Source organism: Adonisia turfae CCMR0081, assembly GCF_011009555.1.
Lineage (GTDB): Bacteria > Cyanobacteriota > Cyanobacteriia > Phormidesmidales > Phormidesmidaceae > Leptothoe > Leptothoe turfae.
On record NZ_QXHD01000004.1, the window covers coordinates 4,230,203 to 4,287,873 of the forward strand.

Below are 57,671 nucleotides of genomic sequence, written 5' to 3' on the forward strand. Positions count from 1 at the left end.
AGTCTGATGCCGTAAGGCTTGTTTCAGATGAAAACGGGCATCGTCAAGCTGCCCAAGCCGCAGAAAACCAATTCCTAAGGTAGTACTGGCGTGGGCCAATTCCCGTTGAAAATAAGGCCGATAGTCTTGGAGATTTTCATCCTCCATAAACTGTTGATGACAAAATGTAGCAGCTTTGCCCTTACGGATTTTTGCCTGAATATTACGGCTTCCACTAACCATGTTTTCAGACTGAGCATGCACCCGATAATAGGCCAAGCGCTCATCGCAGTAGTAGGCCCCTTTCCCTGAACGGCAGGCTAGATAAGCGATGTAGTAATCCCAAAACACCCCTGCCTTAAATAGCTGCTCCCAAGGTACAGCAGCCCTACGAATTAATGCAGCGGATGCGGTAAAGACCGCCTGATCAACTAAACCAATCTTCCAGAAAGGCTGATAAACACCTTCTTGTAGGTGATGACGTTTTTCTTTTTGAGTCTGTTTTTTACTGGCTGACCATTGGACAATACCATTGTCATCAATCACGTAATAGTCACAGAACGCCAGCACTAATTCTGAATTTTCTTCCAGCGGCTGCACCAGTGTTTCTAGAAAGTCGCTGGCCCAGCGATCGTCGTCGTTGAGACTGGCCACATATTTGCCATTAGACTCAGCAAAAGCATAGCTCGTGTTTAAGCCAACACCCAGATTTCTAGAATTACGTCTGAGGCGCAGGCGGGGGTCTTGAAATGAATTAACCATGTCTTCCGGACTGTGATCGCTACAGTCATCCGAAACAATGATCTCAAGATTGGCATAGGTTTGATTAACGACACTTGCGATCGCTTCTTTTAAATAAGCCGGACGATTATAGGTGGGAATAATCACACTAATCAGTGGCAGTTCTGAATTATGCGTTTTTTCTAAAGGATTATCCATCATCAAAAGAGTATTGAACTAAGAGGTGGCTAATGAAGGCACGTTAACTGTTGAATTTGATGCCAAAGCAGCTCGCGCATGGTTTTGAATCAGCTGAATAACGTTGGCGCGATCGTACTGCTGAGACGCTTGTTGGTGGGCAGCAGAGCCCAGACGTTGACAGAGATGATCGTTGCTCAACAAGTCAATGCAGGCTTGCGCCATCCCCTGGGCTGACGTTCTAATCAGTACATCGTCACCGTCATTGAGAGATAATCCTTCAGCGCCAATGGAAGTGGAGACAATGGGTTTGCCATAGGCTGCGGCCTCAATAATTTTGACACGGGTGCCGCCACCCGACAAAATTGGGCAGCAGACTATTCGGCTACGGGCATAGAGCTCATCCAAATTTTCAACAAAGCCAGTAAACTCCACTCCCGGAATTCTTGAGTGATAGCTGCGAATATTCTCAGGATGGGTGCCAGCAATGATTAACTTAGCATCGGATCTGACCTTGGTAATCTGGGGCCAGACTTGCTCAATCAAAAAGTTAGCGGCATTGAGATTAGGGTAATAGTAATAGCCGCCGAGAAACATGATGGTAGGTTCAGGGCAGAGGGATTGTGGCTTGGGAATTGCCACTGCATTGGGCACGCTCACCACTCCCTTTAGTCGTCCTTGCTGAGTCAAATATTGCTGATCTAACTGAGAACAAACAAATGTGCGTAGAGCTGTTTGCACGCTGCGCCGTTCTCCCCACCAGAGGGCAGGAATTTGCAAGTAATAAAGCTTTGTTATCAATCGAGTGGGCGGCTGACGAATCTGACGGGCAAAGGAAATATGTTCAACATCATCCAGGTCAAAGAACAATGGCGGCAGGGTTTGCTGAGTTTGCAAAATAGGCGTCATTGATTCTAGGCGATGGCAGAAAACTGCATCGGGCTGCCGTTCTAAGCAAGTCTCTAAAGCCTTTACCTGTTTAGCCGCGCTAGTTGCCACAAAGTTCCCCTGGGCACGATAGTCAAAGATGGGGGCAAACTGTCGCTGCCATTTGGGTCCTGAATTGTCAGCTGTGTGTTGCGGGCATAGGAACAGGTTAATGGGTGCTCCCCAATGTTCTGATAGGGCTTTTTGGTGAGTTGCGATCGCATCCACAGAACAATCGACATCCGCTGGCACATAAAACAGGACGTCAAGCTGTGCCATCGCCTTCAACGCATCCAGAAATAAATTAAACCGCCTAAAGGTGCCCTGAACATCTCGTTTAAGATCCGTAGGAAATCGGCAAGAAATAAGTAAGATTCTCATGGAACTAAGCACGATCGGTATTGAGCAACGGCGACAACGTTTGGGCAGAACTAGGGACAGCCCGGCAAAGGTTTTGCCAAATCTCTATATAGTTCTGGAGCATTTTTTCTTCAGTAAAGTCCTGAGCGCGATCGCAGGCATTATTTGCCATCTGCTTCATCTCGTCAGGATGTTTAAGCGCCCAGCGAACAGACTCCAGCAAATCACAGCTATCCCCTGTTCTAAAAACAAGCCCATGGATTTGATGGTGGATCACTTCTGGAATGCCACTGGCATTGGAGGTAATAATCGGTAAACCAGATGCCATCGCCTCTGCTATAGCAAATGATTGTCCCCCTTCAAAATGAGTGGGAAATACAAATAAGTCAGATGCTTGTAACAATTGGGACACATCTGAACGATAGCCTAAAAGAAAGACTTTATCTGTAACCTGATACTCATTTAGTTGACTCTCTAGAGTCCCTCGCAAATCGCCATCACCAACCCAAATGAATCGCACATCGGGAAAATCTCGAATAATGTGCGAAATCGCTGGGATTAAATCACAATGGCCCTTTTGAAAATTCAACCGACCAACGGTGATCAGTAACTTGGTCGTATCAGGTAACGTCAGCTCGTCGAGAATTTGCCGACGACATGTTTGCTGCTGAGCAGCCGTTAATGGAAGAGACGCATCTGAGTTAGCACCGTTATAGATACACGTAAGTTCGCTTTCAGGAATTTGAAACAGATTAGATAGTAAACGTCTATTATTTTGTGAAATCACCACCCACTGTTGCTGACGAGTTCTAACCCAGTTATAAAGCTTAACTCGCCATTGATTAACCGGTATCTCCAGTGGCAAAACCAATCCAAATCGTACAACCGTTGGAATCTTCAACAGTCCACAGGCAAGGATGCTGGCAAAACAATATTCTGGAGCAGGCAAGGTGATTTGAACAACATCAGGTTTAAGCGTCATCAACAACCGTAGTGTTCTAAAAAAACGAGGCACATGTCGAGCAATGCCCGGCAGCCAGTTTCTATCTTCAGCAATGGAGAGTGGGTGATAGGTTACACCGCTTTCCACAAAATCTTGAATTAGTGAAGCCGTCCCATGCACATTGGGAAACGCAGCATGCACATCCCATCCATGCCTTACAGCCCCTCCGGAAACTGTGAGGTTATATTGCTCCACACCTCCACGTAATGTGGAGGGGAAAATCATGAGTAGCTTTTTAGGACTAGATTCCATCGATGTAATAATACGCTAAATAGTTCTCTAACCTATGCCTGGAAAAGGATTCATCTCTGCCCAGAAATATTTGTCGTCCCCATGACTAGCGGTCCTGTCAAGGACTTGCCATCATCTGCCTTATGCAAAACATCAAGAATTAGCGTTGCTAATTCATCTCCTCGCCTAGAATAACTAATCTTTCTCTGCGTCTCGACCCTATCGACCACTAACGTTTCGCCTACCATATGTTTAGCCATTAGCTGCTCAAGCACCTGAGCCATCGCCTTCACATCAAAGGGATTAACTAAATGCACACCTGGCTTATCACTCAAATAGTTGCGATTCTCACCGGGTGGCACAGCGGCCAAAATGGGGCGGTCAGTCATCAAATACTCGTAGGTTTTGAGCGATATGCGATCGCCAGGAGTTCCGTCAAGACGATCGGGTAAAGGCATAAATAACAAATTTGCCGATTGCAGTTTCTGGAGTGCGTCACTGTATGGCACCGGTCCGGTTACAGTCACCACATCAGATAGATCCTGATCCTTTAAAACGGCTGACGCTGATTCAAATTTATTGCCGTAGATCTTTAATTTGATCTTACCTGCCCAATCAGGATTCTGAGCAACAACCTGTTTAATAGCACGACCAATAAAAATAGGGCTTGAGCTAGCAGGGTTAACGTTGACATTAAAGTACCGTCCCCAGTTCATCCATGCGTGACGTAGCTTCTTAATAACGCTCTGATTCGGGAAGTTCAAAAATTCTTCCCAGCCTGTCATACCACCTGTGAAGACAATTTTAAAATCATTTGAGACAGCGTTACTGCCAATAATCCCTTGAAAATCTTGAGGATCAGCCCCGCCACGGATAAGGTGAAATTTAGAATGTTGCTCTTTAGTCTGCCTAGAACATACCTGTTCTAAACTTAGTTGTGATACATAAACAATAGCATCAGACTGTCTAACATAAATGTCTTCGAGCCAACGGTTGAGATAGTAGTGAAGTTTAGTTGGAAAAACCGCATAGAGATCATCACAGGTTGAAGGTTCACAGACATTAATAACCAGAGGTTTACCCGTCAGCCATTTCAGCAAAATACCAATGAGGCCTGCAGAATAGGGTTTGAGGAAGACAATGATTAAATCAATATCATAGGTTTTGATAACGTTTATGCCTTTGAAAACAGCAGGCAACAACCAAAAAATATCTTCATCAGGCCAAACGAGCCAGTCTAAGAGCTTACCAAACTTAATGCCCCGAATGAATCTAAGTAGTTTACCTGGATACCAAGAACGAGCAAAATGGATATGCGCTTGGTCTAAAGTAGCTTCCTTATTGCCAGACAATACATGAATTTGCCAATCTTTTGGCAGATATTTGAGTGTTTTGCTAGAGCGAATTGCGGTTGGATTTGTTTCTGGTGGAACTTTTTGAGATATCGACAACACAGTTCTAGATTTACTGCTCATAGCTAAACTCACAATTGATTATGGATACAAAATCAAAGTCGATTTTGAAGAATCGTTCGACATCAACACTACTTAATCACTTAAGGTTTTAGCCAGCCATCATTTTCGCAAGTAGATTCTGGCCTAAAAGCTCTCTATTTTCACGATATCTTTCAATTTTCTCTTTAATAGGATTCATCTCATCAACCAATATATTAAGCTTCATAACTTGATCTGAATCACTATGAATATCTAAAACCAGTGATGCTAATTCAGCATCTAGGAAAATACCGGTGACTTTGCTTTGGCTGTTGCTATCAATAACAGCAAGCGGCAATGACCCTGCCATAATCGTAAATAGAAGCACATGTAATCGATTGCTAAATACCATCAGTGCATTGGAATATAATTCAAGTGCAGCTTGAACATTGAGTTTTTGATCAACAAACTCAACATCATAAGGCTCAACATATCTCTGTACTAATCGCTGACAAAAATCAGAATCACGATCAACTTGATAAGCCACAACTAGTCTTTTTGACCATTGTCTACAAACCAAATCTACGACCCTATCTAATACAATAATAAGATTCTCTTGATAGGCATTTGAGGTATCGCAAGAATGGGCAGACTCTCTAAAACTGAAAACAATATATTCTCTATCCATAGAAGGCTTTATAGCCGTTTGGAAGCCAGACCGAAACAACCAAGCCAGATCGGGAAAATGTTGTATCTGGCACATCTTCATTTGGTGAGCCAGGCTTTCAGAAATGCTATCTCGAACCCCATAGAAATATGAAAAACGTGAGACCCATTTCACAATCTTTTGATTATGATCTGACAATTCACCAATAGAAAATCCTAATCTACAAAGTCGAACTCCTAATATACGAAGCAATAGAAAATATAATATCCATTTTCTTGAGCCTAAATATCGACTATTATCAGAAAGATGTCCTGGCCCCAAAAATAGATATGTTTTTGAGGATTTTAACTGAAATAACGATTTTAACTTTGATTTGATTATCAAACGATTAAATCCGTTTTCATAAAAACTTGCTCGCTCATCTAATTCAACTCCTAGCTCTTGGCAATACCAATCGGGAACCCCATGATCATTTATTACTACTTGGCCATATCCTCTTAACCTTTCTAAGAGAGTTTTATTAATAATCAGATCCCCTAAATTTCCATATTGTGTGCGGGCTTCATAGAAGATATGTATGTCCTGTTTGTCTAAGTCGTGATTCTTTTTACTTTGCTCTTTAAGTGTGGGCATAGATTTTAAGGTAAACATCATTTTTAATTCCAAAATTCTCTTTAAATATCAAACTATATTCACAAAGGCTAGAAAATATATTTCTACTTGAAGAATTGAATTAAGATAAAAATATTCTAATTCCCAACAAAATTTACTCTTTACTTTTTCAATTCATATGGGCTTACCTTTTGCACCTGAATATGCTTTGGCATTATCAAGGCAACGATAGTGTGTTTGATCTCTGAATTTAATAACTCTTCCCGGTTGGTTACCAAAAACAGCAAACGATGGCACATCTTGGGTGACAACAGCACCCGCACCAATGATTGCTCCTTCACCAATGCTTACACCTGGAACTACAACTACATTTGTTCCAATCCATACGTTGCGCTCGATGGTTACTGGCTTAAATTCATATGTTTCATCATAGGGAAGGTAATCTCCTTCATATCTATGATTAGCAGAGTGTACTACAAAATTACGACTGATATGGGTATTTTCACCAATAACAATGCCTCCACGAGCATCAATATATGCATTGTCACCAATATGAACATTGTCATGAATTTCTAGTTTTTGGGGCTGCACTATAGCAATACGACCATTAAGCCTAACTGCCTTTCCACAATATTTTATTTGAGCAATTGTACGTCGATTGTTCTCTTCTAAAATAGCTGGTTCAGCCCAAAATACAAGCTTAACAATCTCTTTCCCTAATGCAAATTTTATTCTCTTAATTAATTCAAACATATTACTATGCTCAATATGAATGCTTACTTTCTCTTTTGCAATGAATTTGGCAAAGAAGATAATGTGAGACGGTATGTCTGACTAAGTAAATTTGGTGATAAAAACATGACTCCAAACAAGTAAGCGACTGTTCCTATTGTCATGTATGTGATTAGGGTTATGTATGCATTATTCCAGTCATAAAATATTCGCTTTGCGCCTAGGATAAATGCCATCATTAGGAGACTGCTTAGCAATGGAGTTATGTATTGGGAGAAATATTTTCTAAAGTCTATATCGATAAGTTTTTTTATCAAAACTAAGAATACAGGAGAAAATATATATACACAGATGACATAAGATGCGGCAACTGCGGTGATTCCCCAACGTACAGATATGAAAAAGCCAATAACATTACATACCGTAATCATGAAGATTACTCGCAGTCTCCACAAGGGTTTATTCATCGCTAAAAGTACCGTCCCAGAGAAATACTGCACTGATTGTAGAATGCCAATTAATGCCAATATCTGCATGACGGATACACTAGGTAACCACTCAGGCCCAAACAAAGTTTGGATAAGTTCTGGAGCAAGCACTGCCATCCCTAAAAAGGCAGGAAACGAAACAAAACTCGTATATCGAGTGACTCGATAAAAAGCATTTCTCATTCTCTCTGGTTCTTTTTGCAGTCGAGAAAATGTAGGCAATGCAACTTGAGCTGTGACATTTGTTAGGAGTTTAATCATGATTAACAGCAATCGATAGGCTACATTGTAATAGCCTAAAGCAACTGTTCCTAAGAAGTAGCCAATTAACAAGTCATCGGAGCGGCGGTTCAAAAAGTTTAGAAAGTTAAAGCCAATGATATTGATGCCAAATGAGAAGAGTTCTCTAAAATGTTGAGGAGAAAACCTAAATCCTGGCCGCCAGTCGCTCGAACTCCACAACATTAAGGCTCCCGTTGAGCCAAATACTATTTCTTTAATAACCAGACTCCAAACCCCTAACCCCATAAGGGCAGCCCCAATGCCCGCTACCCCACAGGCTGCCGTTGCCACTAAAGAACGTGCTGCAAAAACCTTGAACTGCATATTACGTTGCAAGATTGCAGACTGCACGCTACTTAGCCCTGCAAACAGAAAACTGATGGACATCCACCGAATAATCGGTGCTAGCTCTGGCTCACTGTAGAAGTTTGCAACAGCTCCAGCTCCAGCTAAAACAGCTAAAAGGAACAATGCTCCCATCAATACACTGGTCCAAAAAGCTGTATCTAGATGCTCCGGCTCCAGCTTATCTTTTTGAATAATGGCTTGAGCAAAGCCTTGATCCAAAAAGATCTGCATAAAATACATAAATACATTTGCCAGAGCTACTAAACCAAAGGCTTCAGCACCGAGCAGCCGAGCTAGCAACAGAAAAATTGCAGTTGAGACAAGCTGAGCCCCCCATTTTTCTATAGCGGACCACATTGCCCCTTGAATTGCTTTCTGTCGCAAACTCATAAGAAACTACTCACATCTAAGAAAAGAAACAAGGTAAGTAAGCAATACGTTAGAACGCACCAAATCCTGTCATGACTTTAGGGACTGTCATTAGCAACAGTTTTAAATCTTCCTGGAATGTCCACTGTCGAAGGTAATCCAAATCCATTCGATTGACCGATGTCAGATCGCATCCTTGAGAGCGGGTCGTTACCTGCCACATGCCGGTCATACCAGGTAACGCTCTCAATCGTCTCCGCAATACTGGTTCAATCCGTACCGCATCATATAGAGCCCAAGGTCTTGGTCCCACTAAACTCATCTCACCGCGCAACACGTTAACCAGCTGAGGCAGCTCATCTAAGCTAAATTTTCGTAGCCAACGACCCACCCCTGTTACCCGTGGATCTTTTTCCAGTTTATGTAGGCCGGTCTGATTCCTCATAACCTTATGGTGCTGTGCTTCGGCATCTGTCTTCATACTGCGGAACTTGCAAATCTGAAACAGTCTGCCTTGGTAACCCACTCTCCACTGACGAAATAAGATAGGCCCAGGAGAATCTAATCGAACCCATAAAGCCAATAGCCCCATTAATGGGCTGAGTAGAATACATAGGAAAGATGCAACTAACCAATCTGCCAACCGTTTTACTCGCCAGAGGATGGGTTGTCGAGCCTGGGGTAAATCGGGAGCCAAAGGTACTCTCAAATAGACCTGCTTTTTAGTAGCGCTACAAATATCTGCCCAGGCAGTAAACTTCGATGATTCTAACTGTGGGTCAAGATATACTCGCTTGACAGGTGAGCGGCGCAGACAGTCTCGCAACCACACTTTATTGCTGAGAGCAGGAATCTCGGGTTCTAATTTAGACGAGCGAGGCTTTACGATTAATGCATCTTTTTCCCAAATCAATGTACAGTTTTCAAATGCAGATGGTGTTCTCTTGGTAGGTGGCACTTGAAAAACAATGGGAGCCTTTAACAAAACTGTAGAAGTTGTCATACGTCTGAAGAGTCTCTTAATAGAAAGCCTGATTCAAGTTAAGCCTGTTGCCTAAAAACTTGTCTTAGATAAACTTATAGCAAATAAATCTCCATTTGGTATGTCCGATTAACTACAATTGTGTCAATTCAGTGACTGAACTAGTAGAGTAAAGTCTAGCTGCGCCAGAGCATTACGGGCTCTTTGGAGAGTTTTGAAGAGCCATTTCGCTCATAATGTTTCATAGGTCGCATACTCTCGCGGTGACCATTGGCGACAATACCAATGGTATTTACTTGATCCAGCATGGTAGTGGTATGGGTTAAATCAGCCTGAGTAATGCGATCTAGGCGGCTGACAATAATGGATGCGTTACACATGGATGCCAGCTGTAGTCCATCAGCCAGGCCTGAAATAGCAGGGGCATCAACAATCACAAGATCATAATTTGCTTCAGCTTTTTCTAACACCTGTCGCATTTGTTGTGAGCTTAGAAGCCTCATGGGGTCTTCAGGTACCGCTCCTGCCAGCAGAACATCAACACTGGTGCCGGAATGAGACAGAGAAACAGGAGAAATTTTTGTTTTATTCCACCGTGCCAAATTTGGATGCAACAGGGTTGATAAACCCTGAACATTTAATAGACCCAGATATTGATGCAACGATGGATTACGGAAATTAGCATCAATCAACAACACCCGTTGGTGAGATCGAGCTGCACTAAGCGCTAAGCCAATGGATAATGTTGTTTTCCCTTCTCCCATCAGAGCCGATGTGACGAGTAAAGAAGACAATGACTGAGAATTGGTCAGCTGAATAGTCTTATAAATCAGATCGACAGCGTCTCGAAATGGCTGACTTTGGCTGAGGGCAGGAGAATCCGCAGGAGCCCGCTCAGCATCCAGAATGGTCAGCAAGGCATCGGCTTTGCGGGTGGGTATTTCAGGAATCACCCCTAAGAGAGGCAAGGCAGCTTGTTTTTTCAGCTCATCCGATGTACGTACCACCGTGTCTATCGCTTCTCGACCAAAGGCTAACCCACCGCCAATGAATATACCAGCCACTACACCCAACAGTATGTTTTGCTTGGGTTGAGGTGAAATTTGTTCACCTAGCTGTGAAGGTTCAACAATATCCCAACTAAAACCACCCTGAGCTAATTCATTACTTAGTTCTTGGCGTAGTTGTAACAGTTGTTCCAACGATTGCTGTTGTATTTGAGCTTCGGGTTGAATGCGGTCGTATTCTGCAATTAAGCTAGGGAATTTAGAGAGTTCAGATTTTAATTGTTGCGCAGCCTGTTCTAAACCATTTTTTCGTGCTTTAAAACGCTGTAAGCTAATCGTAGCCTGCACCAGCTCAGCGGCCAATCCCAGTTCAATTTCACCCAACTGCCCTTCGGTTAACAACGCCGTTTCATCCAGATTAATCTGTTGTGGAATATCACCTAATACCCGTTCAACCTCTGATTGCAACAGAGAAATATTTCCCTCCCGTCGACTTACCAGATCCTGCACTCCGGGATCAGCTTCTGCATAAAGTGATCGCCGTTCCTCTAACTCTAGCTCGGTTGCCTGCAATGCATTTAAAAGCTGCTGATAACGCGATGACTGACTTAAACGTGAAGCAATCATCGCCGATTGAGGATCGGCGGCCAGTTGATCTTGCAGGGAATTATATTTAGCCTGAGCATCTAAAAATTCAGTCTCGACATCCACTTTCGATTGCTCAATCTGTCTGAGGGATTCAGCAACCGTCAGTGATTGCTGCTCTGGATCAATCAGGTTCTCTGACTCGCGAAACTCTTTTAAGGCCTGACGAGACACAGCAAGATTTTCTTGCACGCTTTCTATTTGCTGATTAACCAGGGCTAATCCTCGCTTAAGGCGCTGCTCTTGCTGATCTTTGTTATAGCTTAAATAGACATCGCCTAATTTTTCTAAAAACCTTTGAACAACTTCTGGATCCTTACCGGTAAAGGTTGCTTTGAAAATACCAGTTTTGGCATCGCCTTCAGCCACCTGGGATAGGGTCAACGCCTTTTGAAAACCATCAGCACATTCTGATAGTGGGGCTGACGCATCACATAGCTCTGGATACTCAGACTGAAGCTGTTCAACCGTTTTTTCAACAAAGGACTTACTGCGCATCAGATTGAGCTGAGTTGCATAGTCTGTTTGGGAAGAGGATGAACGTCGCCCTTGCTGTTGTCCGTTGGTGATATCAACCGTCTGACGATAGTTAGGCTCAACTAATAACTGCATTGAACTTTGATAAAGAGGATCTTCTTTTAAAGTTAATGCGATCGCAATCCCCACCGTCCCTAAAACGGCTCCACCAAACCAGACAAAGCGTCTTAGCAGTATATTCAGAAGCTGACCATAGCCAATCTCTGTTTTATCTGAGGAGGAGGAAAATTGTGATGTTCGCATATCTGTGTTGTTATTCGCCATCAGATTTATCGAGCTGCGCTAACTATCGTGGCCACTATGCAGATGGAGTTAAAACTGGAGCAACGGCTTTATGTTTCGCGTAAGCTTCTTCAATAATTTTCAGCACCCGTTCAAAAAAAACTTTCTCAGTAAAATTCTTGAGCACATGCTCGCGAATCTGACGATAATTCCAGTCGATGGTATCGGCTCTGAGCAAGGCCTGATGGACAGCTTCTGGAGATTGGCGGTAGAAAAAGACGCCTGTTTTCCCAGGCAACTGTGTGTCTAACACCCCTCCAGCACCGTAAGCAACAACAGGGGTACCGCTAACATTTGCTTCAATAGGCACCAACCCATAATCCTCGAGGGCTGTAACAATTACCGCTTTAGCTCTTGACATCAAGCTTTTACGCTGATCATCACTGACATGACCCAAGAAAGAAATATTGGGTAGAGCAGCCATTTCTAATCTCTCTCTCTCTGGGCCATCACCAGTAATAATCAGTGGCCACCCTAACCAGTTAAAGGCTTCTACTACTACATCTACACGCTTATATCCCAATAACCGAGATGACACCAGGTAATAATCATCTTTCTGATCCGAAAATTCAAACTGGCTGATATCAATTGGATAGTTAACGGTAACTGCCGGTTGCTTATAGGTTTCTTGAATGCGCTCAGTGACAATTGATGAGTTAGAAATATACAGGTCTGGTTTTTGGGCATGTACAAAGTCCACTTCTCTCAGCTTTTGGAAAATTGGCTGAATGATTGGCATCAAAGTCTTATAATTTTTGTATTGATCAATATAGGTACGCGTATCCCAAAGAAAACGAGTGATATTATGACAGAAACAAATGTGGTACGCATTAGGACGCTTGATCACTGACTTTGCAAAGCTGGTTGTACTGCTAATAATCAGCTCATATTGTTGCAAATCTAAGGCTTCAAAAGCTGGGAAATAAAAGGGAGCCAGCAATCTAAAATTCTGACTTGCTCCGGGGATCGCCTGAAGCTTAGTCGTGTGAACAGGTCGGTCACCCAGATTAATCGTATCTTTCGGACTATATAATGAGGTGTAAATATCTGCGTCTGGAAATCGTCTGCAAAGAAGCTCAAATACACGCTCTGCGCCGCCTCTCTGGGTAAGGTAATCATGCACCAATGCAATTTTCATACTAAAACCAATCTCTAGAAATAATCACAATGTTGAATTAGTAACAATCTAGAGGGAACAAAGATCCTTGAAGAATCTCTATTTATGGTACTGAAGGTCGTTGTTTGTCGACTCAATGCCCACACTTTCCTAAATGCCCAACAAACGCAAAACAAAGTTTAAAGGTGATAAAACCGAGCTGAATGCATCGCCTACACTAGCAACTCCAGAACGTTGGACAATAACCGTGTCGTTCGGGCGTAAGGATGGGTTAGTTTCCTCATTAATCCCTTGAGCAAAATCAATGTCGATATCGCTCTGGGATACTGTACCGTTGAGATTTAGGCGAACAAGTCTTACGGTTCCTTTTCGAGCCCGATTATTAAACCCACCTGCAGCTAAGATTGCTTGATTAAGCGGTGTATTGGGGGGGATCCGAATATTGCCAGGAGATTCTACTTCCCCAACAACATTTACGGAAATCTCATCAGGTGAAAAGCTAGCCGTGGCTAGTTCAGCTGCTTCATCTGAATTCAGATTGCTAGCCGTAGGAATGATAATGCGATCGCCATCTTGCAACTGCAAGTCTTCATTGAGATTACCTTCTTTTAGGAGATTCCACAAATTGACGGCAACTGTTTGGGATTTATTTTCCTTATGACGTTGATCAGCTAATAAAGTAGCACTCGATACTAAGGCAGCTGATGAGCGCGGCAGCCGACGTTGCACTTCAATTTGGCGAATATCTGCTAACTGGGTGATTCCCCCTGCTAACTCAATTGCCTGGGTCAAGGTGGGGATATCTTCAGCTGCAACATTTGTACCGCTCTGCGCGGAGATTCGATAAGAGCCAGGTCGATGGACTTCACCAGCGATGGCAATCTGAATAGGACGCGTCTCAAGCACACTCAGGGTAACCACAGGACGCTGAACATAGGGTTCAAGGGTTTGTTCAATCTGAACTTTTGCTTGCTGGAGAGAAAGACCTTCAACATCAATGGCTCCGACGATGGGAATATTTAGATTGCCACTGGACAATACTCGAAATTCACCACTGTAGTCAGGGATGTTAAACACATCTACGCGTAAGTAATCACCAACACCCAGGATGTAGGATTCTCCTACTGTAGGATCAGGGGCCGCCAACTCTGATGAACTCGATGTTTCGACAGGCAAGGGGGGTAACGACGGTTCAGCTGGAGTCGTAGACTGGGCAACCGCATAGCGGCCTGCAGATTCTCCTAGAACCAGGCACATCAGAGTCAGCTTAATCAGAAATATTCCTCTAGTTGAAAAATGCTTTTTCATGATGACTGCCAACAATAAATACAAACATCTAGATGCCTAAAGCGATCGCATCATCACTGATCACAGATGTAAACCACATGCAAGACTCTTCCCACCACAGGGCTAGAGAATTTAGGCAGTGATAACATTGAAACTTGAAAAAATCGTCAAGAACTGCACGCTAAGAATCAACAGAGCCACATACCCATAGGTATCCTACAGATATCTAACTAAAACTCTGCCGTCTACTACAGTTCTTATTTTTTGGGATCACACACTATAGATGAAAAACCAGTCTTCGTAAGCTTACATACAGGACAACAATAAGATCTAGCCTTAACTAACCATTCAGGAAACAGTGACTCGTGGACTACCGACACAATCTGCTTGTGCACTCACCCCAAGAAGGGAAACGGAGTCGATGTAAACATAGTACTTAAATGTCATCTAGTCAAAATTTTGCTTGCCATTCTGGCTTTTAGGCGTTCTCATATGGGGAAACCACGCTTAAAACTTAAAAGCCACGAGCATGAATGACGATTATCAGGTATCTAGCAAAAATAGAAGACTTTTAGATTCACATAGACATTGTTGACTGTATCTAACCATAGATGCGTACAAGAAAAATTTTCTTAGGGGCTTTCAGAAATGAAAACAGATAAACATTCTGAAGCACTAAGCGTTAGTAATTAAACTGCATATCTGGGTCTAACATAACCTAAATTTTAAAAATGAGCTACGTATCTTTATATTCTTTGTGCGGAGTTTCTGTAAAGTCAGATTTTGCTAATGCTAATGCCTAAAAAGTTACCTATTTAACATTTTTCATTATCATCAAAAAACAATAATTGCAATGATCTTGGTACATGTTTTCAGTGTTATTTAGGCGGCCATGGCTTCACTCAGTATTGCCATGTTAGTTTTTTAGTGTCACAAGCTAAAGTCCTGATATCAGGGAAGTCTGGCTCCAATAATTAATCAGGTTTTGACCAGGAAAACCGGCAAGTTGACGGATCAACGGTCTATCAATTCGAAAAAACATCCAACTAGATTGAGTTTTTGCTGTTGCTGATTTAGGGGAGAAACTGAGCAATCTATTAGAATATCAATCCATAACCTGAAGGATGAAATTATGCCGAGGATCAGCGAAGCCAGTTTTTTTACTCTGTTATGACCGACATTATTATTAGTAGGTCTTACGAAGTTTATGGCGGTTAGCATAACATTGAGTACGTTGCAATGATCACTGACATAGAACCCTATGTTTTTGATCGTCTGTATAACTAGACAGCCGAGAAAACATTTTTGCTAAAAAATATTTAAAGCCTTAGTTATTAGAGAACTTTGCAAGTGATGAAGACCTACCGCAACGTGGAAATAGCAATCACATTCTCTTTTGTGAGTTGATGTAAGCACTAACGAAGTGACAAAAGGCACAACGTAAAATCGCTGACGAGAAACAATTACCTCATCTAATGTCCTACTGAATTTAGATGAGATCAGCAAGACTTACCGTTGTTGATTTAGAAAATGGATCGATCTGGCAAGATCACTCTACATCAATGTTTTTTCACTTAAATCTTCCCAAGGATCAGCAATGGCAAAGATCTTATTCTCTGAAAACGGGGTATCAACTCAAATCGAGACGTTTTCCTAAGCATGGTACTCAGAGGTTAGTAGCCAGAAAGAAGTCAGTAGCCAAAAATCCCAGCTTCAATTGATGCCGCTGAAACTGTTATGGACAGAGAGTTATGAATAACTTCTTATTGTTGTGCAAGAGGATCTAGTGTCACTTAATTCTCCCATGCGTAGGAATGTTCCTATTTTTTTACTGGCCTCATCAATCAGCACAATTATGGGTTTATTATGAGATGTTGTTACCGATCCGGCTGAATAGAATCATAGTTCGGAGCAGCAACATTTTAAATTATTAAGCTAATATTCCTTAAAGCACCTGTGATACCTGTCAGATGCTGAATACAGTAATTTACCTATGTGAGATATACGAGTCTTTATTTCACTAGTAGAAGGAAATTTTATCAAAAAGATTTCATTAAGAAGCTACTGGATTCATAAAGTTAGTAGGAATAATTCTATGGACAAACACGGCATAGGATTTTTTCTTACCCATGGATGATATATGGCTTGAGCCGCTGCATGATCAATAAATGCAATGGCTCAAGATTGATTCTATGCCAAAGGTCTTTGGAGGCATCTAGGGGACTCATATTATTGCCGTTTCTTTAGTCCATACGTCTTGACTATGGTATTTGTTAGCACCAAACCCACCCTGCCACGCTGGCTCTGCGAAAATATTTTGTTAGGGAATCTACCTTGGCAACATGGTCTATGTCAGGCTTACAGTCATTTCAGCCAGGTTTACACATTGCACGATGCCTATTTGCTAGGAACGTATCAAAGTGCAGAAACCTATGGTGAAACTGTTCTTTGTTTACTATGGGATTCATTGTGGCTTCCCGAAGCCATCACCCGTCAAGCCAATCAGAACGAACCGATTTTTTTACTGATTAAGGCCACTAAAACCCTGGGTATCGCCCTATCTGAAGGGACATTGCCTAAACCGGAGAAAAAGCCCCAACGCATCCTTAAGGCAGAGCATGTTGAAGTAGACGATCAAACCGTTTTAGTCATTGACGATGTTCAAGGCAATACGCTGACGATTGTATTTGCTGGTCAGATGCATTTTCTAGCTGTCGATAACAAGCACCGCATCATTGATCTAGATATCTAGTGGTCAGCACAGACCGTTACACTAGGGTCAGGTAAACAAATGTAAACATGACCCCATTGGTAGAATCCCACACACATTATGGCCCATCCAAGGTGCTTGTCGTCGGGGCGGGTATTGGCGGGCTGACAGCTGCAGCTTTACTGGCCAAACGGGGTTACCAGGTTCGTGTTTTTGAACAGGCCCTGGTGCCGGGGGGCTGTGCGTCTACCTTTCGACGACGGGGGTTTACCTTTGATGTCGGTGCGACCCAGGTTGCTGGCTTAGAACCAGGGGGAATTCACCATCAAATTTTTTCAGAATTAGGGATAGATCTACCGGCAGCTGAGCATTGCGATCCGGCTTGTGCCGTTTTCTTACCCGGAGAAACGACGCCGATCAATGTTTGGCGGGATCCGCAGCGGTGGAAAACCGAGCGTCAACAGCAGTTTCCAGGTAGTGAACCGTTTTGGCAAAAGCTGAGCGATCTATTTAGCTATAGCTGGCGATTTCAGGCCAGACAGCCGGTGTTGCCACCGCGCAATCTTTGGGATGCTTGGCAGCTGGGCAATGCACTGCGACCGGATACGCTGCTGACAGTGCCCTACACATTCTCAACCGTGGGCCAACTGCTTAAAGGCTATGGCCTCTATGAAAATCGTCGACTAAAAACATTTTTGGACCTACAGCTCAAGCTCTATTCCCAGGTGGGTGCAGATGAAACAGCTTTGTTATATGCGGCAACAGCCTTGGGCGTATCCCAAGCGCCGCAGGGGTTATTTCATCTACAGGGCAGTATGCAGGGGTTGAGCACCGCATTGGTAAACGCAATCAAACAGTTTGGCGGTCAGGTTTTTTTGGGACATGCCGTTGAGAAAATTCAGCTAGAGAATAATCGACCCCGGTTTGCCCAGGTCCGCCATCAGAAAACGGATGACATCTGGTTAGAGTCTGCCGATCATATCGTCGCTAATGTGACCGTGCAGAATTTAACCACATTGCTGGGTGAGCAAACGCCCCAAGGCTATCAGCGGCGGGTGGATAAGCTGATGCCGTCATCGGGAGCGTTTGTGGTTTACCTCGGTGTCGATCAAGCGGCGATTCCTGAAAATTGCCCACCGCATCTACAGTTTCTCTATGACTATGATGGCCCAATTGGGGAGAATAACTCGCTGTTTGTGTCAGTCAGTCGATCGGGAGATGGTCGTGCCCCTGAAGGCAAGGCAACGATCGTGGCGTCGTCATTTACGGATGTGCAGGCATGGCAAAAGTGTGATGACTATGGGGCTTTGAAGGCTGAGTATGAACGGGATGCGATCGCAAAACTAAACCAATACTTCAACCTGGACCCACAGCACATTATCCACGCTGAATCGGGCACTCCCCGCACCTTTGAGCGCTACACAGCTCGACACCAGGGCATGGTAGGCGGCATCGGTCAGCGGTTATCGACCTTTGGTCCCTTTGGCTTTGCCACCCGGACGCCGATTCCTAAGCTATGGCTGGTAGGAGACTGTGTGCATCCAGGGGAAGGAACCGCTGGCGTTAGCTATGCAGCCTTAACCGCAGTGAGGCAGATTGATGCCATGGAGCGGTAGGTATAGCGTGAAGGATGTACTCTCATTTTCATACTACACCGGTCAAATACTGTTGCCGTTCTTGCTTTGAAAATTTCTCGATGGCATAGCGCAGCATGGTGCGAGGCATTGTTTTGTAATGGGTTTTCAAGAACGCTTTTTCAGTTGCCACATCCCGCTTGCCAATTTCTCGCAACATCCAGCCCACAGCTTTGTGGATCAAGTCTTCTGAATCATTTAGCAACAACTCTGACAGCTGTAGCGTATCGTCAAACTGATCGTTGCGAATAAACTGAAACGTGGACATGATTGCAATTCGTCTTTCCCAGAGATTACAGGATTGAGCTAATTGATAGAGAATTTGTCGATCCCTTGTTTCGAGGTAAACACCCACAATTTTGTAAGCTGAGCTATCCACCAAGTCCCAATTGTTGATGTATTGAGTATGGTCCAAATATAGCTGATAAATCGTTGTTTTCTCGGCATCGTTACCTTGGCTAAATTTGTGCACCAGGAGTAACAACGCAAACAAGCGTTCTTCATGAAAAGGGGACATTAACAGTTTTTTGACGTCTGGTAGTGATGTTGCCTGATGCTTTTTCACCTGTTTTCTAAGCGCAGGAACACGAATGCCGAGAAATTGGTCACCCTCGCCATATTCACCTTTTCCTGTCTTAAAGAAGCGTTGTGAATGTTCTGCTATAACAGGATCAGCAAGGTCTCGAAGAATGTTACTAATGTCTTTTGTCGTCATATTTAATAGCTCTATCCAAGGGTTATGCTGATCTTGTGCCGACTAAAACGGGTTGGAAAAATGGTTCATCCAGCCGAGTGACTGACGTGTAGCCTGCTGCTTCCATTAGCTGCATAAGGCGGGTGGGGGTGATTGCATAGTAGCGAGAGCGCATAACGTGGGTGTTAGCGATATCAGATTGTCGATTTTCTTCAATGAAGTACATTGACACGTCATAAATCTCGCCTTCAAAGTCCCATACTTGGAAGACAAAGTAGCGTTTGCCAGCATCTTCACGAACTCCATAAGGTTTGACAAGACCTTGACCTCTTTCTTCTTTGTCATAATCTCGCACGGTCAGCAGACAACCACCGCCAGTACAAGTACAGGCATACATCTGTTTAAGTGCCTTGAGGATTTCCCCATCACTGAGCAGGTGGGGAATTGAGTTATCGCAGGAAATAACAACGTCGAACCGGATTTGATGGTGATTATAGGCCTCTCGCATATCGCACACAGAGAAGCTGATATTGAGGTGACGTAATCGCGCTTCTTCTATTGCCCGTTGAATCTCTTTAGGTGAGAGATCGGAGGCTGTAACGCTATAACCTTTGGCGGCTAGACCGAGGGTTTGTGTGCCAATGCCGCAGGATACGTCTAGAATATGCTGAGCCTTTTCACCCCAATGGTCATGCATAATGGTGGATAGCTGTGTTGCTTGCGTTTCAACAGCTGTATCCCAATCTTTATAAATAATGTGATAAAAAGGCGCGAGGCGATCGTAGAAATCGTTCATTATGATGACTCACCGTTGCCTAAATTTATTAAATAACGACAGGTTTAACCGTGTACGTTGTTAGCCTACAACTGGTTGCTATACGTTTGCGCTCCTTGACAGGTTATCGTCAATTTTTACTGATACTTGAAGCATGAAACCATCGTTTCAGTCAAGCCGGTCAACCCATCTGAACCCTTGGCTAGCCGTGAATTATTCGCTGGTGTTTCCAGGGCTGGGGCAGTTATACAGCGCTTTCTGGTGGAAAGGAATCAGCCTGGTGCTAATGGCAGTTGTCATGATCGGCTATGCCACATGGTCTATTTTTGGGGCCCATGGCCAAACCATGTGGGGATTTTGGACGATAGGCTGCTTCCTCATGGTCTATAGCTTTAGTATTTTGGATGCCTATCGTGGCACTCAACCGGGGTACGCCAGCCGGATTTCAGTACCTCAGGGCAGGTCCGATCCTTGGTATGCCGTTTTTTTATCACAGCTGTTGCCTGGATTAGGCCATTTGTATCTACAGCAGGCTTTGGCTGGTGGGTTATTTCTTGGTACAGGTCTGCTGACGGCTTGGCTAGCGAATTCTATTCCCCAGTTGGTGCCCATTCCACCGCTGATTTGGGCACTGAGTTGTTATCACGTGTATGCCAGTTTTCCCCATCGAACCAGGGGTAAATCAGGTGCAAACTACCAAGCCAGAGCTGACGCGATCTCACGCCTCGTGATCGGTCTCCTGGTGATCCGGCTATGCTTAGGTTCAATACCAGGCTGGATTCAACGGGCGGTTGAGCAATGTATTGTCCCAAGTGAGTCCATGGCCCCGACCCTGCAAGTGGGCGATCGTCTTTTTGTACGGCGTGATCAAACGTATCGCCCTAACATTGGCGACATTATTGTATTTACCCCACCCGATGAGGCCCTGCTCGATCTTCCTGAGCCAGAGACAGCCGAGAATCTACTGTATGTAAAGCGCGTGATTGGCTTACCGGGTCAGCAAATAACCGTTAAAGAGGGTCGTGTTTATGTCGGCAATCGCCCGCTTACAGAAGCTTACGCTCAAGCAACATCTGCCTATGGGTGGGGACCGGAAACCGTGCCCGAAAACAGTTATTTTGTATTGGGCGATAACCGCAACAACAGTCAGGATTCCCATGTCTGGGGATATGTTCCTGAAGCCAACATTCTAGGGGCAGCCTACAAAATCTACTGGCCACCCAGTCGGGTTCAGCCACTGGGATAGGTGACCGAGCAATCGCTAATTCAAAGCTGAAAAGATGGGCACCCATAGAAATTGGAGTGCCCTAAGGGCTTAAGGCACCTAAGTCGCTAACGACTAACACCCACCAACGCAGGCTGTTTCGCAGACCTAACTACAACTCGAGCATCATCATCCAGATCAAAAACAGCCGTATCGCCATCTGTGATCGTTCCTGCCAGCAGGGCTTCAGCCAGGTAATCTTCTACCAAACGAGAGATGGCTCGACGCATGGGGCGAGCACCATAGGTTTGGTCATAGCCTTCATTCACCAGGTGCTCCCTAAAGGCATCGGTGAGTTCAAAGGTAATGTTGCGTTCAGCCAGGCGTCCAGTTACCTGAGCAAGGAGGATATCGGCAATCTGAGCAACCTCCTGCTTGATTAGCTGACGGAAGACGATAATCTCGTCAATACGGTTCAACAACTCAGGGCGGAAGAACTGCTTCATTTCTTCGTTAACCAAGTTGCGAATATTGTTATAGCGAGACGTCATCTCATCATCGGTACTGAGCTCAAAGCCCAAACCACCGCCACCTTTCTCAATCACCTTGGAACCAATGTTCGAAGTCATGATGATCAAGGTGTTCTTGAAGCTAACTTTGCGGCCCTTCGCATCATTTAGGTGACCATCATCCAACAGCTGTAGCAAAATGTTAAAGACATCGGGATGTGCCTTTTCAATTTCATCCAGCAAAATGACAGTGTAAGGCTTACGGCGTACGGCCTCGGTTAGCTGTCCGCCTTCGTCATAGCCCACATATCCCGGAGGAGAGCCAATCAGCTTAGACACCGATTGAGGTTCCATAAATTCCGACATATCGACGCGAATCATGGCGTCTTCTGCACCAAAGACAGAAGCTGCTAACGCTTTAGCTAACTCAGTTTTACCGACACCCGTGGGACCCGAGAAAATCAGGCTAGCAATGGGGCGATTGGGGTTACGCATGCCCACACGAGAACGTCGCACCGCCTTAGCAACCGCTTCGACCGCTTCGTTCTGGCCTATTACACGTTCATGCAGCGTATCTTCCAGATGCAGAATCATGGCAGATTCTGACTCAGACAAGCGGTTAACGGGTACGCCAGTCCAGGAGGACACAATGTCGGCAATGTCTTCATTCGTGACCTCAGGATGGGGCGTGCCATTGGGCAATAACTCTGCCAATAGACCCTGTTCCTTAACCCTTAAAGCTGCCACATCATTGAAGGCCTGACTTTCCAAAAGCTCCATAATTTTGCCCTGCACCTGACGCAGCTCCGTGCGCTTCTCCCCAGCCGGAATTTTCTGTGAGTATCGCAAACGCACCCGTGAGCCGGCTTCATCAATCAAGTCGATAGCTTTATCAGGCAAGTAACGATCGTTGATGTAGCGATCTGCCAGCGTCGCCGCAGCCTCAAGGGCTTCATCTGTAATGGTTAGCCGGTGGAACTGTTCGTAACGTCCCCGAATACCGCCCAAAATTTCTAACGTATCTTCGACGGAAGGCGGTGCCACAGTCACTCGCTGAAAACGACGCTCCAGGGCTGCATCCTTCTCGATGTACTTGCGGTATTCTTCCAGGGTCGTCGCTCCAATGCACTGAAGTTCACCGCGAGCCAGGGCGGGCTTCAGCAGGTTAGCCGCATCCATGCTGCCTTCTAACGAACCGGCACCGACCAGGGTATGAATTTCATCAATCACTAGAATGATGTTTTGAGCTTCCCGTACTTCAGACATTACCTGGTTGAGACGCTCTTCAAAGTCACCCCGGAAGCGGGTACCCGAAACCAGCATTGCCAGGTCAAGACTGATAACGCGACGGTCAAATAACGCCTCAGGCACATCTTGGTTGACGATGCGCTGGGCTAAACCTTCTGCGATCGCAGTTTTACCTACACCCGGTTCACCTACTAACACGGGGTTATTCTTAGTGCGCCGACCCAGAATTTGCACCACCCGCTCAATTTCTTCAAAGCGACCGATGACTGGGTCTAGCTTTCCATTGGCGGCTAGCTCCGTTAAGTCAGTACTAAATTCAGCCAGGACACCGCTGTTGCGCTTAGAGGCCTGTTCCGGTCGCTCACCATCACGGGAACGACCACCAGCCGTCACCGCCGACACCTCGCCAATGGTGCGAATCAACTGTGTACGGACCTGAGTAGGATCTACACCTAAATTAGTCAGGACTCGATAAGCAACGCTTTCTACGTTTTGAGTCAGACTCAGCAGTAAATGCTCTGGTTCGATGTAGGGATGATCCAGCTTACGTGCCTCTTGGAAAGCCTGCTCAAAAACTTGCTTAACCTTAGGCGTAAAAGGAATTTCAGTAGGCCCGTTACCAGATCCACGACCAATAATAGACTCCACTTCAGCACGAGAGTTGGCCAGGTTGACTCCAAAATCACTGAGTACTCGAGCGGCAATGCTAGAGCCTTCCTTCACAATCCCAAGTAGTAACTGCTCGCTACCAACGAAATTGTGACCCAGGCGTCTTGCCTCTTCCTGAGCTTGCATGATCACCGCAATTGCCGCATTGGTGAAATGTTCAAACATATTTTGTGGACCTCTGCCAGGATATGGAGTCGAAACCTATAAAAGACATTAAGTAATCGGTGTTAACCAAGATTACTCCAGACATTAAGTTTTTTAACTATGTAATAAAAATATACCCATCTTCGTTGCATCTCGACAGCCTGGAGAGCCGAAGTTGAGAAAGTGGGGTAATCCGTATAGCCCTGTAGACAACAGATATGGTTTCAGTTTGCCCGAAGGATAAAGGAATTTATAGGTCTATGAATCAACGAAGACCGAATCTCCATATCTATGCAGGGTGGATAAAAAATTGATAAAGAAATCGCCCCCTCACTGATGTTTGCTCGTGGTCAGCAGGGGGGCATCCGGACGGAATCTATTTAAATTGATTATTTTCTTTCAGCTTAAAAGAAGAATTCTAGAAAGAATTTATCAAGAGGGCGAGTGGTACGGTGCAATATTCTATCAGCCGTAAAAAATAACCTAAAAAAATCAATCAAGAGGAAAAACTATCAGACCTAGCAATAAAAACTCAGGGCAAAACCGCCCAGTTATATATCCATTACACGTACACAACTTTCTACGGTCTGTTCATGTCAAATGTTTTAACAAAGTTTTAGTTTAGAAACTCAATCATGAACCGTCTTTGTGTGGCAGTCTGTCAGCTACTTTTGAGACACCCTAGATAACGCCAGCTTGATCGGCATGACAAGTTTCTAAAATTCTTTCATCTAGCTCAGATAGGGTATTGATACGAGTAAATCCATCAATACCAAATTCAGGAGCGGCACCACCGGCAGCTAGCGTCGGCTGAGTCTCAACTGCAAGAGAGTAGGGATGGCTTGTCTGCTCGTAACTGTCCACAACCATTAAGTCTAAACGGGTCGCAGAGATATCACCATGGAAACAGTCGAATGAAGAGCTAGGCATGTAAAAAGCACCAACCGTGCGATCGCCAGTTACTTCAAACACCATATAAACTGACCCAGGTTGAGCCGCTGCTGGTTGTTGACCATATAGATAAACACCGTCGACCAGGGGGGCATTAGATAAAGGACTGGCTAGAGCGCTAGCTGAGCTTAGCAAAGTAGCACCGAGGAAAACGAGAGCAGACTTGACGAATTTCGGGCAACGGGGGTGAACTGACAAATAAGCCATGGGATACGTGATTACACCTCTTATGTAACTAGTATTGATGAATTTTTGGGCTAGCTAAGTGATACCTCTAGACATGGCTGATGACGTCTAACACTGGGTCATGTGACTGACGTCACAATGAACTGTATTGCTTGTATTGCAAGACTTATACAGATCTAACGCGGTGAAAATGATCAGCTTTAACCGTAAAATCATGATTGCTTGACGCAAATGCCGTTCACATCCCACCCATGACGTCACACAATGCCCTTAGGCAACAGCTAGAGCAGCTTGATGGACGCAGCTACTCTGCTTACAAACGCCTCAAGGGCAGCTATGACTTCCCTGGGTTTAAGCTCATCCTGGCCCATATTCAGGGAGATCCCTTTGCTGCCCCCAGTCGGGTCAGCCTCTGGACCAGTCACCAACACAGTCAATGGCCACAAACCTACTGGCATGACCAAACGCGACGCATCGTGCTAGCCGATTTTCTGCATCGGCAAATTCATCAGGCCATCCCCAAAATTCAGCAACGGCGGGGCTCCGGCAAAAGCGGTCGACTGATCATTGCAGACACTAGCCAGGCTGTTTTGGCGCGCACAGCTGTGCAGGTCACTGCCGAGGGGATAGAGCTGCGCCTGGGGGTGGGTTTACCTGCCTTTGGCCGCAGAATCGCAGGTCACGCTGTCAGGGATTTGCTAATTCAAGATTTACCGCATCTTGTGGCTACGGCTCTACACTATCAGCCCCAATGGTGTCAGGCTGTGGAGCAGCATATTGCGACCGTCGAAGATGCCAATGCCCTCAGACAGCAGTTGTCGGCTCAAAACCTCGTAGCTTTTATCGCCAATGGCTCAATTTTACCCAGACGTAGCGGTGTCGATTCTCGACCTCTAGCAACAGCCATGCCGTTTAAATCGCCAGGTTCTTTAGAGACTACCCTACCAACCCCCCATGGTGGACCCGTCACAGGTCTGGGTATTCCCCAGGGGGTAACGTTAATAGTCGGTGGTGGCTACCATGGCAAATCGACAGTACTCAAAGCCATTGCCCAGGGGGCCTATAATCATATCCCTGGTGACGGTCGTGAACAGGTAGTAGCCAATACAGCCACCGTCAAGATTCGAGCAGAGGATGGTCGCAGTGTGACCGGTGTGGATATTTCGCCGTTTATTGATCGGCTGCCCCAGGGAATATCCACCCGGTCTTTTAGTACCACTAACGCTAGCGGCAGTACATCCCAAGCCGCCAATATTTTAGAGGCGATTGAAGCTGGGGTGCAGGTATTGTTGATTGATGAGGATACGGCGGCGACGAATTTGATGATTCGCGATCGCAACATGCAAACGCTCATCGCCAAGGATAAAGAACCCATCACCCCATTTATTGATAAGGTCCGACAGCTTTACACCGATCACGGTATTTCTACAGTTTTGGTCATGGGCGGCAGCGGTGACTATTTTGAAGTGGCTGACCATGTGATTGCCCTGGATAACTATGGGGCTAAGGATGTCACTGCTGAGGCTAAGGCAATTGCGGCTGAGTATCCTAGCGATCGCAAAATAGAAGGCGGTCAGAACTTTGGCACCATCACCCAACGACACATTCAGCTACCTAAATTTGACACCGATCGCAAACCGGCTAAAGTCAAAACCCAAAGTCTCACCACCCTAACCATCGGCCAAGAAGATATCGACCTACGCGGCATTGAACAACTCATAGAGCCCAATCAAACCAGAGCCATCGCCCACGCCATTCTCACCTGGCAACAGCAAAATCGTTCCCACTCATTAAAAAGTCTCTTAGACGACATCATGGACTGGGTAAACCGAGGAGACTTTGACTCACTCACTCCTTATCCCATGGCCGACCTCAGTGAATTTCGTCGCTATGAACTCGCCGCTGTCATTAATCGACTGAGAAATCTCAGGATAATTGCGGATAGATAGATTTTATCAACTTAGTAGAAACACCCATAAACTCTCCTAAAAATGAAATAATTGAAACTTTAGTGAATCGATATTGTTATCGATAGTCAGTGAAGCCAGGTGGGCACGTTTAGCTTGAGATAGATGTGTCTTTTTATACCTCTGCCTATACTGGTCATATGCAACACCCTCAAGACCCCAACCTCGAACAACCACGATTTAGATGGTCCTGGTTTACCCTCAGCTGCGTTAGTTTATTCTCTGGCTTTTTGTACCTGGCTGTTGTGGATATTACAGCTCCCGTCCAACTGACACAAAACCAAACTGAGCAGCAACCTTAGGGGCTAAGCACTGATTGATTAAATAAACAATAATCCGAAGGGCTCGTTATTTTTAGAAAATGACGAGCCCTTTGAATTTAAACCAGTACAAGATGCCTTATGGCTACACAAGTATGGCTACACAAATAGAGTAAATTGCTAATTTATTTTTCTACCCAAAGCTAGTAATCAATTTTTTTAGCATCTAGCCAGGGTTTGGCGCTGATTATGCAAATTTTTATTGCTTAGACTAGATATAACCGATTGCAACGTAGATATTCAGAGAAAATTTAAGCACCTGCGACATTAAAAGCGTCTGAGTTCAAAAATAGCATTCTCCATATAAAGGGTATTCGATAACCATGGCTGATCTCGCTGCTGCCCCTGGAGTCATATCTTTGACATTCAGAAATTTACCACCATGAGCGACTCTTCTCCAATCCCTGAACCCCAAGAAACTAGCCAAGCTTCGGAAACGTCACAAACGTCTTCTAAAACCGATGAAGCCTCAGAAAAACCACATACCCTTCTTGGCAACTGGGACGTAATCGATAAAATCTTCGAGTATGTATCTGCTCTGGAGTTAAAAAGTCGTAATGAGGGTTTATCTGATAGCAGTAAGCTAATTACAGGAGAGACCATAGATGAGTTACAGGACCTGTACAATAACAAAAAACTATTTAGCCAAAACTGGCTGATCAAGAAGGAAACAGCTTTTCAATTTATCAATAAAGAATTCGATATTCCTAAAGATGAGATCCGCAAGTCCTATCATAAATTCATGGTAGCCCAGAGGATCCGCCATACCCAGCAGCGAATTGATTTTACAAAACCGTTGATTTGGCTACGGGCAAGTGGTATCTGGTTTGTTAATCTATCTGGGCGTTGGGTAGTTCTAATCGGGGGAGTTGCGTCTTTAATCACTGCGTCAAGTTTTATTTGGGAATGGTCCGCAAGTAATCAACTAAGACGAGAAGAAATCCTTCAAGCCCGAGAACAATCGATCCAAGCCGCCCTACAATCAATCGATACAGCTGGTGTGGGTGACAGAAGTCTACAAATCAAAAGTGCCATTGAACTGCTCGCAGCTGAAGGCAGGTCTCTAGATGGGATTACGATAAATCAGAAAAATCTAACTCTATTGAATCTTAGCCCCAACAACCTTGAGAAAATAAAGAAATCGCTAACTGCCAGAGGTCAATGGGCCTGGTTCACTGATTTTTTCAAAGGGAATAACGCCAAGAATAGAACAGCGGATACAAAAGACATTAATGCCGAGCCCGAACCCAATTGCGTTCAGAGATCTCAACAGGAAGGCTGGTCTAACAGCATTCGAGACGGCATTACCTGTGTCAGCATGGCTCGCTCAAGTTTTCGTGGATCAAAGCTGCAAAGCTCAAGATTTGACCATGCCCATTTACTTCAAGCTGATTTTAGTGACTCATCAGAGCTTGAAAATGAAACGGGTCTTGAGGAAAATAATGCTTCGGCCCAAGTTGTAAAGTTGAGTGATGATACTACGTCCAATGGTTCGGCTCAGGCTACGACGACTTCTGACAATCAGGTAAGTTCTCCAAGTAACGAGTCTGTTCCTGATAGTCAGGAGGTAGATTCTAATGCAATATCAGAAATAGCTGCACCAGATTCTGAAGAAGGCCTCAAACCTGATGAAAAAAAATCCTCGGGCCAACATCAGGGAACTGATGTTGCTTATAAAACCCGCACTGATTTGACTAATGTCTCGTTCTACAATGCCGATTTAACCAATGTGACCTTTGAAAACGCCATTCTTGAGTTCGTAAATTTTAGATGGGCGACATTTGGGGGATTTGGAGACGGCATTAATGAAAATATGTTTAATGGTGCAGATTTAATAGGAGCAGATTTCAGAAGTGCTAAGATTTCTGGAGATAATAAGGTCTTTATTGAAGAACTCCGAAAAGCAAAGAATTGGAAAAGTGCCATATATGATCCTGAACTGAGAACATATAAAAGCACTTCGGAAGGTAATAGATTTCTATGTGGTGAAATTAAGTTTTCTGTTTTCAGTACAGAATCACCTCCTAAGTTTTTAGGTCACTTCCCCAGTCAGATGACAAAGGGAAAATTTATAGACCATATAAAGAATCTTGCTAGTAATGGGGATGATGAAATAAAACAAATTCCATTAGACTGTTTTGACTTTCAGTCCTTTAGAGATTCAGACTTTCTGAGCAATGAACTTGAGCTTTTTATCAATGCCAATTTTACAGACTCAACCTTAAATAAAGTCAACTTTAGTGGTACAAATCTCTCTAATGCTTCTTTGAAAAACGCCAACCTCACGCACACGAACTTGACAGGTATTACTCCTGAGATGATTGATGTCAAGGAGTTAGTGAAAACCAAAAACGAAAGATTAGCAGCTTACAGCAAGGAATTAAGGGGAGAATTTTGTAAAGGTGATAATTCTGTGCTCTCCTCAATTGGCGAGCCTTATTTCCTTATACATGACGGTAATTCAAGTTCTCAAGTCTTGGGACATTTGCCTAAGGGGGGCAATCCCAATGGTGAGGGGAAAGGACACTTTGATGAAATTCAGTTTAAAAAATACATTGGTGAGTTAAGAGGCAGTGGAAGCTTAGATTTTAGTTGCTATAGCTTTAAAAACTTCAGTAATGTAGATTTTTTTGAGGGAGAAGATTTACAGAGGGCAGATTTTGGTCGCTCACATCTAGTCTTGCTTAGTTTAGAAGAAACTAACCTATCAGAGGCTAATTTTAGTCATTCTAAGTTAGCGCGAGTTAGCTTTAAAGGAAGTAACTTATCCAACGTCAATTGGACTGAAGCTGATCTGCAATATGCTGACTTGACCGAGGTGAGTTCGGATGAGCTCAATCTCGAAGACCTTATCTCCGAAACTAGTAATTGGAAGGTTGCTCTATTTAGCCAGTCCATGAGGCGTCAAGAAGAACTGTGTAGGAAAGTGCAGTTCTTAATCAAACAACGCCCTAATGATAGGAGGTCAATCCGTTCCTATGATGCTAAGAAACAAGCTTCAGGCAATGAGGACGAGGTGATCTCAAAAACAGAGGTGGCAGCATATTTGAACAATCTAAGAGAATACGAGACTATTGATCTCAGCTGTTATGACTTAACCGTCTTTCAAAATACAAAATTCTTTGAGGGAGAAAACTTCTCAGGCGCAGATTTTAGCAACTCCATACTGACTAGAGTGAGTCTTGCCAATAGCGATCTAAGCGATGCTCAGTTGGCTGAGGCAAATTTATATTACACTAATTTTTCTGGTATTCCCTCAGCAAACATTGATGTAGAACAGATTCTTGCTGCAACAAACAATAGTGTTGCCATCTACAGTGATGAACTTAGAAATACAGATCAACTTTGTGGAATAGCTAACTTTTTACTGCAAGAATCTGCCAAATATAATTCCACAGTAATTGGACATATACCTGGCCAAGGCGAGTTTACAGAGAATAACTTGAAGAGTTATCTAGAAGGCCGTCGACAAGAAAACCGTCTGGATTTATCGTGTCTGTCGTTTGAAAAGTTCCAAAATAGTGATTTTCTAGCAGGTTTGGATCTAGGGAGCTTTGATTTTCAAAGAAGTAATCTTAAAGAGATCAATCTGAGTGATGCCAATTTAGCCCGTATCGATTTTAGCGGTGCCGATCTGACAGGCGCTAATTTAGATAATGCAGATCTGCTGTGTACAGATTTTCGAGGAGCTTTAGGTTTGACGATCGAACAGGTCAAAACTTCTAAAAATAAAGGCTTTGCTATCTATGATGCAGAGTTTCGAAGTCGCCTTGAAGCAGCGAACATAGTATCTGAATCACAGCAATGTGACTCAGATACTTGAAATGCGTCCAGCATGCCAACCTCTTCCGGTACTCTTTGAAGGTTAGATTACTCCCATAAAGAAAGGGCCTGCTGAAATGACAGACCCTTTTGGAACTTAACCAATCTTGTTTATCAACAGTAAAGCGTTAGACCGTGGCTGTTTCCTTAGTCCACTCTGTGTGGAAGGTACCTTCTTGGTCCACACGCTTGTAGGTGTGAGCACCGAAGTAATCGCGCTGAGCCTGGGTGAGGTTCTGGGGTAGCTGAGCCCGACGGTAGCTGTCGAAGTAATCTAAAGATGCACTAAAGGCAGGCACTGGCACACCATATTGGGCGGCCATGGCAACCACATCACGCCAAGCAGACTGGCGGTCTAAAATTGTCTGCTTAAACTCAGGAGCCAACAACAAGTTAGGCAGTGCAGGATTCTCAGAAAATGCATGCTTAATCTTGTTCAAGAATCTGGCGCGGATGATGCAGCCACCTTTCCAAATGCGGGCACATTCGCCTAGATCCAGGTCATAATCATAGGTCTCTGATGCCTTACGCAACAGGGCCATTCCTTGAGCATAGGAACAAATTTTAGAACAATACAACGCATCCCGAATCTTGTTGATCCACAGGGTGGTGTTATCCGTGATCGTGCCATCGGGACCGCTAATCTGGGTAGATGCGGCCACCCGCTCATCCTTAAGAGAAGACATAATCCGCGCATTGACCGCTGCTGTGATGGTGGGAATACTCACACCCATTTCCAGGGCATTCATCACTGTCCAACGACCAGTGCCTTTTTGACCAGCAGCATCTAAGATTTTTTCTACCAGAGCCGTATCACCTTCGGTTTTGGTGAAAATATCAGCCGTAATCTCAATTAAAAAGGAATCCAACTCCTCAGTTGTATTCCACTGGGCAAAGATTTCATGGAGCTGCTGATGTCCCAAACCCAAGACATTTTTCATCAGATCATAGGCTTCGGCAATTAGCTGCATGTCGCCATACTCGATGCCGTTATGCACCATCTTGACGTAGTGGCCAGCACCGCCGGGGCCAATGTAGGTGACACAGGGACCATCATCCACTTGGGCCGCAATTTTTCTGACAATGGATTCGATGGACTCATAGGCAGCACGGGTACCACCGGGCATCAAACTGGGACCATTCAGGGCTCCTTCTTCACCGCCGCTTACACCCATGCCGATAAAGCGAAAACCTGCCGCTTCCAGGGTCTTTACACGACGCTCGGTGTCTTCATATAGGGAGTTACCACCGTCGATGATCATGTCATCGGGATCAAGCAATGGCATTAATTGCTCAATCACAGCATCCACTGGCTTACCCGCCTTAACCATCAGTAAAATCTGACGAGGGCGCTCTAGCGAAGCAACGAACTCCTCCAGGGAATAGGCAGCTACAACATTTTTACCAACTGCTCGATTTGCCATAAAGGCATCGGTTTTTTCGCGCGATCGGTTGTAAACAGAAATCGGAAAACCGTTGCGTTCGACATTGAGGGCTAGATTTTCCCCCATCACCGCCAGTCCAATTACTCCAAAACTTTGTGCCATAACCTGTTTCCTAGTGTCTACGATGTAATATTGGCGCTGTCATTGGGTACCAGCGTAGACACAATTTTCTAAAACATGGACGGACTCATAGGTTTTCTTCAAACTCCATGTAATAACCCTGTATTCAAGGTTTTATTTGCTACTAAAACCCTCGGTTATTCGGGAGGTTGAGTGTGATTTACATCTTATAGTACAATTGAACTGACTATTGGGTCTGTATATGTACTAATTTTAATTGAAATGACAGCTTTGTCACGAAGACGACCCATGGTTATCCAGGGGTACGGCATGATGTATCAGAACTTGAGCTGCCGACCTTGATATGGGGTTTTACTTAGCAGTATCTTCACAGTTAGTATCGGTTTGAGTTAGTTATTCGTTGTCAAAAGTTTTTTAGCTCCCAACTTGCGTTATGCCTACTTCTACGATGAAGCTCCTTAGCATTGATCTGGGTCGTACAGCCACGAAAACCTGTATTAAGCGAAATCAGAATGATGTGGTACTAGTTCCTTCGAATGTTGCCCATCTGACAGTAGAGCAAGCTCGACGGGGTGGCTTTGAATCGCAACCCAGCGATCCGTTGCTTGATATGTGGTTGGAATACCAGGGCAAGGGATATGCCGTTGGGCATTTGGCTGCTGACTTTGGGGCTGATCTAGGTGTGGGGCAATCTAAAGTAGATGATGCCCTGGTGAAAACGTTGGCCTGTGTAGGTTACTTTGGCCTCAAGGGCAACCTGGGCGTTGTATTGGGTTTGCCTTATCACTCCCAGGAGCAGTTTGATAGCGAAAAGTCAGAAATTATCAGTTTACTGACATCTCCCCATGTCATGGTTTATCGAGGCCAGTCCATGGAAATAAATATAGACAAGGTTTGGGTGATGCCAGAGGGGTACGGCAGTCTAATTTGGAGTGAGGCTCAAAATAAGCGCACTTCCAGTCCTGATTTCCCAAATCTATCGGTCGCCATTGTGGATATTGGCCATCAAACGACGGATTTTCTGGCCATTGATCGTTTCCGGTTTGCCCGTGGGGCGTCCCAAAGTGAATCGTTTGGGATGGCTCAGTTTTATGAGCGGGTGGCGGCGCAAATTGATGGAGCTGATAGTCAATCCCTTTCCTTAATTACGGCTGTACATAATCTCGAAGGGGAGCGTTTTTATCGTCCCAAGGGGGCTTCTCGGCCAACGGATTTGGATGAAATTCTGCCTAGCTTAAGAAAGAGCTTTGCCCGTGAGCTATCCCAACGTTTTCTAAGCTGGTTGCCAGAGCGCGCTACAGATGTGATTGTGACGGGTGGTGGCGGTGAATTTTTCTGGAGCGATCTGCGTCCTTTATTAAAAGAGGCCAGACTTAAGGGGCATTTGGCTAAGCCTTCACGACAGGCCAATGCGTTAGGCCAGTATATCTACGGTGAGGCCCAGCTAGCTAATCTAAAAGCTGCTGCTGGGTAGTTTTCTGGGTAAGTAATTTTAATTTCCAGCTAATAAAGGTTAATCGAACCTTAGATTGACGGGTAACCCCCAGCTATGCGTTATTAGGGGCAGTGTTATTTGTGCCGCTGCTCGATCATGCCTGCCAAATCTATCCGTAAGAGTGTTTCCTTTGACGATAGTGATGGGGATCGGGTTTTGCTGGATGCGATCGCAAACCACCAGTCTAAGCATGCTCAATCGTTTAGCGATCTCTGTAAGCAGGCACTCCATCAATATCTATTAAGCCGTGAACCCACGCAATCGGTAATGCTGTTTATGGAATTGCAGCATCAGATTGCCCAATTGAATGTGCGTGTAGCCACCCTCGAAGACAACAGCAGCCTTGCAGCGGCCTTTCCCCCACCAGATAGTCAGCATGGGGATCCTAACAGGGGAACTCATCATGAGATTCCGGCAGAGCAGGCCACAGTCCCAGACGAAGAAGCCGATGCGGTGACAGTGACCGATGACCCGGTACTTAATCGCTTGGGTCCTCTATTGGAGGAATTCTAAACTGGGAAATTACCGGTGTTGATTCAGAGGATGATAAACCGATCAGTCTAATTGCGTACCCACCAAAACTGGAGACATAAAATCCGACTGAGGATTAGCCACACCGGAAAATTTATAGCTTTGCAAACACAATCTTCAAAAAAAACGTAAACTAACTGCGGACACTTCATCAAATCTTGCCCATCTTTGTAAACAAGGCCAGTAGCATAAGTTCAAGGGTGTATCAAGAACTTTACATATTCGGGGGTTTAATGCTGTCTTATTGTTCCTGTAGCCAGATAGCCAGATCCGGTTTGATCTAGCCCATTAGCTCTGGTGTGAACTTAGATGGCTGATTAATAGTCCTTAATGTTTAGCGGGTTCACTAACCGACTGTAATGGAAAAACTGAATGTGACGGCAACGGGCCGCTGGTTGTCCTTGGTCTGCGCATCCTTGGGCATACTGTTGGCTGTGCCCAGGTCTGCCAGTGCTCAATCTGCTTTGACGTGGGCCAGAATAGAACTTACACGTAATCAAGTACAGCTATTTACCGATGGTCGCTCTCGTAGGGCACGGGTCTCCGATGTGCTCGGCGTTGGCGACGCCTTGAGCACGGCTCGCAGGGCACGAGCAGAGCTGCGTTTTAATGATGGCTCCCTTGCCCGCATTGGCGAAAGTGCAGTTTTCCAATTTACCCCCAATACCCGTAATTTTCGGCTGTCCAACGGTACGGTCCTGCTACTAATTCCCCCTGGTCAGGGGCGGACGACTATCCAAACCCCTAACGCCGTCACTGGTATCCATGGCTCAGCACTGTTTGTGCGCTTTGTCCCTGACACCAACACCACGATTATTGGTGCCCTGACCAACAACCCAGAAGGTCCGATGATGGCCTTTAATGAGGATGGTTCTGCCCAACAGCCGCTCTACGCTGGAGAGATGGCGGTGCTGCATGAAGATGGCAAGTTAGAGCTTTTTTCTTTTGACCTCCACGAGTTCTATGCCACCAGTGATTTAGTCACTGGCCTCCTATTGGATAACCCGGAAGCATCCACAGGTGATGAGGCCATTGATGCGGTCAGACAAGAAATTCAGGAGGCCCTGGAAGGAGAGAGTTTTGAGGATGGTGACGATGTCATTCAAAATCCAGAATTCCTTTCGGCTAATTCATCTAACCGTATAGCGTCGTCCACAACCATCCCGGACTTTTCCCTATCGCCCGCTGCTGACTTTTTACAACAGCGTAATATCAATGAGCGGTTTGATAATACGGTTAATGCTACGGTGAATCAACCAGATATAGAATCGCGACGGCCTAATCCACCTGGGGTAGATCGCCCTAATCCTCAGCCCCCCGCTAGACCCAATCCGCCGACAACGCCTAAACCACCCGTGGCACCTAGACCCGTTGAGCCGACCAATCCCGGTGGTCCGACGACACCTGGCGGCCCAACCCCTGGTGGCCCTGGTGACCCTGGTGGCCCAACCCCTGGTGGCGGCGACAAGCCTGATCTACCGATTGAGCCCCCTAACCAACCAACACCAAATATTCCTGCCCCCGTTACCCCTGAGCCTACAGAACCGATTTCTCAGCCAACTCCAGGTGTTGAGCCGATTGCGCCAACACCTCAAACACCGCCTGAACCGAGCATTCCTGAACCGGCACCTTCACCACCTGTGATTGATACTCCCGTCATTGTAGGTACCCCTGAACCGACTGTCCCTGGGGTAACTCCACCTCCTGACAAACCTGCACCCCCCATTGAACCGATTGCGCCTGAAGCCGTCATACCCCCCGATAACAACGTTGAAAATATTGTGGAAAGCCCCATCGAGGTGGTCCCCCAGCCTGAGACTGAGGTCCAAATAGACCGTCTGCCAGACGCTGTCGCTGAGCCACCTGTGGAGCCACCGGCACAAACAGCGCCGGTGAACGCACCCCCAGGGACCTAACAATAGATACGCCAGATACGCCAGATACGTAAGGCATGGGCCAAGCAGAAGAGGACAGAGGAAACAACTTTCCTCTGTCCTTTTTTGTCCTTGTTATATTTGAGGCGCAATCACTTTCTCAGGAAATATCTGTAGAAGAGAGTTTTGACGTTGTTCTAACGTCTCAGTATTTGACCACCAGAGAGACTCATAGAAGAAAAAGGAAACGCCAGCATAGGCGCGATCGCGCACCGCTGTCACCTGTTCTTGAATCCGCGCCATAGGCACAGGGCGGCCTCGTAAACCACTAAGTACACCCACCGCCGTTGGAATGTGACGGCGCGCATCCTGAGCAGGATCACGGTTCATTTCCCAAACGAATCGCCCTAAATCACTGCGATAAAGCTGCACAATGAGTTCTTCAATGTAGCCTCGATTCACCCAGGTATCCCAATCTTGCAAAAAGTGTTTGTAGGCAAACTCCTGGGGATTGGGAGACACTGACACAATTGCCTGGGGCTGTTGGGCCTTCACCACTTCAAAGGTGCGACCCATAAAGTCGGTAATTTTGTTAGCCCGCCAGCGAGTCCACTCTGGGTCATGGATATCTGCTGGAGGAGCCTTACCGTTGTGTTCTTGGCGATACAGGTTAACGGTATAAGGGTCATAGCCATAGACCGCCGGTAACCCAAAATGATCATCCACCTGGAAGCCATCGATGGGGTAAGTAGCTGCCAACTCGCTCACCATGTCGAGCATAAACTGTTGCACTTCAGGGTGAAACGGATTGAGCCAAACTCGATTATGGGTACCTTCTGCTTTCACCGTGCTGCCGTCAGCTTTTTGAGTGAGCCAGTCTGGGTGGCTGCGTGCTAAAGCCGAATCAGCTGGAGCCATAAACCCGAATTCAAACCAGGGAATCACCCGCAACCCTAAGGGACGAGCCAAGCTGATCAGCTCCAGCAACATGTCGCGATCGCCCTGGGCAGCTTCCAGGGCTTCATTACGCTCCCCAGTATCATCCACATCCGGGTACAGACCTTGTTGATAGCCAAAGGTCCGTTTGGCCACATCGCTGGGATACAGGGTATATCCCCAATTCCACACCGTTGGATATACCGTATTAAAGTTGAGATCGGCTAGGCGCTGCAAACTGGTCTCTAGGGCATCCCGCGAAAATAACACCTGGCTATCAACATTGGTCATCCACACCCCGCGAATCTCTCTTGCGGGCAGGGGGGCATCAGCCATGGTCCCCGGTTGCACTCGATCAGGAACCAACGCAGCCACGGTCTGATCTGGGCTCGCCGCACACAACAGATTAGCGGCCATACCATAGGTGGCACTGCGGTTGGGGTAAAAACGAACCTGTTCCCTGGAGGCTCGGCCATAGGACTCAGTCGGTATCACCCCTTGGCCTAACGCTGCTGCCACACCTTCACGATTTTCGTAAGCGATGAGGGCGCTGTCACGAAATGTGGCGTCTAATAGCTGTGTGGCCTGGGCTTCATAGGGTAAAGCCGCACCGGTGGTGAGAATGGATAGGGCTTGCGATCGCAAAAGTGCCCGCTGTCCATTAGCCTCATCACCCAGGGCTGCATCCAACAGTTGCTCGACCTCGGTATCCCCCTCAAACGTCAATCCCAACGACTCATTAGCGGCTGCAAACTTACCTGGAAAGGTCACCAATACTGCCGAAGCAAACGTCTGCTGCGAAATCGATTGAAACGACTGGCGTATCGCACTAGTATCTAAGATTTGGCGCTGGCCAAGGGTGGCAACACAAGGCTGTTGACGCCAGTCTGCAGCCCGCACACCCAAACCGAAACACCCAAGCCAAGCACAAATGAAAAAACTCAAAATCCCATAGCACAGGAATTTTGCTCGCAAAAAAGATCCCCAAAAAGACATTCGCCTGCTTCAGCCTCCGCTGCGCTTGGCGCGATAGCCTTTTTCAATTAGCAGTGCCACCAACTTAGGGGCATGCTCCCCTTGAATTTCAATGGTGTTATCCTTCACTGTTCCGCCAGAGCCGCACTGAGCTTTGAGGGTCTTAGCCAGCTTTGTCAGTGTCTCAGGGGCATGTTGAAACCCACTAATAATGGTTACTTTCTTGCCTTGACGCCCTTTACCACTCACCTGCACCCGCAGGTCTTGCTCTGTCGGGGGGCGGTCAGGCACTGCCCTGGCCATAGCCGGGTTTTGACCAAATTCTGAATACACAACCCGGTTTGTTGCCTGATCTGTCTTTTTACCCTTGTGTTTCGCCATCTAAGGTGCTCCTTTCTACCCAAACATTCAACCCAGCCAGACCTAGAGCATACAGCCTAGGCAACATGACTCTAAACTACCCTTCATAAGGGTTGAATCCAAAGGCCCAGGGCAAGCTTTCGCCCTAATGGCATACCCATAAGTTTGGCTCGGACAATCTAATCCCAGAAGGCTTCCCACGCATTACGCGGTTGATTCGACGTGTCTTGAGAAGTGCCATCAAAAGTAGGTACTTCTAGAGGTGCAGCCACTGACGTATCCGCCGATGGCAACACCTGGGAACGGTCAGGTACATTGATTGACGGCTGATTACCAAAGGCCCCCGTTGCGGGCTGAGCTGCTGGGAACGGATTGGCACTATTAGCACCTTGGCGTGCACCATTAAATGTTGAAAGTGACGCCGGGGGGGTGTAGCCAGTTGTCCCTGGCGGTGGAGACATGTTGGGAGTCGTGCGAATAAAGGACCGATCAAGGCCATTCAAACTACCAGGTACTACCCCCGTATCCACCTGTCCAAAGGAAAATGTTGGCGTGTCGACATTGCTCTGTTCTGTAGCTGCCGCAGCATCACTCGCAGGTAAAACAGGCAGACCTCTGGAATCTACCTCAGGGGTCTGAGCAGATGTGGTTGCAGCTTCCTGTTCCGCCTCTTGTCGAGCCAAGGCGTCAGCTAAGGCACTGGGAGCTAAAACAGTGGTGGGTTGATTAGCGTTAGGCTGTGATGTCAAAACAGATTCAGAAGGACGCTGTACCGGTATCGCCCCTGCCCCTTTGTCCGACTGAGTATTAGAGCCCCTGGCCCGAGTTCCAAGGAAACTGTATTCGTCAATGTAGCGAGTTAAACGCTCCACACCTGTCTCACTAGGTACGCCGCTAGCATTACCCAACGCCTCATTCAGCGATGCTGCAGCGCTGAGCTCACCACCAGACGTCAAGGCAGATACATCTGAATCTAGTTGGGCCAGCAGCAGTTCTATATTGTCCAGTTCCGCAGCTACGGCCTGTTCCTCAGGAGTCAGAGACTCTAGCAGCACATCACTAGAGGTGGAATCACCGGAACTACCTAGCCCCGTAGAACCAATTTGCCATGGTAACTGGCCTGGGTTTTGACGATACTCCCAGGCATATACACCTACAACTCCGGTCACTAGAATGCCAAGCCAAAGCCATGGATTTAAGAGGACCTGTAAGCGAGATGGGAAGTATCGAACAGATGGAGGTAATCGCATAAGTCAATGACCCCAATAACGATGGTAATCGTGTGGGCAGCTAAAAAAGCAGCAGACAATGAACTAGGAACACAGACGCTCTAAAGAGATTTAGTACCCACCTTTATGCTGGCACGTATCAAAAAATCTTGCCTTTAGAAACGTAACGATAGCTTCAGTGGCACAAGCACAAAAGTTAGCTTGTAAAAGATTAAAGGTTAGCTTGTAAAAGATTATATGTCATGGGAAAAATTCTCCGTGAATATTACAGGGTTTATTGGGTTCACTGTGGCGCTTCTATAAAGCAGGAGTATACTAGGGCAGGAATCCATTTGGATGTGCTAGCAAGCTCCCTTCGGGACGAAAAAAGTAGTTAGCTAAATTTCTCAAGCTGATTACAAAGATGGTGAGTGGCATGTATTGGCTACTTTATTTCTCTGAACTCAACTCCGGAGTAGTGTTTTGATATGGGGTCACACAGGATGTCTTAATCGACACCGAGGAAGCCTTCATCACAATTAAATTTGCTAAAACTCCAAATATTCAAAGATTCTGTTAAGTGTTCCGGCGTTCCGACGGTCTTGTCCTGATTGTTTTAAGATTAGAGCGCGCCAGGGTTAGCATCTCTTTTATCTTCAGCAAAGCCTACAGATTATTCCATTGGCGGTTTGGTAGAACATGTAATGTCTACTTCTAGAGTCCCCAAGCTCCCACCCACAGACAATGGCGAAACTAATAGCGTTCGCTATGAAGTGAATCCGGCTATTGCCCTTAATACTTTGACCGATATCTACAAGCAGGTCCAGAAGTATCAGATACAACTAAGACAGCTAGTCAATAAAATTCATCAGGTCTATGCGGAAGGGCCCGTGGTATCTGGCTGGTTGGCCTCGGAAGCCAGCTTAAATGCGGCAGTTAAATACTCACGTTCTGAGCATGCTCAAACCTGCTATGCAAGGGATCACGCTGGCCCATCCCGCTCCTTAGAGGCCATGGATGTTGCTTTGTTTCGCCATGGCGACGCGGATGATTTGATGAACTATCTGTCAGCCTTAGAAAATGCCATGCTAGAAAATGGCGCAGTGGCTAACGCAAACACATGCTTGGCTGCAGAATCTCCCTCCAGTTCATTGGCTAACGGCAACCTTAGCCAGTATTATCTATGTCGGCTGAACAGTAGCGGGCAAATTCAAACAGAACAATGCCCACCCGATCAAGTGCCGGTGTTGAGTATGGCCATTGCTCGCTATCGACGGCTCAACCAGTTGATCAAGCAGAAGCAGGCCATTGAAGCAAAATTGCAGGCCATTGTGGAGCTTTTAGGGGATATACAAATGGTATTGGCAGATTAATAATACCAATGTCGTGTAGGGGTGTTCCATGGAACACCCCTACACGACGTTTGAAAATCACCACCCCCAGGTATTAGCTTCGCCCTTAAAAGGGCCCACAATATCTGAGGTAATCCAACCGCCGTAAAAATCCCCAGCCTGGGCTTGAACTTGCTCGTTATCGACGTAGCAGGCGTCCATGGCACTTGGGTAAAAGGCCACGTAGTTAGCAATTGACTTGAATCGCTCCGTAGGGGTGGGATAGTACCAAGCCACCCGCTCCGCTATTTGTTCACCAACGGTGAGCGAGTAATAGTGGGCGCGTCCTTTCCATTCACAAAACGAGGTGCCAGATGCCCCGGTCAAATATTCCATGGCAATATCACCAGGAGGAATATAGTAGACCGGTGGGTGACTAGTTTCTAAGACTCGTTTTGTCTGATTACTTTCAGCAATTACCTGATCGTTAAAGACAATTTTAATGTGCTTGGGGCTATCCACTAATGCAGGCGGACGTGGATAGTCCCAAACAGACTCCTGGCCTGGACCAGGTGGAATACGTCGAGAAAGCATCTGTATGTAGAGTCTCCTATTCGCCTGTCCAGCGTCGAATTTCGGCTTGGGCCTGGTCGTAATTTTCAGTGCCCTCGGGGATCAGCTCCGCAGCCTCAATGGCACTAAAAAAGAGGCCTTGGTCAGCACGGGTCTGGGCAATGGCCAACATTTTGCCTGTCCAGTCGCCAATCAACCTTTGGGCATCGGCATACTCAACCGACAGCTCTTCTGGGATTTCCTGAAGCTTCAAAATGCCGTTTTGATACGTGCTTGCCTGACCTATGCGTGGAATAGATTGGGCTTCGCGAATCAGGGCGCGGGCATCCGCTCGTTTTTCCCATAGGCTAAGGCGTTCCTGAGCCTCTTGATAAATATCGGCAGGCTCACTGGGAATCAGCTTTGCTGCGTCAATGGCAGCCTGGAGTTCAGCCTCAGCAGCACGACCTTCAGCCAGGTCGAGGATAACCTGACTCCAGCGTTGGATGTCAGCCTGGGCCTCAGCATAGTTGGGATCGCCTGGACGAATTTGGCGGGCGGTTGCGATCGCACTTGCAAACCGAGATGCCTGACTTGGGCGCAGTGACCGACGTGCCTCTTCCAAAATTGCGGCTGTATCAGCACCATCGTCAGACCCATCACCTGTCGTATTGCCAGCCGCAGCTACAGTATTGGGCGCAGCCGCCGTCGGCGTCTCAGTCTCTGCCGTATCATCGGGCACATCTGCTGTATCATCGGCATCTGGGTCGTCTACCTCTGGCCCAGTATCCCCTGCCTCCGCATCGGTGGCCGCCTCTGGGTCGTCAGGGTTTTCAGCATCCGGGTCGTCAGATGTTTCGGCCTCTGGGTCCGCTGTAGCCTCCGCATCAGGAGCGTCAGCAACATCGGATCCATCAGGTACCTCAGTGCCATCAGGGATACCCACTGAAGGATCCGCATCCGGATCATCCAGCAACGCTCCGTCCGGATCATCAGCCCCCTCCGGATCCCTACCGATGCGAGCCAACAATTCCGGCGGTATGCGCTCTTGCAGCGTACCCAGCATCCGCTGCACCAACGGCTGATCACGAAATAGCACCGCCGTCAATAGCAACAGAGCCCCCAGCACACCTAAGGCACCCAGGCAGCCTCCCGTGCGGTTCTTAGCAGGTGGATCCTCTGGCAGGTTATCCACCGTTGTGCTGCCATAGATATCGCCCTCATCATCGGTGTCGGTATCCAGCGAAAACGGCTCCCGTGGTGGCTCCTCCGGTAGTTCATCTTCCAGTACAAACTCCGGTACAGGCTCTGGGATTAGATCGCCATCGTCACCGGCATCTGGATTGTCGGGAACAAGCCCCGCATCCATGGCTCCAGCATCCATGGCTGACGTTTCAGGAATCAAAGGCGGTTCTTCCGGCATGTATTCTGGTGTGTCTATTGGTGCGATCGCATCCTCTGTAAACTCATCTGTGAATTCATCTGTGAATTCATCTGTAAATTCATCGTTTGCGATCGCATTCGGAGCATCCACCATCACCGCCAACCCTGCTGCTCCAGCAACAGCCGTAGACTCCACTGACTGAGCCGCCGTTGTTTCCCGTTGATGCCAAAGCAACTGAAACTTTTGTTCTTCAGGGAGTATCACCACCGGATTTTGAATGGGCCGCCAATGATGCTCACACAGCTCAGGAATCCGTTCTACCAAATAGCGCTCCAGGTGACTGAGGGTGGCACAACCGTCGTAGCGCAGGCCCTCTAATAGTGCTGCCGTAAATAACCCATGGCGCACCGCCAATGTCTCGTGGGAAAACTCGTTGGGCTGACAGGACAAAATTAAGGGAATCCGAGCCTTTTGAGCCAACTTAGCCACCTGTTCACCAATGGCTTGACCCGCTAGCGCACTCTGACTACGGTTCATATCCAGCACCATCATGATGTTGTCAGTTGGTGCTTGTTTGAGATATTGCACCACATCCTGTAGCGCAATCCCAGTTTGTTTCACCTGGGCCGGATCACCATCCACAGGCATTAAATAGTCTTTGTTATCAGCTTGAGCCCCATAGCCACTGAAATAAAACCAAAGGGTGTCATCCTGTTGCACCCGGCCCTGGCAAATGGTCTCTAACCAATCATGAATAGCCACCCGGTCAGGGACAACCGCTTCCTGTTCCGTCGAGGTGGACAAATCACTCAGCAAAATGCAGTTTTCCGGCGCAAAACCAGCATCTTCAATTAGATATCTGCGAATACCCACCGCATCATTTTGAGCTTGCATCAGCGGCTGAAACCCCTGATACTGATTGATTCCAATAATAATTGCCCAGCAATTCGACATCAGAGACCACCAAATACAGATTGGACGTTGAAGGGAACAGAAGCTTTCAGCGCCATATATTACTGCAAGTTGAGCCGTTTGCGTTGGGATCCGGCATCAACTTATAGATCAATTACTGAGTGACTTCCTTATCCAGTCAAAATTGTGGCCTGCACAGCTTTGCTATTCTTGTTCATTCAAGCTACAAAAGTGGGAAAGTTTGACGATAGTCTTACTTAGCTGTCATATCGGAGTAAACCCTTGAGTTTTCCCGAAACCGCAATTCTGCACATGAACGCAGTTTATATTACAGTTCTACCCGGACGGCATTACTCCTAGCATTTGTTAATCTACATGTCTACGACATCCCTCTACCGACCCTATTCCAGACGGCGACGCCAGCGCACCCTAGCGCAACACCTCAGCGCCTCATGCGCCCCCCTTGGGTTAGCGGTCTTACTGGGGACCTCTGGAGCTTTGTGGCTAACCGAAGCTTTGATCATGCCTAAGGCATCCTATGCCTATACGTCTCGGTTAAATTTATTTTTGACTTTGGAAGACGGTGAACCTTACAGCAGTCTGGTAACGCGGGCCAATATGGCAGCTCGGGCAGGGGCACAGCGTAGTTTTGACCAAGATTTGCTAATCACGGAAGTGATGATTAGTGTGACTGCGGAAAATAGCGACGGTATTGCCGTGCCTATTTTGAACCTACGGGTCAGCCGTCAGGAGTGGGGGCAGCAGCCGATGACTGAATATTGGGCGACATATTTTCGGGGGGCTCAGACGTTACTTGAGTCTTCGTCAGAATCGTCGTTTTAGGGAATTTTTGAGACCAGCCTGCTAATGACTAGGGATATCCCAGGGCACGTACAAGACCAGCCTACTAATGACTAGGGATATCCCAGGGCAGGTACAAGACCAGCCCCTACAACGCCCCTAAATTTCCTCACTAGAAACTAGCCCCTGCGCACAACTTTGGTCTATTATCAATAGGTTGTCTAATTTTCCAACAGGTCCATGGCGGTTCCTAAGAAGAAACGCTCCAAGTCTAAGCGCAACATGCACCGCGCTGTTTGGAAGCGTAAAGCAGAATTACAGGCTCAGCGGGCTTTGAGCCTTGGCAAGTCGGTATTGACTAATCGGTCCAATAGTTTTGAGTATCCTCAAGATGATGAGGATGAGGACGACGACGAGTAGGGTTACGGACGTCTTTTGGATAAAAGCAGCGGGTGGGGTTCTGAGGGGCTTCACCCGTTGTTTTTTTTTGCACATTACGGCAAGCCTTGTCAGGTGATACAAACATTATTCATGCAACATAAGGCTTTGGATTATTTATTTTTGTATCCTCGCTAGCCGCTGGGCTTTTTGTTGGACGCTTGCTGGGCTTTGGCTGGAATACGGCCCTACTGATGGGAGCCGTATTTGCTCCCCATACATTGTTGGGATATCCAATTGTGAATCGGCTGGGGGGTAATGGGTAATGAAGCCATTACCGTTACCATTGGTGCCACCATTTTTACCGATATTCTGGGGCTTTTACTCCTGGCAATTTCTGTTTCTATCCATGCCGGAGAGTTCTCTCTATTTAGTCTGGTCGCTCAAATCCTTGCCCTTGCCATCTACGCTGCCACTGTTCTTTTTGGCCTGGACTGGGCGGGTAAACTTTATTTTCGGCGTACAGGAGATGAACAGGGTAATCAATTTGTTTTTGTTCTTCTAGCGGTATTCCTAGCTGCAGCTGGAGCCCAACTGGTCAATGTTGAGCGTATTGTTGGCGCTTTTCTAGCGGGTCTGGCAGTTAATGATGTTTTGGGCGAAGGGCCAGTCAAAGAGAAAGTTGAATTTGTTGGCAGTGTTTTATTTATCCCATTCTTTTTTGTTCATGTTGGTCTTTTAGTTGATTTGCCAGTTTTTATCTCATCGCTCACATCATCCCTAGGTATTACCTTCGCGATCGTGAGTGGTGTGGTCATCAGTAAGTTTCTGGGAACCTATCTGGCTAAGCTGATGTACCGGTATAGCTGGCATGAGATATTAACCATGTGGTCATTGTGCTTGCCCCATGTGGCGGCACCATTCGTTACCCATGATGAACTGAAAGCGGTCGATCGCATCAAGACCATTGCCCACGATAATGTTACCCAAACTCTGCTCCGGCTTGCAGACAACTTCGATTTGGTTATTCTGCGTTCCATGCGACGTCGGACCGCAGGGGGACTGATGGTAAGTGATGTCACGACTCAATTAATCCGAGAACTGACCTGTTCTATTGTGTTGTTTGGTGAGCCCCATATGTAACACCACACTTTTTGCCTGAACAGTTTAGAATGTAATACCACAATGGCTTTGGAACTCTAACCTAGAGTAGGCCCTGGCCCAACACACATCGTTTGATGATCGGTCTGAATACAAGCAATTAAGCCAGTACTTGTGCGATCGCACCCAGCAATTCCTGAGCCCGAATCGGTTTAGTCAAGTAGCCATCGATCCCTTGTGCTATTAACCGCTCCTGGGTTTCTGAGATCGCATGGGCCGTAACCATCAAAACAGGCACCTGTATCTGTTGTTTTTGACAGTACTTAAATATCTCTTGAGCAGCCTCTTCCCCTCCCATGATAGGCATTTCAAGATCCATTAGCACCAGGTCAAAAGAATGTTCTAAAAACTGTTTACATGCCTCTTTTCCGTTGTTAGTCAAGCTTACAATACAGCCATTTTTCTGCAACAGGTGTTCCAAAAGCTTCTGGTTAATGGGATTATCCTCTGCCACCAAAACACGAATTGAACGACGCAGCCGCAACCGCACATCCTTGAGAGGATTGTCGGGCAATACCTGAATTGCAGCAGCCTGAATAATTGGGCACGTCAAGGTAAACGAAAAAATTGAGCCCTCTCCCAACTCACTTTTCAGGTGTAGTTTCGACTTCATAAGCTCCAACAGCCGTGATGAAATCGCCAACCCTAAGCCGGTGCCGCCATGTTCTTGCCGATTATGGTTACTAGCCTGGACGAACGGTGAGAATATGTCTTGCTGCTGATCGTTGGCAATGCCAATACCCGTATCTGACACACAAATTTTGACAGTTACAACATCAGAGGCCATGTGCTGTAAACTACAGCGCAGATTAATCAACCCATAGCGAGGTGTAAATTTAACCGCATTGCTGCATAAATTCAGCAAAATTTGGGAGAGCCTATTCTTATCGATTAAAAGCCTTTCTGGAATGGACGGATCAACGTCAATTGAAAATTGCAGCTGTTTTTGAAAAATCTCATCCTGCAAAACCTCTTCGATGATTGTGCAAAGATTGCTCAATGATGTTGGGGTCGGTTTGAGGGTTAATTTGTTAGCCTCAATTTTTGAGAAATCCAGAACATCGCTGATAATAGCCTGCAAAATTTGTGCAGAGGTATTGGCCGTATCCACATACTGCTGTTGCTCTAGCGACAGTTGGGTATCGGACAGCAGGTCCAATGCCCCGATGATGCCGTGGAGCGGCGTGCGAATATCATGGCTAATCATGGCTAAAAACTGGGATTTTGCCTGATTCGCCTCCAGTGCCTGAAAATGAGCCTCTTCTAGAACACTGGTATAGTGGGTAATCTTCTCAGAAAATAACCGGGCTTCTAGCAAGTACATTACTTGCGATGCCAGTGTCTTGAGGCCATCAATTTGATGCTGGTTCAATTTTCTAGGAACAAAATCGATCACGCATAGGGAGCCGAGGTTATGGCCCCGAGGTGTAACCAGCGGAATACCTGCATAAAAGCGAATTTTTGGATTGCCCAATACTAAGGGGTTGTCCTTAACCCGCTCATCAGCCGTGGCGTCCTCAACGATGAATGGAACTTTGCCCAGAACTGTATATCCACAGAATGCTTGTTGCCTGGGCGTTTGATTAATATCAAGACCGCAAACAGATTTAAACCACTGACGATGCTTATCAACCAGGCTGATTAAGCTTACAGGGGTTTGACAAATATAGCCAGCCAGACGAGTCAGTTGATCAAAGGAGGCTTCAGAAGGGGTATCTAAAATCCTGTAATAACTTAGGTCCGCTAGGCGGTCAGCATCGTTTTTGGGAATAGGAGCGGCCGGCATATTAAAATCAGGCAGCATCTCTGAGATCTACCGCCTGTAAAGTCTAATATCAGAATTAATAATTTTATTATAGCTGGCTGAATTCCGTCATTTTTGCGATCGCATTTTTTGAAACCGCTCCTTTTCATAAGCTTCGACGCCTTACCTAGGCTTTCATAAAGATTCCAGCCAGAATTGATAAGTTTATTGCCAAAATCTGTTTTTTTCCCGGATATATCCAAATGCACGGAACTGTCAGGTCTCAGCATCAGGTTAAGGGATGATTAAACCCAATCAATGGATATGTCCAGCCATCAGTGTATCGGTGAAGAGATGGAACCATCGGATTACTGGTGGAAACACTCAAACGACGAAAACCGGCTTACTCCGATGCGGCGGCACGTCCTAAAGAAATACATCCCTAAAAAATAGTAAGGACTTAATGAAGCATTAGTAACAAGCATGAAGCCCATCTAAAAAGCTTCAGCCTTTAGCGTGATGTTCATCTTTTCTTTATCTCTGTTTGTGACAGTCAATCCCATTGTTGTATTAGAGAGCGTGACTGCTACAGACGTAACAGCTAAAAACTTTGTTGTCTAAAAACATTTCTTTTAACAGGGTGACAACGTTAACTCTCGTTTAATTCCCCTGTCAAAAACTGTTCAGCCAATGAAATCAGCTTAGGAAAGTTACCTTTAGATTAATCAATCAAGGATTAGCTGTACTCTGGGTAAAAGTTTAGGCATATTCTTGAGAGATTTAGCTTGCCAAGGAATCCCTCGATCTCCAATAACAATTAATCCAATATTTTTTTGCGTGCGTAAGCTTAACAAGAATTTGGAAAACATGTTAATGCCTGAGCTGTTGAGAAATAACACATCCCTCAGATCCAGCGTTATGGCAGCGGGTTGAGTCGCTGCTATCTTCAGCAACAGGTGCATAATCGGTGTATATTCCGCATATCCCCTGAGCACCAACTGTCCCCTGAATTTTACAGTCGCTGTGTCAGCGTTATAAGTAATGGAGTAATGATCACCGGACAGTTCTTGATTAAGCATAGTCATCATTTCAAGCAGATTACTTGGCTTTGCCCCCAGTCAGGCACAGGTATAAATGGTGTCCTGAACTAAGTGTGTCAACACCACTGGGCAGATAAATCCCGCAACCCACATTCCGCATTTTGAAGTGGCATAGTCGGCTATCAACATCAGCCTGTCTCAAATACACCCAGACAATATAAAACCCAGACAATATAAATTGTGAATACAGGCAAATCAGCCATATTAATTCAACCACATCAATAGTTTGATTGACCTACCACTGATATCCTATTTAACGTCGTAACATTTTTTCACCAAGCAGATATGGCAGCGACTACCCGGATGCTTCTCTCTCACAATTGCACACTTCCTGATGGCCAAGTATCTAGCCTTAGTCGTGACGACTTTGCCAGTGTATTCATTAGAGGGCTTCAGGTGCATACTGATATTACATGCAGCCTAATTGACAACCCCCATTGGATGGTGGAAGTTCTTTTTGATGCAGAGCAAACGTCTCCCACTGAGGTGGCCACACTCTGTGCTCAGAGTCTTAGCTCTCAACGTTTGGCGGACCCGGCAAAAAGCATTGACAGTTTCACGGTGATGTTACTAGGCGGTGTCAAAACCACACCTGCTATGGGTACTTCGCCTACATCATTGCAAACCGGTGAGTGGGGTGTGGATGTGGTAGAGACAACATCGCCTGAGCAATTTTTAGCGGGTCTCAATTGGGAAACGGTGATTGCTAGCAAGCCGTCTGAACAAATTTTCAAGGTTACCTGTGTAGTTGAATAATTCCACTATGGCAGATGATACGCTCCTACCTTTGTCGCGAAATCTGCTCAGGCTAGCTGGCTCTCAACTAACTATTCACCATCAGCGGAGAATACCGACAACGGGGGCCTTGATCATTATTAGCAACCACCGAAGTTTGCTGGATGTGCCGTTGCTGATGACGGCTGTGGGACGTCCAGTGAGGTTTGCCTGTCATCATTTTATGGGACAGACCCAGGGCATCAAGCAAGTGATAAATGCCTTGGGATGTTTTCCCTTAGCTCCTCCGGGGCAACATCCCAAGGCACTTTTCCAAAAGGCGATGCCGTTATTGCAGGCCGGTGAGGTTGTGGGTCTCTTTCCTGAAGGAGCCCGACCGATGATTCAACCCCTACTAACTCGGCAAGTGGGACCTTTCCATAGAGGATTTGCTCATCTGGCTCTACAGTCTTCTATGGAGCGTTTGGCAATTATACCGGTTGCGATCGCACCTACCAAGGAAATCATTACCCCCATTGCTCCATTTAAATTATTCCAATGGTTAGCTCCCTCTGAACCCTTATTCCATCGACCTGGATGGCACCCTGCCATTTATTATCGGCAGGTCCACGTGATTATTGGACAACCTCTATGGATAACCGCTAAACATAGAGCGAGCTATCGAAATAGTCGTTCAAATACTGAAGTTAAAAGGTTGACCCAAACTTGCCATACAGAAATTGCGACGTTGCTACAGAACAGTTCAATGTTGTCTACTGGTAAGTAAACTTACCTATCAAAACAACAACTTAGCTGTGGAATTGTAGTGTGATGTTGCACTGACTGACTAATCTCTGTAACAAGATTAATTGATTGAGTTCTATAGCTTTAACCTTAGGTTTAGGCTGATGCTGTTTTGCCAGCAATAAAAGACTTACTTAAAGCAGCTCACACCAATTATGCCTCTGTGAAAAAATAGTCTCACCCAAACTTGCAAACCCAGGTTATTCCAGAGGCTTACATATTCTGCGGAGAGATGTATAGCAAACTGCTGAATGCATATTTCCAAAAGAGAGGCTGTGCCAAGCTATATATTACAACTTACAACTGTGAACTTTCATCTCATCAGTCCCAACCTATTGGTGAAGGGATCTATATTGTGGGTGGAGCGAAAGTTCCCCTGACAGATTAAATCAAAAAGGCCTGTACAGGCTGAGGAGGTTAACATAGCTGAATCACAAGAATCTGTCTCGTCAAATCAAAGGCAGCACTCAATTGTGTTATCAATATTTTCTCTAATAAGCTAATGGGAGCACTGTTGTTGTTATTTAACCGATTTCAACACATCTCTAAGTTAAGCGCATGGTATGAGAGAAATGGTTTTGATAACTGTTTGGGTGTTGTTTTTGTTTAAATTTGCCAAATGGCTATTGCTGGTGTTACCGAGCCTTAGTCTCCACCCAGCCTTATGGGGGATTCGCCTCGAAGATAAGGTTCGCACCTAGCAGTGACAGGATTGTTCCATTTGAGCCACCATAACAAAGCTAAGCCCAGAACCCATGGGCTCCGACTCCCAGGACAACCGCAATGCTAACCATTGAAGCAACTCTTTCCATGGCCGATTCAGTTGGTTAGCCGGTAGCCTATCAAAGGTCTATTAATAGCTCTATCGAAAGTATTCATAGAAGTATCACAACAAAGACATACTTCTATGTTTTGAATAGAGATGCAACAAGTTAATGGAGATATCTAAATATCTATTTCGGTAGCCTATTATACAATTCTGTGGAGCCATCATATCAATTCCATGCATCTATTTTAAAAGTCTCTATGCGGTCCGTCAGTGAGAAATAGGTAGATGTCTTAGGTGCTTGATAAATATAGGTATTCTGAGTAACAAGTTTCTAGTGTCTACCTCTGAGTTTCTAAAAAAATCTCCGGGTTAACATCTGTTCATAAGAACAATAGACAAGCGCTCATATTCAAAAAAATATTTAGTCATTTAAACAATGTACAGTCTTGAAACCTTTACAAATGCCGATGTTTCCCATTGCGCTGTTGCTCTTCGCAACCTAGAGTACGAGTCACAGAATATGGAAGATGCTGCCAATCGCATTGTGCGTTATATTTACGACAGTTTTCTTGACTCACGCACTGGCGATCAGGAATTGGCCCTTGTTCGCTTCTTTAAAACTCACCCTTTTAGAGAACTGAATCCACAACTCCAGAGAGAAGCGCAATCAATCGCCCAAGAACGATATGTTCCTCCTTCGACAAAATGTCTGACATTAATGGCCACAGCAGGTGATGAGCCTCAATGGAATTCTCGATACAAATCTAACGGTCATCAGGCTATTCCTCTGATAGACGAAGATTTTGTACGACAGGCACCAATGGTTTTTCAACTGATCCAGCAGTTTGGATTAAAAGTCAGTACAGTAGTTGATACCAATTCTTCCTTAATTACCAAAAGTCCCCATAAAGCATTTAATGTTTTTTATGTACCAACTGCTCTAAATAGTCCCTATATTCCTGCGCAGAAAAAGTTTGTTGTCCCCTATCGGGTAAAATCAGTTCTGGGATTTGGCGGTATGTTGCCATCTAATGAGCTGTTTGCAGTTATTCTGTTTAGTAAGACTTTTGTGCCTGATCAAACTGCCAATCGGTTTAAGTTTATCTCAGCCTATATTCGTGTAGCTGTTGAATCATTCAATCGCAGCAACATTTTTGCGTCGGAAGCTCTAAAAGACTAGTCTTTAACAGGAAATTGAGCACCGTCAACAAACATTGCCTGATTTAGAGCTCATGAGTAACCATTATCAGGCAACTTATCGTTATCCTGCCCCTGCTCAATAACACAAACGCATGCTATTTAATGGCTAGGTGTTAGTTCAGTGCTACTCAGTGCCCTAGGGCTCTCTGTGCAAAAGTCGAATCACGCGGCAAGGATTACCCACAGCTACACTATTGGCCGGAATGTTTTTAGTAACAACACTACCTGCACCAATACTGCTGTTATCTCCAATAGTGACACCGGGGCAAATAATTGCTCCACCACCAAGCCACACATTATTGCCAATGGTAATAGGCGCAGCCATCTCTACACCCGTCATCCGCACTGCCGGATCAGTCGGATGATAGGCTGTATAAATCTGTACGTTCGGAGCCATTAAGACATCATTACCAATGGTCACCCAATTACAATCGAGAATAGTGCAGTTGAAATTGATGTAAAGATTTTTGCCAGCCCGAATATGGTGGCCATAGTCACAGTAAAAAGGTGGATTTATTTCAAACCCAGGTCCAAGATCACTAAAAAGTGATTGAATAATTTTCTGGCGCTCCCTCAAATTATCAGGAGGAGTCATGTTTAATACATGCAAAAGACCCTGTGTCTTATGTCGCATAGATACCAACTCTGGATCGGTCGACAGATAGGGCTCATTTGCTAACATCTTTTCCCATTCTGTTTTACCCATAATTTACGAATTAATTTAAAATCTCAGACTGCGGATGACATAAAAAGAACACATCACTAATCATTACCCACGATTCACTGCCCTAACGCAAATTTTGAATTTGATGCGTTACTAGTAATCATGATTTGTAGAAGTTAAATTTTCTTTATTTAGCGTACGCTTCCCACTCTCCTGACGCTACCCAAACCGCCCCTATAGGTGGTTTATCCATTAAATATATCCAAGCTTCACCAATAGGCTGACCAGCTAAATTAAAAACCATTGCCCGTTGACGTGTATATTCTTCCTCAATATCATCAATGCTCATATTCTGATACTCATCGGGATTATAACCTTCTAAATAGTCCAGTCTTGCCATGGCGGTTGCATCTAGGGTCAATAAATACCCTTTAACCCAACCATCTCCCATTGTCATAGTTGGGTAGCCTAGATGCGGTAAGTCGTAGAGCAGACCCTGCACCTGGGCAGGCTGAGATTGCTTTAAATAAGCGGCGCAATATTGCTGATAATAGATGCCTTCCGGCTTGAGCGTACCGTAAACAAAAACATCAATGGTTCCCATCTGGAAAATCTACCTTTAACAGCACAGTAGCCGTATACATTGAGTCTAAGGAGTGGTACTGCCTCTTCCATGAGTTCTCCAATCATTATTAAGTAACGTATGGATTGAGGAAAGAGATACTATTTCTCACGTCACTCAAACATACACCGCTACAACAGGAAACGTGCTGCCGATGGTAAATCCTTCGACAGCACGTTTCCTTCTATTCAGAGAGCGTGTGGGGCTCTATCTAGTCTTAACTGCCTTTTTAGATAGGCTATAAGTACCGCCACGACCACGATACCAGTCACCATCACGGGCACCTGCCGACAGGATATTCGAAACGCGGCTACGTGCCTTTAAGTACTGAGGCTTTGGCATATCCTCTTCAAAAATACTCAACATCACATCAGTAATCTTAAAGCTATCCTTAGGCTTAGTCTTTAAGACATCAGTCACAACATCAGGCAACCGTTGCTGGCGATACTTCTCAAGTACATACCGTTGCCACCGCGCTGATCGACCATCTGCCTTTTTGGTTGGAGCAGATTTTTTCACAGTGCTTGTTTGCCGTGCTTTGGTGGGCTTTGGTTCATCAGCGGCAATCTTTGATTTTGTCACCCTGGCGAGCTTCGCAGCCACAGTCTCTTCAGCAGCTTCGGCTTTAGTAGATGCAATGGCTTCTTTAATAACAGGAGCTACCACGGCAGCAAGTTGACCGTTATCGGCTGATGAGTCAAACATTGCAATGACTGTCTGTAAGCCTTTACGTTGCTCCTGAATTTCAGCAAGTTGTTGCATTAATGCAGCTTCTTGCGAAGACAAAAGGGACTCAGCTTCTACAAGCTGAGGAAGCACAGTTACTGACATGTTACGTTTCCTCTATGGGGTCTAAAGTTCAAAGATGAAGTCAATTGACGTCTTAATGTGTGACTTTGGAGAGTAATCAAGCATACCGCAATCTCAGCACTTCAAAACACTAATCACCAAAATACTGACAGATTAAAGTTTTCCCTGATCTCTCTTTTTCTCTACAAACAGTTGAATCTCGAAGGCGAATAAATTTCAATGCTTTTTTAACCACAGATTGCTTTTCGTAAGTAGGTTAGGGCTTCTATCCTATTTCTTATTCTCTACAGCCATTTGACTTTTGGCAATATTTTAGATGCTAAACCTATATAAAATGTGTAGCTTCCTCCAACGACAATAGATCAAAATCAGTGAGATCGAGGCCAGTAAAAACCTCATAATCCGCTTCAGTGAGCAGCTTTTCCCATAATTTTCTTTGATCGACAATTGATTGACAAATGAGAAGTAGTTCATGCGAACTAATTGGCTAGATAAATCCTCGAAAGGGTGATACTTACTTTTTAGTTGCTATCCTAGCGTTTCTTCAAATCTCTGAGATTCTTCAATAATCTAATTCACCGAGATGGTGTGCTTATGAAAGCCTCTGCAGATGGTTGCTTGACGGCATATTTAGGTCAAAGGTAAGAATAGCTTCATCAAAGTTTCTGATGGGCTTTAATGTTTCTCATTTAAGAGCGCAAACCTGGTAATAGCAGCCCCTTAATAAGCAATCTGTTCAAATATGCTTGAGTAACCATAGATAGATATAGACACTCAAGCCATCTACGTGGGCTTTTTAGCAAAATGTGAGTTAAGTGTCTATGGTCTCTCAAAAATCACCTCAAACTCTGCCACTCCCAACGTTGCGCCAATCTCCCTATGGCCTGGTATCGTCATATTCGAGTCCCCTGGTGAGTGATGCGTTTGATTGCTTTGAAATCTCCAAGAATTTAGATGCCTGATCAGGTGTCTTCTAGGTGAACTTGGGATCACTAGTTGCTGTTCACTTAAATGATTTTCTAAAGACCGGAGACTCTAATTGCAGGTAGTTCGATAACCAATACACGCACAGATAAAATGGCCCCGTATCCAATAGGGCTGCTACCAGTTTAAATACATAGCCATAACCAATAAACAGCAGTAGCTGAGTCCAAAGATCCTGGGTCGGATCAATTGGCAAGACACCAGCAAAAAAATGAGTAATCAGCACCACCGCCGCCGTATCCACCAACTGACTGATCAATGTGGAGCCATTGTTTCGTAACCACAAATATTTTCCCTGGGTTAACTCTTTCCAAAAATGAAACAGCTGCACATCCACAAACTGAGCCGTTAGGTATGCGATCATTGAGGCTGTTACTGTGCCAAAGGTAAGATTCCGAATCTCGAAGAAAATGGGAAGACGTTCAGCTGCATCCTTTACCAATTCCCCTGTGGTGGGATCAACTGCTTCAAACCCTGGTAAAACCCCCCCCAGCCAAACAATAAATACAACCCATAGGTTAAGCAACAGTCCCACCCAAACTACCTGATTGGCCCGATTACGACCATATAATTCAGAAATTAGATCAGTACATAAAAATGTAAGCGGATAGGGTAGTGCTCCTACGGCCACAGTAATGGCAAAATCATTCCAAGTGAAAATGTTGACAAACCGGCTAATTCCAAGAATATTCAGCATTCCCAAGGTGCCAAGGAATAAGCCTGATAAGACTAGAAAGACTACAGCACGCCGCTCCTGAATGTAGTCGGGTACTAAATTAGAAGTAACTTTAGAGATCGGATCGTTGATGCTGACTGACATGGATAGATAGATAGGAAACGAGGCCAAAGCTAAGTAACAGGAATAAAGGCTAACCAGCCGAGCAATTAATGTAGATTTTGGGTGTAAGGCATTCTTATGTTTAGAAGGTATCGTGCATGTAAATCCAGAAGATTATGACTTGAAAGATAATCTGAATCTTGACTTGACTCTCATCCTAAACCCTTCTCTCTAGGAGATGAGTACCCTCAACCATTTATCCCATCTATAGAATTAATCCAATCTTGCCTAGATTCAACGAAGGTTCCCATTGCGCATACCTTAAAACAGAATTGCGGCGGTGAACGCATTGGCATCATCCACTCCCGTCATATACGTATCTACTTGAAACGTATCTACTTAAAATTTGCCGGATGGAATCATGATTTGGATCGGCAACAACCTCCATTTATATAGCTGATAAGCCAATTTTTAGCCTTTAGCTCACCGATACGTATCATTTCTGATAACGCCTACATTCAGCGACTACTTGCCAAACCACTCAAAACTTTTTTGCTCGATGCAGTCCCAATTCCATCCAGATGGGCACCAGACGACTAGAATTGATTATGCAATTCTGCAAGGTTGCCGAAAGTGGGCATCCGCAGATGTATCTAACTGAAAACATTTATTAGGAAGGGGAAACCAAACGTGGAGTCTCGATACAATCCAGCAGACATCGAGAAAAAATGGCAGCAGCATTGGGTAGAACAGGGGCTAGACAAGACACCTGCGAACCCAGGGCAGAAAAAATTCTATGCCCTATCCATGTTCCCCTATCCTTCTGGCAACCTGCACATGGGGCATGTGCGTAACTACACGATTACGGATGTCATTGCTCGTGTACGTCGCATGCAGGGCTATAACGTGCTTCATCCCATGGGTTGGGATGCGTTTGGTCTACCCGCAGAAAACGCGGCTATTGACCGTGGCATTCCTCCGGCCAAATGGACGTATCAGAATATTGGCCAAATGCGAGA

General features: G+C 45.6%; 43 protein-coding genes and 1 pseudogene (1 of these 44 cut by a window edge). 17 read left to right on the forward strand and 27 right to left on the reverse strand.

Annotated features, from left to right (window positions below):
• The 11 genes from DXZ20_RS22315 to DXZ20_RS22365 form a co-directional block, all read right to left on the reverse strand.
• The coding region (locus DXZ20_RS22315) for a glycosyltransferase family 2 protein (protein WP_163703583.1) at positions 1-921 on the reverse strand (921 nt) is incomplete at its 3' end.
• A gap of 15 nt (positions 922-936) precedes the next feature.
• Positions 937-2,205 carry a glycosyltransferase gene (locus DXZ20_RS22320; RefSeq protein WP_163700806.1) on the reverse strand — a complete coding sequence of 423 codons (1,269 nt, stop codon included), beginning with the start codon at positions 2,203-2,205 and terminating at the stop codon, positions 937-939.
• A 4-nt stretch (positions 2,206-2,209) separates the two neighbouring features.
• Positions 2,210-3,439, reverse strand: coding sequence for a glycosyltransferase family 4 protein (locus DXZ20_RS22325; RefSeq protein ID WP_163700809.1), 1,230 nt, complete (start codon positions 3,437-3,439; stop codon positions 2,210-2,212).
• Between the two features lie 50 nt (positions 3,440-3,489).
• Complete coding sequence (locus tag DXZ20_RS22330; RefSeq protein WP_163700813.1) at positions 3,490-4,893, reverse strand: glycosyltransferase; 1,404 nt, start codon at positions 4,891-4,893, stop codon at positions 3,490-3,492.
• A gap of 88 nt (positions 4,894-4,981) precedes the next feature.
• A complete protein-coding gene (locus DXZ20_RS22335) occupies positions 4,982-6,151 on the reverse strand; it encodes a polysaccharide pyruvyl transferase family protein (protein ID WP_250565879.1) in 1,170 nt (389 codons plus the stop codon).
• Between the two features lie 153 nt (positions 6,152-6,304).
• Positions 6,305-6,883, reverse strand: a complete 579-nt coding sequence (locus tag DXZ20_RS22340; RefSeq protein WP_163700818.1) for an acyltransferase — start codon at positions 6,881-6,883, stop codon at positions 6,305-6,307.
• A gap of 23 nt (positions 6,884-6,906) precedes the next feature.
• Complete coding sequence (locus tag DXZ20_RS22345; RefSeq protein WP_163700820.1) at positions 6,907-8,370, reverse strand: MOP flippase family protein; 1,464 nt, start codon at positions 8,368-8,370, stop codon at positions 6,907-6,909.
• A gap of 49 nt (positions 8,371-8,419) precedes the next feature.
• Positions 8,420-9,352: a heterocyst development glycosyltransferase HepC gene (gene hepC / locus DXZ20_RS22350; RefSeq protein WP_163670894.1), complete on the reverse strand. Its 933-nt coding sequence runs from the start codon at positions 9,350-9,352 to the stop codon at positions 8,420-8,422.
• A gap of 155 nt (positions 9,353-9,507) precedes the next feature.
• The gene (locus DXZ20_RS22355; RefSeq protein ID WP_163700823.1) at positions 9,508-11,784 is read right to left on the reverse strand and encodes a GumC family protein; all 2,277 of its coding nucleotides are present in this window, start codon (positions 11,782-11,784) and stop codon (positions 9,508-9,510) included.
• 34 nt (positions 11,785-11,818) lie between these two features.
• The gene (locus tag DXZ20_RS22360) at positions 11,819-12,940 is read right to left on the reverse strand and encodes a glycosyltransferase (protein WP_163700826.1); all 1,122 of its coding nucleotides are present in this window, start codon (positions 12,938-12,940) and stop codon (positions 11,819-11,821) included.
• Positions 12,941-13,069: 129 nt separating this feature from the next.
• Complete coding sequence (locus tag DXZ20_RS22365) at positions 13,070-14,227, reverse strand: SLBB domain-containing protein (RefSeq protein WP_163670900.1); 1,158 nt, start codon at positions 14,225-14,227, stop codon at positions 13,070-13,072.
• 2,242 nt (positions 14,228-16,469) lie between these two features.
• Here DXZ20_RS22365 and DXZ20_RS22370 point away from each other — a divergent pair.
• On the forward strand, positions 16,470-16,958 hold the full coding sequence (locus tag DXZ20_RS22370) for a hypothetical protein (protein ID WP_006519472.1): 489 nt from the start codon (positions 16,470-16,472) through the stop codon (positions 16,956-16,958).
• A 47-nt stretch (positions 16,959-17,005) separates the two neighbouring features.
• Positions 17,006-18,532 (forward strand): C-3',4' desaturase CrtD, encoded by a 1,527-nt coding sequence (crtD, locus tag DXZ20_RS22375; protein ID WP_163670902.1) that lies wholly within the window; start codon positions 17,006-17,008, stop codon positions 18,530-18,532.
• Positions 18,533-18,560: 28 nt separating this feature from the next.
• Here crtD and DXZ20_RS22380 read toward each other — a convergent pair whose 3' ends face one another.
• Both DXZ20_RS22380 and DXZ20_RS22385 read right to left on the reverse strand, forming a co-directional pair.
• Positions 18,561-19,265, reverse strand: coding sequence for a DNA alkylation repair protein (locus tag DXZ20_RS22380; protein ID WP_163700829.1), 705 nt, complete (start codon positions 19,263-19,265; stop codon positions 18,561-18,563).
• Positions 19,266-19,287: 22 nt separating this feature from the next.
• Positions 19,288-20,040: a class I SAM-dependent DNA methyltransferase gene (locus DXZ20_RS22385; RefSeq protein WP_163700832.1), complete on the reverse strand. Its 753-nt coding sequence runs from the start codon at positions 20,038-20,040 to the stop codon at positions 19,288-19,290.
• Between the two features lie 133 nt (positions 20,041-20,173).
• On the opposite strand from DXZ20_RS22385, the gene lepB reads away from it, so the two are divergent.
• Complete coding sequence (gene lepB, locus DXZ20_RS22390; protein WP_163700835.1) at positions 20,174-21,265, forward strand: signal peptidase I; 1,092 nt, start codon at positions 20,174-20,176, stop codon at positions 21,263-21,265.
• An 86-nt stretch (positions 21,266-21,351) separates the two neighbouring features.
• Here lepB and DXZ20_RS22395 read toward each other — a convergent pair whose 3' ends face one another.
• Both DXZ20_RS22395 and DXZ20_RS22400 read right to left on the reverse strand, forming a co-directional pair.
• On the reverse strand, positions 21,352-23,814 hold the full coding sequence (locus tag DXZ20_RS22395; RefSeq protein ID WP_163670910.1) for an ATP-dependent Clp protease ATP-binding subunit: 2,463 nt from the start codon (positions 23,812-23,814) through the stop codon (positions 21,352-21,354).
• A 660-nt stretch (positions 23,815-24,474) separates the two neighbouring features.
• On the reverse strand, positions 24,475-24,879 hold the full coding sequence (locus DXZ20_RS22400; protein WP_163700838.1) for a hypothetical protein: 405 nt from the start codon (positions 24,877-24,879) through the stop codon (positions 24,475-24,477).
• Between the two features lie 302 nt (positions 24,880-25,181).
• Here DXZ20_RS22400 and DXZ20_RS22405 point away from each other — a divergent pair, with 302 nt between their 5' ends.
• Both DXZ20_RS22405 and DXZ20_RS22410 read left to right on the forward strand, forming a co-directional pair.
• A complete protein-coding gene (locus DXZ20_RS22405; RefSeq protein ID WP_163700840.1) occupies positions 25,182-26,879 on the forward strand; it encodes an ABC-ATPase domain-containing protein in 1,698 nt (565 codons plus the stop codon).
• Positions 26,880-27,599: 720 nt separating this feature from the next.
• Positions 27,600-31,040 carry a pentapeptide repeat-containing protein gene (locus tag DXZ20_RS22410; protein WP_163700844.1) on the forward strand — a complete coding sequence of 1,147 codons (3,441 nt, stop codon included), beginning with the start codon at positions 27,600-27,602 and terminating at the stop codon, positions 31,038-31,040.
• A 127-nt stretch (positions 31,041-31,167) separates the two neighbouring features.
• Here DXZ20_RS22410 and gndA read toward each other — a convergent pair whose 3' ends face one another.
• Positions 31,168-32,586, reverse strand: coding sequence for an NADP-dependent phosphogluconate dehydrogenase (gene gndA / locus DXZ20_RS22415; protein WP_163670919.1), 1,419 nt, complete (start codon positions 32,584-32,586; stop codon positions 31,168-31,170).
• Positions 32,587-32,998: 412 nt separating this feature from the next.
• Between gndA and fcmB the strand changes: the two genes are divergently transcribed.
• The 3 genes from fcmB (at position 32,999) to DXZ20_RS22430 (ending at position 36,507) form a co-directional block, all read left to right on the forward strand.
• The gene (fcmB, locus tag DXZ20_RS22420; RefSeq protein WP_163670921.1) at positions 32,999-34,039 is read left to right on the forward strand and encodes a filament morphology actin-like protein FcmB; all 1,041 of its coding nucleotides are present in this window, start codon (positions 32,999-33,001) and stop codon (positions 34,037-34,039) included.
• Between the two features lie 117 nt (positions 34,040-34,156).
• The gene (gene fcmC, locus DXZ20_RS22425) at positions 34,157-34,573 is read left to right on the forward strand and encodes a filament morphology membrane protein FcmC (RefSeq protein ID WP_163670923.1); all 417 of its coding nucleotides are present in this window, start codon (positions 34,157-34,159) and stop codon (positions 34,571-34,573) included.
• A 377-nt stretch (positions 34,574-34,950) separates the two neighbouring features.
• Complete coding sequence (locus DXZ20_RS22430) at positions 34,951-36,507, forward strand: FecR domain-containing protein (RefSeq protein WP_163700847.1); 1,557 nt, start codon at positions 34,951-34,953, stop codon at positions 36,505-36,507.
• A gap of 93 nt (positions 36,508-36,600) precedes the next feature.
• Here DXZ20_RS22430 and DXZ20_RS22435 read toward each other — a convergent pair whose 3' ends face one another.
• The 3 genes from DXZ20_RS22435 to DXZ20_RS22445 all read right to left on the reverse strand — a co-directional run bounded on the left by DXZ20_RS22435 (position 36,601) and on the right by DXZ20_RS22445 (position 39,986).
• Positions 36,601-38,301: a glycoside hydrolase family 10-like protein gene (locus DXZ20_RS22435; protein ID WP_348918773.1), complete on the reverse strand. Its 1,701-nt coding sequence runs from the start codon at positions 38,299-38,301 to the stop codon at positions 36,601-36,603.
• A gap of 105 nt (positions 38,302-38,406) precedes the next feature.
• Positions 38,407-38,757 (reverse strand): translation initiation factor, encoded by a 351-nt coding sequence (locus DXZ20_RS22440; protein WP_163700852.1) that lies wholly within the window; start codon positions 38,755-38,757, stop codon positions 38,407-38,409.
• 158 nt (positions 38,758-38,915) lie between these two features.
• On the reverse strand, positions 38,916-39,986 hold the full coding sequence (locus DXZ20_RS22445; protein WP_163700855.1) for a hypothetical protein: 1,071 nt from the start codon (positions 39,984-39,986) through the stop codon (positions 38,916-38,918).
• A gap of 662 nt (positions 39,987-40,648) precedes the next feature.
• Between DXZ20_RS22445 and DXZ20_RS22450 the strand changes: the two genes are divergently transcribed.
• Positions 40,649-41,317, forward strand: a complete 669-nt coding sequence (locus DXZ20_RS22450; RefSeq protein WP_163700858.1) for a hypothetical protein — start codon at positions 40,649-40,651, stop codon at positions 41,315-41,317.
• 57 nt (positions 41,318-41,374) lie between these two features.
• Here DXZ20_RS22450 and DXZ20_RS22455 read toward each other — a convergent pair whose 3' ends face one another.
• Both DXZ20_RS22455 and DXZ20_RS22460 read right to left on the reverse strand, forming a co-directional pair.
• The gene (locus DXZ20_RS22455; protein ID WP_163670939.1) at positions 41,375-41,869 is read right to left on the reverse strand and encodes a DUF427 domain-containing protein; all 495 of its coding nucleotides are present in this window, start codon (positions 41,867-41,869) and stop codon (positions 41,375-41,377) included.
• Between the two features lie 16 nt (positions 41,870-41,885).
• Positions 41,886-44,165 (reverse strand): caspase family protein, encoded by a 2,280-nt coding sequence (locus tag DXZ20_RS22460; protein WP_163700861.1) that lies wholly within the window; start codon positions 44,163-44,165, stop codon positions 41,886-41,888.
• A gap of 333 nt (positions 44,166-44,498) precedes the next feature.
• Here DXZ20_RS22460 and DXZ20_RS22465 point away from each other — a divergent pair, with 333 nt between their 5' ends.
• The 3 genes and pseudogenes from DXZ20_RS22465 to DXZ20_RS22475 all read left to right on the forward strand — a co-directional run.
• Positions 44,499-44,966, forward strand: coding sequence for a hypothetical protein (locus DXZ20_RS22465; protein ID WP_250565201.1), 468 nt, complete (start codon positions 44,499-44,501; stop codon positions 44,964-44,966).
• Positions 44,967-45,164: 198 nt separating this feature from the next.
• Complete coding sequence (rpmF, locus tag DXZ20_RS22470; RefSeq protein ID WP_006519493.1) at positions 45,165-45,344, forward strand: 50S ribosomal protein L32; 180 nt, start codon at positions 45,165-45,167, stop codon at positions 45,342-45,344.
• 122 nt (positions 45,345-45,466) lie between these two features.
• Positions 45,467-46,220, forward strand: a pseudogene (locus DXZ20_RS22475) (cation:proton antiporter); the annotation flags it as partial.
• A 343-nt stretch (positions 46,221-46,563) separates the two neighbouring features.
• On the opposite strand, the gene DXZ20_RS22480 reads toward DXZ20_RS22475, so the two are convergent.
• Positions 46,564-48,249, reverse strand: coding sequence for a GAF domain-containing hybrid sensor histidine kinase/response regulator (locus DXZ20_RS22480; protein ID WP_163670945.1), 1,686 nt, complete (start codon positions 48,247-48,249; stop codon positions 46,564-46,566).
• A gap of 683 nt (positions 48,250-48,932) precedes the next feature.
• On the reverse strand, positions 48,933-49,286 hold the full coding sequence (locus DXZ20_RS22485) for a slr1659 superfamily regulator (RefSeq protein ID WP_163670947.1): 354 nt from the start codon (positions 49,284-49,286) through the stop codon (positions 48,933-48,935).
• Between the two features lie 306 nt (positions 49,287-49,592).
• Between DXZ20_RS22485 and DXZ20_RS22490 the strand changes: the two genes are divergently transcribed.
• The 3 genes from DXZ20_RS22490 (at position 49,593) to DXZ20_RS22500 (ending at position 52,774) form a co-directional block, all read left to right on the forward strand.
• Positions 49,593-50,063: a DUF2656 family protein gene (locus DXZ20_RS22490; RefSeq protein ID WP_163700863.1), complete on the forward strand. Its 471-nt coding sequence runs from the start codon at positions 49,593-49,595 to the stop codon at positions 50,061-50,063.
• A 7-nt stretch (positions 50,064-50,070) separates the two neighbouring features.
• A complete protein-coding gene (locus DXZ20_RS22495; RefSeq protein ID WP_163700866.1) occupies positions 50,071-50,808 on the forward strand; it encodes a lysophospholipid acyltransferase family protein in 738 nt (245 codons plus the stop codon).
• Positions 50,809-52,030: 1,222 nt separating this feature from the next.
• Positions 52,031-52,774 (forward strand): hypothetical protein, encoded by a 744-nt coding sequence (locus DXZ20_RS22500; RefSeq protein WP_163700870.1) that lies wholly within the window; start codon positions 52,031-52,033, stop codon positions 52,772-52,774.
• 156 nt (positions 52,775-52,930) lie between these two features.
• On the opposite strand, the gene DXZ20_RS22505 is transcribed toward DXZ20_RS22500, so the two are convergent.
• The 3 genes from DXZ20_RS22505 to DXZ20_RS22515 all read right to left on the reverse strand — a co-directional run bounded on the left by DXZ20_RS22505 (position 52,931) and on the right by DXZ20_RS22515 (position 54,911).
• Complete coding sequence (locus tag DXZ20_RS22505; RefSeq protein ID WP_163700873.1) at positions 52,931-53,500, reverse strand: sugar O-acetyltransferase; 570 nt, start codon at positions 53,498-53,500, stop codon at positions 52,931-52,933.
• 145 nt (positions 53,501-53,645) lie between these two features.
• The gene (locus DXZ20_RS22510; RefSeq protein ID WP_163670958.1) at positions 53,646-54,062 is read right to left on the reverse strand and encodes a gamma-glutamylcyclotransferase family protein; all 417 of its coding nucleotides are present in this window, start codon (positions 54,060-54,062) and stop codon (positions 53,646-53,648) included.
• 225 nt (positions 54,063-54,287) lie between these two features.
• On the reverse strand, positions 54,288-54,911 hold the full coding sequence (locus tag DXZ20_RS22515; RefSeq protein ID WP_163670960.1) for a hypothetical protein: 624 nt from the start codon (positions 54,909-54,911) through the stop codon (positions 54,288-54,290).
• Between the two features lie 800 nt (positions 54,912-55,711).
• On the opposite strand from DXZ20_RS22515, the gene DXZ20_RS22520 reads away from it, so the two are divergent.
• Positions 55,712-55,852, forward strand: a complete 141-nt coding sequence (locus DXZ20_RS22520) for a hypothetical protein (RefSeq protein ID WP_163700876.1) — start codon at positions 55,712-55,714, stop codon at positions 55,850-55,852.
• Positions 55,853-55,893: 41 nt separating this feature from the next.
• Here the strand turns inward: DXZ20_RS22520 and DXZ20_RS22525 are convergent, their stop codons facing one another.
• Positions 55,894-56,694 carry a queuosine precursor transporter gene (locus tag DXZ20_RS22525; RefSeq protein ID WP_163670962.1) on the reverse strand — a complete coding sequence of 267 codons (801 nt, stop codon included), beginning with the start codon at positions 56,692-56,694 and terminating at the stop codon, positions 55,894-55,896.
• A gap of 648 nt (positions 56,695-57,342) precedes the next feature.
• On the opposite strand from DXZ20_RS22525, the gene leuS reads away from it, so the two are divergent.
• Positions 57,343-57,671: the beginning of a leucine--tRNA ligase gene (leuS, locus tag DXZ20_RS22530; RefSeq protein ID WP_163670964.1), read on the forward strand. 2,257 nt of this gene lie beyond the right edge of the window; only the first 329 of its 2,586 coding nucleotides appear in the window; the start codon lies at positions 57,343-57,345; the stop codon falls past the right edge of the window.

What these genes read in the sequence shown, in the direction of transcription:
- DXZ20_RS22320 (WP_163700806.1), bottom strand. Translation starts at nt 2,205, where the DNA reads ATGAGAATCTTACTTATTTCTTGCCGATTTCCTACGGATCTTAAACGA.
- DXZ20_RS22325 (WP_163700809.1), bottom strand. Translation starts at nt 3,439, where the DNA reads ATGGAATCTAGTCCTAAAAAGCTACTCATGATTTTCCCCTCCACATTA.
- DXZ20_RS22330 (WP_163700813.1), bottom strand. Translation starts at nt 4,893, where the DNA reads ATGAGCAGTAAATCTAGAACTGTGTTGTCGATATCTCAAAAAGTTCCA.
- DXZ20_RS22335 (WP_250565879.1), bottom strand. Translation starts at nt 6,151, where the DNA reads ATGCCCACACTTAAAGAGCAAAGTAAAAAGAATCACGACTTAGACAAA.
- DXZ20_RS22340 (WP_163700818.1), bottom strand. Translation starts at nt 6,883, where the DNA reads ATGTTTGAATTAATTAAGAGAATAAAATTTGCATTAGGGAAAGAGATT.
- DXZ20_RS22345 (WP_163700820.1), bottom strand. Translation starts at nt 8,370, where the DNA reads ATGAGTTTGCGACAGAAAGCAATTCAAGGGGCAATGTGGTCCGCTATA.
- hepC (WP_163670894.1), bottom strand. Translation starts at nt 9,352, where the DNA reads ATGACAACTTCTACAGTTTTGTTAAAGGCTCCCATTGTTTTTCAAGTG.
- DXZ20_RS22355 (WP_163700823.1), bottom strand. Translation starts at nt 11,784, where the DNA reads ATGGCGAATAACAACACAGATATGCGAACATCACAATTTTCCTCCTCC.
- DXZ20_RS22360 (WP_163700826.1), bottom strand. Translation starts at nt 12,940, where the DNA reads ATGAAAATTGCATTGGTGCATGATTACCTTACCCAGAGAGGCGGCGCA.
- DXZ20_RS22365 (WP_163670900.1), bottom strand. Translation starts at nt 14,227, where the DNA reads ATGAAAAAGCATTTTTCAACTAGAGGAATATTTCTGATTAAGCTGACT.
- DXZ20_RS22370 (WP_006519472.1), top strand. Translation starts at nt 16,470, where the DNA reads ATGGTATTTGTTAGCACCAAACCCACCCTGCCACGCTGGCTCTGCGAA.
- crtD (WP_163670902.1), top strand. Translation starts at nt 17,006, where the DNA reads ATGACCCCATTGGTAGAATCCCACACACATTATGGCCCATCCAAGGTG.
- DXZ20_RS22380 (WP_163700829.1), bottom strand. Translation starts at nt 19,265, where the DNA reads ATGACGACAAAAGACATTAGTAACATTCTTCGAGACCTTGCTGATCCT.
- DXZ20_RS22385 (WP_163700832.1), bottom strand. Translation starts at nt 20,040, where the DNA reads ATGAACGATTTCTACGATCGCCTCGCGCCTTTTTATCACATTATTTAT.
- lepB (WP_163700835.1), top strand. Translation starts at nt 20,174, where the DNA reads ATGAAACCATCGTTTCAGTCAAGCCGGTCAACCCATCTGAACCCTTGG.
- DXZ20_RS22395 (WP_163670910.1), bottom strand. Translation starts at nt 23,814, where the DNA reads ATGTTTGAACATTTCACCAATGCGGCAATTGCGGTGATCATGCAAGCT.
- DXZ20_RS22405 (WP_163700840.1), top strand. Translation starts at nt 25,182, where the DNA reads ATGACGTCACACAATGCCCTTAGGCAACAGCTAGAGCAGCTTGATGGA.
- DXZ20_RS22410 (WP_163700844.1), top strand. Translation starts at nt 27,600, where the DNA reads ATGAGCGACTCTTCTCCAATCCCTGAACCCCAAGAAACTAGCCAAGCT.
- gndA (WP_163670919.1), bottom strand. Translation starts at nt 32,586, where the DNA reads ATGGCACAAAGTTTTGGAGTAATTGGACTGGCGGTGATGGGGGAAAAT.
- fcmB (WP_163670921.1), top strand. Translation starts at nt 32,999, where the DNA reads ATGCCTACTTCTACGATGAAGCTCCTTAGCATTGATCTGGGTCGTACA.
- fcmC (WP_163670923.1), top strand. Translation starts at nt 34,157, where the DNA reads ATGCCTGCCAAATCTATCCGTAAGAGTGTTTCCTTTGACGATAGTGAT.
- DXZ20_RS22430 (WP_163700847.1), top strand. Translation starts at nt 34,951, where the DNA reads ATGGAAAAACTGAATGTGACGGCAACGGGCCGCTGGTTGTCCTTGGTC.
- DXZ20_RS22440 (WP_163700852.1), bottom strand. Translation starts at nt 38,757, where the DNA reads ATGGCGAAACACAAGGGTAAAAAGACAGATCAGGCAACAAACCGGGTT.
- DXZ20_RS22445 (WP_163700855.1), bottom strand. Translation starts at nt 39,986, where the DNA reads ATGCGATTACCTCCATCTGTTCGATACTTCCCATCTCGCTTACAGGTC.
- DXZ20_RS22450 (WP_163700858.1), top strand. Translation starts at nt 40,649, where the DNA reads ATGTCTACTTCTAGAGTCCCCAAGCTCCCACCCACAGACAATGGCGAA.
- DXZ20_RS22455 (WP_163670939.1), bottom strand. Translation starts at nt 41,869, where the DNA reads ATGCTTTCTCGACGTATTCCACCTGGTCCAGGCCAGGAGTCTGTTTGG.
- DXZ20_RS22460 (WP_163700861.1), bottom strand. Translation starts at nt 44,165, where the DNA reads ATGTCGAATTGCTGGGCAATTATTATTGGAATCAATCAGTATCAGGGG.
- DXZ20_RS22465 (WP_250565201.1), top strand. Translation starts at nt 44,499, where the DNA reads ATGTCTACGACATCCCTCTACCGACCCTATTCCAGACGGCGACGCCAG.
- rpmF (WP_006519493.1), top strand. Translation starts at nt 45,165, where the DNA reads ATGGCGGTTCCTAAGAAGAAACGCTCCAAGTCTAAGCGCAACATGCAC.
- DXZ20_RS22480 (WP_163670945.1), bottom strand. Translation starts at nt 48,249, where the DNA reads ATGCCGGCCGCTCCTATTCCCAAAAACGATGCTGACCGCCTAGCGGAC.
- DXZ20_RS22485 (WP_163670947.1), bottom strand. Translation starts at nt 49,286, where the DNA reads ATGCTTAATCAAGAACTGTCCGGTGATCATTACTCCATTACTTATAAC.
- DXZ20_RS22490 (WP_163700863.1), top strand. Translation starts at nt 49,593, where the DNA reads ATGGCAGCGACTACCCGGATGCTTCTCTCTCACAATTGCACACTTCCT.
- DXZ20_RS22495 (WP_163700866.1), top strand. Translation starts at nt 50,071, where the DNA reads ATGGCAGATGATACGCTCCTACCTTTGTCGCGAAATCTGCTCAGGCTA.
- DXZ20_RS22500 (WP_163700870.1), top strand. Translation starts at nt 52,031, where the DNA reads ATGTACAGTCTTGAAACCTTTACAAATGCCGATGTTTCCCATTGCGCT.
- DXZ20_RS22505 (WP_163700873.1), bottom strand. Translation starts at nt 53,500, where the DNA reads ATGGGTAAAACAGAATGGGAAAAGATGTTAGCAAATGAGCCCTATCTG.
- DXZ20_RS22510 (WP_163670958.1), bottom strand. Translation starts at nt 54,062, where the DNA reads ATGGGAACCATTGATGTTTTTGTTTACGGTACGCTCAAGCCGGAAGGC.
- DXZ20_RS22515 (WP_163670960.1), bottom strand. Translation starts at nt 54,911, where the DNA reads ATGTCAGTAACTGTGCTTCCTCAGCTTGTAGAAGCTGAGTCCCTTTTG.
- DXZ20_RS22520 (WP_163700876.1), top strand. Translation starts at nt 55,712, where the DNA reads ATGGTCTCTCAAAAATCACCTCAAACTCTGCCACTCCCAACGTTGCGC.
- DXZ20_RS22525 (WP_163670962.1), bottom strand. Translation starts at nt 56,694, where the DNA reads ATGTCAGTCAGCATCAACGATCCGATCTCTAAAGTTACTTCTAATTTA.